General features: G+C 41.3%; 50 protein-coding genes and 2 pseudogenes. 32 read left to right on the top strand and 20 right to left on the bottom strand.

The window, feature by feature from the left end; all coding sequences use genetic code 11:
- Positions 1–490 precede the first annotated feature (490 nt).
- Positions 491–1534 (bottom strand): IS110 family RNA-guided transposase, encoded by a 1044-nt coding sequence (locus L4D78_RS23995; RefSeq protein WP_428469267.1) that lies wholly within the window; start codon positions 1532–1534, stop codon positions 491–493.
- 152 nt (positions 1535–1686) lie between these two features.
- Between L4D78_RS23995 and L4D78_RS23990 the strand changes: the two genes are divergently transcribed.
- The 7 genes and pseudogenes from L4D78_RS23990 (at position 1687) to L4D78_RS23960 (ending at position 6612) form a co-directional block, all read left to right on the top strand.
- Positions 1687–2846, top strand: a protein-coding gene (locus L4D78_RS23990; protein WP_428469266.1) for an IS3 family transposase whose coding sequence is annotated in 2 segments (ribosomal slippage) — positions 1687–1977 and positions 1980–2846 — 1158 coding nt in all. Because the reading frame shifts where the segments join, the coding sequence is not laid out codon by codon here.
- 151 nt (positions 2847–2997) lie between these two features.
- Complete coding sequence (locus L4D78_RS23985) at positions 2998–3387, top strand: GFA family protein (protein ID WP_428469265.1); 390 nt, start codon at positions 2998–3000, stop codon at positions 3385–3387.
- A gap of 207 nt (positions 3388–3594) precedes the next feature.
- On the top strand, positions 3595–3729 hold the full coding sequence (locus L4D78_RS23980; RefSeq protein ID WP_428469264.1) for a hypothetical protein: 135 nt from the start codon (positions 3595–3597) through the stop codon (positions 3727–3729).
- Positions 3730–4389: 660 nt separating this feature from the next.
- Positions 4390–4815 (top strand): N-acetyltransferase, encoded by a 426-nt coding sequence (locus L4D78_RS23975; protein ID WP_428469263.1) that lies wholly within the window; start codon positions 4390–4392, stop codon positions 4813–4815.
- A 282-nt stretch (positions 4816–5097) separates the two neighbouring features.
- Positions 5098–5208 (top strand): annotated as a pseudogene (locus L4D78_RS23970) (type II toxin-antitoxin system RelE/ParE family toxin); the annotation flags it as partial.
- Between the two features lie 130 nt (positions 5209–5338).
- Entirely contained in the window at positions 5339–5845 is a 507-nt protein-coding gene (locus L4D78_RS23965) for a GNAT family N-acetyltransferase (RefSeq protein ID WP_428469262.1), read from the top strand.
- Positions 5846–5976: 131 nt separating this feature from the next.
- Entirely contained in the window at positions 5977–6612 is a 636-nt protein-coding gene (locus L4D78_RS23960) for a LysE family translocator (protein ID WP_428469261.1), read from the top strand.
- Positions 6613–6968: 356 nt separating this feature from the next.
- On the opposite strand, the gene L4D78_RS23955 is transcribed toward L4D78_RS23960, so the two are convergent.
- Complete coding sequence (locus tag L4D78_RS23955; RefSeq protein WP_428469260.1) at positions 6969–7895, bottom strand: IS110 family RNA-guided transposase; 927 nt, start codon at positions 7893–7895, stop codon at positions 6969–6971.
- 101 nt (positions 7896–7996) lie between these two features.
- Between L4D78_RS23955 and L4D78_RS23950 the strand changes: the two genes are divergently transcribed.
- The 7 genes from L4D78_RS23950 to L4D78_RS23920 all read left to right on the top strand — a co-directional run bounded on the left by L4D78_RS23950 (position 7997) and on the right by L4D78_RS23920 (position 12296).
- On the top strand, positions 7997–8461 hold the full coding sequence (locus L4D78_RS23950; RefSeq protein ID WP_428469259.1) for a hypothetical protein: 465 nt from the start codon (positions 7997–7999) through the stop codon (positions 8459–8461).
- 470 nt (positions 8462–8931) lie between these two features.
- Positions 8932–9336 (top strand): MAPEG family protein, encoded by a 405-nt coding sequence (locus L4D78_RS23945; protein WP_428469258.1) that lies wholly within the window; start codon positions 8932–8934, stop codon positions 9334–9336.
- Between the two features lie 146 nt (positions 9337–9482).
- The gene (locus tag L4D78_RS23940) at positions 9483–10025 is read left to right on the top strand and encodes a DinB family protein (RefSeq protein ID WP_428469257.1); all 543 of its coding nucleotides are present in this window, start codon (positions 9483–9485) and stop codon (positions 10023–10025) included.
- 242 nt (positions 10026–10267) lie between these two features.
- Positions 10268–10729, top strand: coding sequence for an acyltransferase (locus L4D78_RS23935; protein WP_428469268.1), 462 nt, complete (start codon positions 10268–10270; stop codon positions 10727–10729).
- A 125-nt stretch (positions 10730–10854) separates the two neighbouring features.
- Complete coding sequence (locus tag L4D78_RS23930; protein ID WP_428469256.1) at positions 10855–11205, top strand: putative quinol monooxygenase; 351 nt, start codon at positions 10855–10857, stop codon at positions 11203–11205.
- Positions 11206–11531: 326 nt separating this feature from the next.
- Positions 11532–11780: a DUF3297 family protein gene (locus tag L4D78_RS23925; protein ID WP_428460123.1), complete on the top strand. Its 249-nt coding sequence runs from the start codon at positions 11532–11534 to the stop codon at positions 11778–11780.
- 210 nt (positions 11781–11990) lie between these two features.
- On the top strand, positions 11991–12296 hold the full coding sequence (locus L4D78_RS23920; protein WP_428469255.1) for a hypothetical protein: 306 nt from the start codon (positions 11991–11993) through the stop codon (positions 12294–12296).
- A gap of 66 nt (positions 12297–12362) precedes the next feature.
- Here the strand turns inward: L4D78_RS23920 and L4D78_RS23915 are convergent, their stop codons facing one another.
- The 5 genes from L4D78_RS23915 to L4D78_RS23895 all read right to left on the bottom strand — a co-directional run bounded on the left by L4D78_RS23915 (position 12363) and on the right by L4D78_RS23895 (position 20450).
- Positions 12363–12761 carry a YkgJ family cysteine cluster protein gene (locus L4D78_RS23915; protein ID WP_428469254.1) on the bottom strand — a complete coding sequence of 133 codons (399 nt, stop codon included), beginning with the start codon at positions 12759–12761 and terminating at the stop codon, positions 12363–12365.
- Between the two features lie 385 nt (positions 12762–13146).
- Entirely contained in the window at positions 13147–14577 is a 1431-nt protein-coding gene (rsmF, locus tag L4D78_RS23910) for a 16S rRNA (cytosine(1407)-C(5))-methyltransferase RsmF (RefSeq protein ID WP_428469253.1), read from the bottom strand.
- A 134-nt stretch (positions 14578–14711) separates the two neighbouring features.
- Positions 14712–17342, bottom strand: a complete 2631-nt coding sequence (locus L4D78_RS23905; RefSeq protein WP_428469252.1) for an MlaD family protein — start codon at positions 17340–17342, stop codon at positions 14712–14714.
- Complete coding sequence (locus L4D78_RS23900) at positions 17326–18519, bottom strand: PqiA/YebS family transporter subunit (protein WP_428469251.1); 1194 nt, start codon at positions 18517–18519, stop codon at positions 17326–17328. The genes L4D78_RS23905 and L4D78_RS23900 overlap by 17 nt, the downstream gene beginning before the upstream one ends.
- Before the next feature lie 98 nt (positions 18520–18617).
- Entirely contained in the window at positions 18618–20450 is a 1833-nt protein-coding gene (locus L4D78_RS23895; protein ID WP_428469250.1) for an ABC transporter ATP-binding protein, read from the bottom strand.
- A gap of 82 nt (positions 20451–20532) precedes the next feature.
- Between L4D78_RS23895 and L4D78_RS23890 the strand changes: the two genes are divergently transcribed.
- The 4 genes from L4D78_RS23890 (at position 20533) to L4D78_RS23875 (ending at position 24605) form a co-directional block, all read left to right on the top strand.
- Positions 20533–20991 carry a GAF domain-containing protein gene (locus L4D78_RS23890; RefSeq protein ID WP_428469249.1) on the top strand — a complete coding sequence of 153 codons (459 nt, stop codon included), beginning with the start codon at positions 20533–20535 and terminating at the stop codon, positions 20989–20991.
- A gap of 109 nt (positions 20992–21100) precedes the next feature.
- On the top strand, positions 21101–21745 hold the full coding sequence (gene proQ / locus L4D78_RS23885; RefSeq protein WP_428460131.1) for an RNA chaperone ProQ: 645 nt from the start codon (positions 21101–21103) through the stop codon (positions 21743–21745).
- A gap of 17 nt (positions 21746–21762) precedes the next feature.
- Positions 21763–23763, top strand: a complete 2001-nt coding sequence (gene prc, locus L4D78_RS23880; RefSeq protein ID WP_428469248.1) for a carboxy terminal-processing peptidase — start codon at positions 21763–21765, stop codon at positions 23761–23763.
- Positions 23764–23942: 179 nt separating this feature from the next.
- Positions 23943–24605: a lipocalin-like domain-containing protein gene (locus tag L4D78_RS23875; RefSeq protein ID WP_428469247.1), complete on the top strand. Its 663-nt coding sequence runs from the start codon at positions 23943–23945 to the stop codon at positions 24603–24605.
- 118 nt (positions 24606–24723) lie between these two features.
- On the opposite strand, the gene pncB is transcribed toward L4D78_RS23875, so the two are convergent.
- Positions 24724–25917, bottom strand: a complete 1194-nt coding sequence (gene pncB, locus L4D78_RS23870; RefSeq protein ID WP_428469246.1) for a nicotinate phosphoribosyltransferase — start codon at positions 25915–25917, stop codon at positions 24724–24726.
- Between the two features lie 403 nt (positions 25918–26320).
- Between pncB and pepN the strand changes: the two genes are divergently transcribed.
- The 10 genes from pepN (at position 26321) to rmf (ending at position 44307) form a co-directional block, all read left to right on the top strand.
- Positions 26321–28945, top strand: coding sequence for an aminopeptidase N (pepN, locus tag L4D78_RS23865; RefSeq protein WP_428469245.1), 2625 nt, complete (start codon positions 26321–26323; stop codon positions 28943–28945).
- A gap of 65 nt (positions 28946–29010) precedes the next feature.
- Positions 29011–29232: a DUF2835 domain-containing protein gene (locus tag L4D78_RS23860; protein ID WP_428469244.1), complete on the top strand. Its 222-nt coding sequence runs from the start codon at positions 29011–29013 to the stop codon at positions 29230–29232.
- Between the two features lie 414 nt (positions 29233–29646).
- Positions 29647–34476, top strand: coding sequence for an NAD-glutamate dehydrogenase (locus L4D78_RS23855; protein WP_428469243.1), 4830 nt, complete (start codon positions 29647–29649; stop codon positions 34474–34476).
- 303 nt (positions 34477–34779) lie between these two features.
- Positions 34780–35790, top strand: coding sequence for a quinone-dependent dihydroorotate dehydrogenase (gene pyrD / locus L4D78_RS23850; protein ID WP_428469242.1), 1011 nt, complete (start codon positions 34780–34782; stop codon positions 35788–35790).
- Between the two features lie 248 nt (positions 35791–36038).
- Positions 36039–36587 (top strand): cell division protein ZapC, encoded by a 549-nt coding sequence (locus L4D78_RS23845; protein ID WP_428469241.1) that lies wholly within the window; start codon positions 36039–36041, stop codon positions 36585–36587.
- Positions 36588–37525: 938 nt separating this feature from the next.
- The gene (rlmKL, locus tag L4D78_RS23840) at positions 37526–39664 is read left to right on the top strand and encodes a bifunctional 23S rRNA (guanine(2069)-N(7))-methyltransferase RlmK/23S rRNA (guanine(2445)-N(2))-methyltransferase RlmL (protein WP_428469240.1); all 2139 of its coding nucleotides are present in this window, start codon (positions 37526–37528) and stop codon (positions 39662–39664) included.
- Positions 39665–39922, top strand: coding sequence for a glutaredoxin family protein (locus L4D78_RS23835; protein WP_428469239.1), 258 nt, complete (start codon positions 39665–39667; stop codon positions 39920–39922).
- The gene (uup, locus tag L4D78_RS23830; RefSeq protein WP_428469238.1) at positions 39909–41831 is read left to right on the top strand and encodes an ATP-binding cassette ATPase Uup; all 1923 of its coding nucleotides are present in this window, start codon (positions 39909–39911) and stop codon (positions 41829–41831) included. Before L4D78_RS23835 ends, uup begins: the two co-directional genes overlap by 14 nt.
- Positions 41831–43963: a DUF3466 family protein gene (locus tag L4D78_RS23825; protein WP_428469237.1), complete on the top strand. Its 2133-nt coding sequence runs from the start codon at positions 41831–41833 to the stop codon at positions 43961–43963. Before uup ends, L4D78_RS23825 begins: the two co-directional genes overlap by 1 nt.
- 170 nt (positions 43964–44133) lie before the next feature.
- Positions 44134–44307: a ribosome modulation factor gene (gene rmf / locus L4D78_RS23820; protein ID WP_428460711.1), complete on the top strand. Its 174-nt coding sequence runs from the start codon at positions 44134–44136 to the stop codon at positions 44305–44307.
- Positions 44308–44439: 132 nt separating this feature from the next.
- Here the strand turns inward: rmf and fabA are convergent, their stop codons facing one another.
- Both fabA and L4D78_RS23810 read right to left on the bottom strand, forming a co-directional pair.
- A complete protein-coding gene (gene fabA / locus L4D78_RS23815; RefSeq protein WP_428469236.1) occupies positions 44440–44955 on the bottom strand; it encodes a bifunctional 3-hydroxydecanoyl-ACP dehydratase/trans-2-decenoyl-ACP isomerase in 516 nt (171 codons plus the stop codon).
- A 68-nt stretch (positions 44956–45023) separates the two neighbouring features.
- The gene (locus L4D78_RS23810) at positions 45024–46712 is read right to left on the bottom strand and encodes an AAA family ATPase (RefSeq protein ID WP_428469235.1); all 1689 of its coding nucleotides are present in this window, start codon (positions 46710–46712) and stop codon (positions 45024–45026) included.
- A gap of 217 nt (positions 46713–46929) precedes the next feature.
- Between L4D78_RS23810 and matP the strand changes: the two genes are divergently transcribed.
- From matP to L4D78_RS23795, 3 genes are all read left to right on the top strand, one after another.
- Positions 46930–47382, top strand: coding sequence for a macrodomain Ter protein MatP (gene matP, locus L4D78_RS23805; protein ID WP_428469234.1), 453 nt, complete (start codon positions 46930–46932; stop codon positions 47380–47382).
- 81 nt (positions 47383–47463) lie between these two features.
- Positions 47464–47769: a DUF3634 family protein gene (locus L4D78_RS23800; RefSeq protein WP_428469233.1), complete on the top strand. Its 306-nt coding sequence runs from the start codon at positions 47464–47466 to the stop codon at positions 47767–47769.
- Positions 47770–47839: 70 nt separating this feature from the next.
- Positions 47840–48247, top strand: a complete 408-nt coding sequence (locus L4D78_RS23795) for a PPC domain-containing DNA-binding protein (protein WP_428469232.1) — start codon at positions 47840–47842, stop codon at positions 48245–48247.
- 109 nt (positions 48248–48356) lie between these two features.
- On the opposite strand, the gene L4D78_RS23790 is transcribed toward L4D78_RS23795, so the two are convergent.
- Entirely contained in the window at positions 48357–48746 is a 390-nt protein-coding gene (locus L4D78_RS23790) for a hypothetical protein (RefSeq protein WP_428469231.1), read from the bottom strand.
- Positions 48747–48902: 156 nt separating this feature from the next.
- Between L4D78_RS23790 and L4D78_RS23785 the strand changes: the two genes are divergently transcribed.
- A complete protein-coding gene (locus L4D78_RS23785; protein WP_428469230.1) occupies positions 48903–49640 on the top strand; it encodes a PilZ domain-containing protein in 738 nt (245 codons plus the stop codon).
- Here L4D78_RS23785 and L4D78_RS23780 read toward each other — a convergent pair.
- The 9 genes and pseudogenes from L4D78_RS23780 to L4D78_RS23740 form a co-directional block, all read right to left on the bottom strand.
- On the bottom strand, positions 49633–50013 hold the full coding sequence (locus L4D78_RS23780; RefSeq protein ID WP_428469229.1) for a response regulator: 381 nt from the start codon (positions 50011–50013) through the stop codon (positions 49633–49635). The genes L4D78_RS23785 and L4D78_RS23780 overlap by 8 nt on opposite strands.
- A gap of 222 nt (positions 50014–50235) precedes the next feature.
- Entirely contained in the window at positions 50236–51024 is a 789-nt protein-coding gene (locus L4D78_RS23775) for a hypothetical protein (protein ID WP_428469228.1), read from the bottom strand.
- 137 nt (positions 51025–51161) lie between these two features.
- Complete coding sequence (locus L4D78_RS23770; RefSeq protein ID WP_428469227.1) at positions 51162–51602, bottom strand: hypothetical protein; 441 nt, start codon at positions 51600–51602, stop codon at positions 51162–51164.
- Positions 51595–52338, bottom strand: a complete 744-nt coding sequence (locus tag L4D78_RS23765) for a winged helix-turn-helix domain-containing protein (RefSeq protein ID WP_428469226.1) — start codon at positions 52336–52338, stop codon at positions 51595–51597. Before L4D78_RS23765 ends, L4D78_RS23770 begins: the two co-directional genes overlap by 8 nt.
- A 125-nt stretch (positions 52339–52463) precedes the next feature.
- Positions 52464–53129 carry a hypothetical protein gene (locus L4D78_RS23760; protein ID WP_428469225.1) on the bottom strand — a complete coding sequence of 222 codons (666 nt, stop codon included), beginning with the start codon at positions 53127–53129 and terminating at the stop codon, positions 52464–52466.
- Positions 53130–53291: 162 nt separating this feature from the next.
- The gene (locus tag L4D78_RS23755; protein ID WP_428469224.1) at positions 53292–53963 is read right to left on the bottom strand and encodes a hypothetical protein; all 672 of its coding nucleotides are present in this window, start codon (positions 53961–53963) and stop codon (positions 53292–53294) included.
- 14 nt (positions 53964–53977) lie between these two features.
- Positions 53978–54325 (bottom strand): antibiotic biosynthesis monooxygenase family protein, encoded by a 348-nt coding sequence (locus L4D78_RS23750; RefSeq protein ID WP_428469223.1) that lies wholly within the window; start codon positions 54323–54325, stop codon positions 53978–53980.
- A 560-nt stretch (positions 54326–54885) separates the two neighbouring features.
- Positions 54886–55422, bottom strand: coding sequence for a cytochrome b (locus tag L4D78_RS23745; RefSeq protein ID WP_428469222.1), 537 nt, complete (start codon positions 55420–55422; stop codon positions 54886–54888).
- Between the two features lie 1082 nt (positions 55423–56504).
- Positions 56505–56666, bottom strand: a pseudogene (locus tag L4D78_RS23740) (ISNCY family transposase); the annotation flags it as partial.

The following is a 56666-nucleotide window of genomic DNA, read 5'->3' as shown; positions in this document are numbered from 1 at the left end:
TCGCACATAACACATATGAGCCTTCGGACGTCAAGCGGTAAAGCGGATCCTATCGGCCGCGTTAGCGGTCGACTGAAAGTCGATTAACAAGCGCGTTCTCTTCGTTAGTCAGAGTAGCCGTTCAAGTCATGCTTGCGGCAAACACATATTGAGGATCTCTTACGCAGTCTCAACTGCTGCCTGTTTAGTTGCCTTCCATTGCGGTGAAACAGGGTCGCTAGACATTTATCGGTTAACCCACAGTTGGCGCTATTCAAAGAGTGATGGTTACGAAATTCGTACCAGTTAGTTTCAGGCTCATTGCGGGTGCAAACGGTCTTGTTAATCGTATTAATGCACGCCAGTGAAAGGGCTAATCAAAGCATCGTGCTCAGGCGTATCGGTACATGTGTCAACGGTAAGGTAGTGACCTTAGACCTCGGTTTAATGACGGCGATTCGTACTCGACCATATCGGCACAGTTAGGCGATGAGCCTCTTTCACTGCGTGGCTAACGCTTCATAAATTGTTCTTCATTGAATAGCGTTTTGTTCCTTAACATGAAGTAAACGCAACGGCCAAGCTTATGAGCGAGCACTGATAAGGCTTTCGATTTTGGCATTCTGCGTTGAAGTTTGGTTAAGTAGCGCTGGGCATTATCATTATCGCGAAGATAAAGCACGGAGGCTTCTGAGAACGCCCACTTGAGATGACCATTCCCGATTTTGGCACCGGAAGTACCGTAGATTTTTCCTGCTGATTCCGCTTTGCATTTGACCAGACGAGAGTATGAAGCAAACTTTTGAACTGTTTCAAAGCGCTGGATATCACCGATTTCATAGAGAATGGTGAGGGCAAGTATTTTCCCGATCCCTTTGATGGATTTGAGTAGATGGTATTCTCGATAGAAGTGTTTGATGGCATGGTTCTCCACCTGTTTTTCTATTTGTCTAAGCTCTCTATCGTAATGTTCAACTAAGTTTAAATCGAGATTAATATTGGCTTGGACATACTTATCTTCAAAGGTTTCTCGAAGGGCATCTCGTGCATGAGCATAGCGAAGGTTTGCACCATGAGCGGGTAAGTTATATTGACTTAATGTATTACTGACATGGGCTTTGAGCATCGCGCCATGACGAATAATTTTCGTTCGCCGACGTAATAAGTCGCGTGTAGCACGCATTGATTTAGGATAATGATAGGCGACGGGGAACGTGCCACCGCGAAGTAGTTTGGCTATTTTAAAGGAATCAATTTTGTCGGTTTTAGCTTTACCGCCGTGAATAGCCTTCATGTACAAAGCGTGTCCGAGAATGAAGTCGACCGCATTGTCTTCACACCAGTCGGCGACCCAATACCAACAATGCATACATTCAACACCCACAATAATATTCCCGATATAAGGTTCAAGTATTCTCATTAGCTGGTCGGGAGAAGCTTTAATTTCTCGATGAATACAAATTTCGCCGTCATGATTGATGATGCAGACATATAAAGAACGGGCATGGAGATCTATACCGCAGTAATAAGGGTGGTTCTTCGTATAAAATTGCATATGAGTCTTCTCCGTATTATTGGTTTAGTCGCCTTCCAGCATACTCCTATGGGGCATGTTGTCGGAGAAGGCTCAATAAGTATCAAGGCCATCAAGTCGACCCTGGACTTCACCCGTTTTAGTGGACTCGCAAACTCAATTAGGAGATTGCTATGCCTGCGTACAAAACGGGGAAGAAAACACCGCAATATTCACTAGAATTTAAGTTGAAAGCGGTGCAATGGAGCTTCGAGACTCACCGAACCGTTAAATCGGTGGCTGAGGCTTTAGATATTCATCCATTCATGCTTTCGAAATGGAGAAAAGCATATAAGGGTGAGGTGATGCTAATGGTGAAGAGCAAGGATTTGACTAAGCCGAAAAAGCTAAAACAGAATGATGAACTTGAAAGCCTTAAACAACGAATAGCTGAGCTTGAAGAAGAAAATGACATCCTAAAAAAGTGGCAACGCTATCAAGCGGAACAAAGGCGGAAAGGTTCGGATTCATAAAGCGTTATAGCAAGCTGCATTCTGTTAAAAAGCTCTGCAAACACCTTAATGTTTCTCGTAGCGGTTACTATCAATGGTTACGCAGAAAACCGAGCGCAAGAGCATGTTCAGATGGTCGTTTACTTCATGATATTCGACGTATATTTGAACGCAGTCAGGGGCGTTATGGAAGCCCTAAAGTGTATCGTATTCTTAAGTCAGAAGGCTGGACGGTAAGCTGTAAGCGAGTGACGGGGTTGAAGGCTCGTGTTGATCGTGTTTACCGACGGATGAAAAAGAGTCGTGCTTTCTTTCGAGGATTAGAAAATCACCGCTTAAGTATCAGCAAAGCAACAGAGATTAACCAACAATGGTCAGGTGACGTCACCTACATAAAAGTGGGGCAGCGTTGGGGCTATTTAGCTGTGGTTATTGACTTGTACTCTCGTAAAATTATTGGTTGGGCAGTAGGCGAACGGTTAAATGCAGACTTAACTGTGTTGGCATTAAGTAAAGCAATTACGTCACGCAAGCCATCAAGAGGTTTACTGTTTCATACAGATCGAGGTCGTGAATATTGTGCTGATAGGGTACAAAAGTTACTGGTTAAGAATGGCATTAAACACAGTATGAATAGGCCAGGTCAATGCACAGATAATGCTGAAGTCGAGTCGTTCTTTAAGACGTTAAAAGGCGAACTCATAAAGAACACACCAATAAGAAACTTAACAGTTCTTACTGATAAATTGAGGAAGTACATCGACTACTTCTATAACAGAACACGGATACATAGCAGTGTTGGATATGTCTCTCCAATACAATTTGAAAAACAGTTAGTTTAGGTGATCGTGTGTCCACTAAATCGGGTGAACATCACCCTTGCCACGTGGCATTTTGGGTATGAATTGGCTTTTGTGAATACGTCGTAATGTTTGGGTTTCGGGGCGGGCAACTTCACAAGGGCGTTATAAGTAATCTAGTATCGAGGTTAAAATGATCACCGGTAGTTGTTTATGCGGTAATGTTAAATATGAAATATCAGGCAATATTGGCGGTATAGTTCATTGCCATTGTCAAACTTGCCGTAAAGCTCATGGCTCTGCATTTTCAAGTGTTGCTAGTGTCAAAGATATAGATTTTAAACTGGTAGATGATGTAACACTAGGTTGCTACGAATCATCTTCTGGTAAAAGTAGATATTTCTGTCCAATTTGCGCCACTCAAATATATGCTAAAAGAAGCGGTACTGAGCATATTATTTTACGTTTAGGTTCACTAGATGATGACCCTGAATCAAAAGAAGTAAATCATATTTGGGTTTCTCAAAAAGCGAGCTGGTATACACTGAATAGTAACTTACCCGAGCACCTTGAATTCGAGTGAACATCACGCGTTACACTCGGCAGTTTTGGTATGGAGTTTTGTGTGCTTTGTTGGTTCAGCGTGGCACACCTTATTGCGGAGGTTATGCCTCAGTGCTTTGCAGAGTTAGGGAAAGGAACCAGAACTAGCATTAATAGCCTGTTTAGGTTCACAGCTTTTGTTAACTATTTGATAGAGTTACACATCGATGTTTATGGAGGGTTCCTAATGGGAACTATAATTGGTTTTGTTATTTTAGCTGCTATAGATTGGTATCTTGTTCGTAAAACTGGGTTTCATATTCATCAATGGGTTTCTAGAAAGTACGAAGAGTATTTACAGGGCAAGGAAAACAATAAATAGTGATTGCTTAGTATACGAATTAAGAAGGCATAATAAGGCGCTTAATTTGACAGCTAATGCGTGGCATTTTCGGTTTGGTTGAGTATTGTGGTTGCGTTAGCTGCAACTTAGCTTAGCGTTATTTTCTAAGGGGAACTCATGAAGGTGCATAGGGCGACCTTAGTTGCGGTCGTATTCTCTGGGCTTCAAGCGTATCTGTCTTATTTGCTTCACAATGATTTGATAAAGATTGAGTTCCTTCAGTGGTTAATATCCGTATTTTATATTCCCCTATACACTGTCCTTCTTTTGTCTGGAAGAGCGCTGGAAGGCATGTTCGGGTTCAGCCTACTCAAAGGTGGTGTTACGTTTCCTTATCTAGCGGATGTTTTATGGGTACTAGGTGCTATGTTTTTGTATCCGTTTAATGCTTTGGTTTTAAAATGGGGGCGCCAATGGGGTCGGCGAACATAACAAATTGTTCAAGTGGACGCGAGACACACGGCGATTTTGGTTTGGAGTTAGGTGATCTTGGTTAGTTCGGTAATAGCGCCACTTAACAAAGCGTTATGTGTTCGAGGGGAAATCAGCAAAAGTTGTCGTAAAAGTCCAATCATTCGGGCTTATAAGTCGTCATAATCTTGCTCAACGATTAGTTCCTACATGTATTCGAGAAAGAAAATGATTAGACAATACACATCACAAGATATTGAAACTGTTCTAGATATTTGGCTTACAGCTTCAATCAAAGCTCATGACTTCGTTAAACCCGAGTTCTGGGAGTCACAATTATCCGCTATGCGTGATATCTATATCCCTGCCTCTAAAAGCTACGTATTTGAAGTTGATTCAAAGGTAGTTGGTTTCTACTCTTTATATGAAAATTTACTGGCTGCAATTTTCGTGTCACCAGAGTGGCAAGGAAAAGGAATTGGCAAACAGTTAATAGCACATGCGAAACAGCAAAGTTCAGAGCTAACTTTGAATGTCTATAAAGACAACGAAGCGACGTATAAATTTTACCTTGCGCAAGGCTTTAAGATAGATAATGAGCATGTTTGTGAGCATACTGGTTGTGCAGAGTACGCTATGAGTATGAACACATAACAAAGCCAGCAAGGTGATGCATTGTACTCGGCAGTTTTGGTTTGAAGTTCAGTGTGCTTTGCTGGTTCGGTGGGCACACCTTATTGCAGGCGTTAAGCGCTAATATTATTAAGTCGCATCACATATTTTATATGCTATTGATGTAATTGGTAATAAATTGTTTCATTTTGATTTGGTCGTTCGTATCATATGCGATTAATTGCATCTCATTTGTGAGTGTAGATAATCAAGGATGAATAATGAATAAATACCTAATAGGAACAATGTTAGTAAGTGCGCTTGTACTGTGAAATTATTTTTGGTCACTACCGTATCATTTACAGTTTGAGCCATGAAATTCGCGTACTAACGGTGCGTAATTGTCGTCAAATTTTGACTGAAGATGACGTCTAAAAACAGTGTTATAAAAAGGCAATCAAGGGTGATGCGTTACACTCGGCGGTTTTGGTATGAAGTTTGCAGTGCTTGGTGAGTTCATCACGGCGCACCTTATTGGCAGGCGTTAAATTACAAGGATAGTTTCGTGGAAATAAAAGAAGTAAGTACGACATCTGGTTTAGTTGACCAGTTACATCTACTGTTAATCGATAGTATTGATAGTGGAGCCTCTGTCGGGTTTTTAACTCCTGTTGACCTAGAGGAAGTGAAATCATATTGGGCATCCGTAGAATCAGATCTTGATTCGGGTGTGAGGAAGTTATTTCTGGCATATGAAGGCGAAAGTGTAATAGGCGCAGTTCAATTATCACTTTGTTCCAAACCTAATGGCTCGCATCGAGGTGAAGTTGAGAAACTCATGGTTCATACGGGTGCTCGAGGAAAAGGTGTGAGTAAACAATTAATGTCACTAATGGAAAGTGTGGCAGCTGAAATTGGCTTGTCATTACTTGTACTCGATACACGTTTAGGAGATGTAGCTTCATCTTTATATCGCAAAATTGGGTACACTGAGGCGGGGCAAATTCCTCAGTTTGCACGCAGCTCTTCAGGTGAGCTAGAAGGCACAGTTTACTTCTTCAAAATATTGTAATTTAGCAAGGCGTTTAAGAGTGACCGTCAACGCTCGGCGATTTCGCTTCGCGAAGTCAACGCCTAGCACGTTGCGGCACCTTAACTTAGCGTTAGGGCTCACCACGTAAATTAGAATAGAGATGATTATAAATGTTGGAGCAATACTTTTTTCTACTGCCAATAGCTACCCTGTTACTCTTTGGCGCGATGACGCCAGGTCCATCATTTATCTTGGTTGCGCAAACAGCTATGTCAAAATCTAGAACTGAAGCTATGTGTATTTCTATAGGCTTGGGTTTGGGGGCAAGTACATTCGCATTTATTGCCTCAATGGGGCTCATTGCACTTTTTGAGGCGGTGCCTGAGTTTTACGTGGCTTTCAAAGTTCTTGGAGGTCTATATTTATGCTATCTAGGGTTGAAAATGTGGCGCGCGAGCAACAGCAAAGTTGCTTCTGCTGACGCAGAACTACCTAGCAAACCAGCTCATTTTAAGGCTGTGGTTCTTGGATTGGCGACTCAGTTAAGTAATCCAAAGACTGCAATTGTATTTAGCAGTGTGTTTGCAGCCATGTTACCCGTTAAAGTTCCTGTTCATACAACATCAATATTAGTTATTGGCGTGTTTGCCTTAAATTTTTCATGGTACTTCATAGTTTCTATTTTGCTATCAAGCCCAAAGGCGCAAGCCAGTTATTTACGATTTAAGTCAAACATCAACAAAGGTTCAGGCTTAATAATGGGGTCAATGGGTAGCAAGTTTGTAGCTGAGAGTCTCAAGCCCTAACAAACTTTTTAAGAGTGATTCGCAACGCGTGGCATTTTTACTATGCGTTGGTTTAGCGTTTAAGGCTGTATGCGGGGGCATCGACACCCCCCGGTTGTCAACAACAGCGTCAGGTAATGAAAGGTTTGGGACTTCCGCTTTACATTCGGTCTGTTTACTGGCTTGGTTGCCATGACCCTGATGACCCTGATGACCCTGATGACGCTACGCGGTTGCGGTTCCTCATTCGTTAGAAGGCATCTACAGTGCTCGTCGCATTATCAGGTTTTCCCACAAAAGGTCTGAACCTTACATCATCATTGGCTATTGCAATGACCCGGTGAAGCTATTTATTCCTTTAGAAAATGGTTTGGCTTTTATATTGTTTGGTGCTCAGTGTCGTTATTCAATAACGACCAGATAATTATTGCGTTCTTGGGTGCAAGGGCAACAATGGCCGGCTTGAAGCCTCGTCGTTCGACTAGACTTTTGCACCATCGGCTAAGCCGATCGGTTTTATTGCCAATGGCTGAGGTAACGGCTCTCGCACCATGAACCAATAATGTTCGGAGGTATTTATCGCCTTTTTTTGTTATCCGGCCAAGCCTTGGTTTCCCGCCCGTTGAATATTGATAGGGGACTAGTCCGAGCCAAGCGGCAAAATCACGACCTTTATCGAACTGCTCGCTTTTACCAATACTGGCTATAACGGCAGTAGCGGTAATAGGACCGATACCCGCAACGTTCATGATTCTTTGTGCATTATGGCTACGAGAAACGAGCATATTGAAGCAGTGTTCATCATCTTCAAGTGCATCTGGAATGGCCGTTTGTAAGGCATGTCGGCCTTTGGGGGCGATGATGCCAAATTCAGCCAGCATGGCACGGATTTGATTAAGTAGTGCAGTGCGCTCGTGAACCCAATTATCACGCGCCCGATGTAGGAAAAGGATTGCTTGCTGCTCTGGTGATTTGATCTTAACGAAGCGCGTTGAAGGGCGAGTGACAGCCACATAAATAGCTACGGCATCGTTGAGATCATTCTTGGCACCCGTCCTGAAAGGTGCCACATATTTCGATGCCATTATCTTTGGAGTATGACCGAATTTTACTAATTCACGAGCCCAGTAATGGGAAGCAGCACAGGCTTCCATTCCGACGATAGCAGGTGGGATGTTGGTAAACATGACAAGGACTTTTGAGCGAGTTATTGTTTTGTGTATCAGTACCTTGCCTTGTTCATCTTCGCAGTGGATTCTGAAAGAATGTTTGGCTAAATCAATGCCATAAATTGATTGTGACATGGTGGCCTCCAAGGAGTTTGTTCGGCAGACCTTACCAAGTGTGGCAGAGCCTGATGAGGGGGAGTCCATGTCATTCGTTAGCTTTCTATCGGTGAGTTATAATGAAATATGCGGAAAAATATACAAAACGTGAAAAAATAATCCGTATTTCGGTCTTTGGTGGTATAGCGTTTGTTTGTGTTCTTCTGGCTGAGTTCTGGTTTTTTCCTCTGCTCGGTGATATAGCAAGAAACCCTTACTGCTTTCAGGTGGCAGGGCATTATGTAGTTGACTACATTTGGCACTTCTTAATGGTAGGTATCCCGTTTTCTATATTTTTACTTCTTGCAATCACAATACTTCCAATAGGTGTGCGGGGGTTAAAAAGCGGTCAGTTTCCGCCAAAGGGAATGAAAGTGTTTAAGCTAACTCAAATTAAGACAGGAACTGTCGCACGAGCGAAATCTTTTGCTCTCATTTTGTTACCAGTATTAGTGTTTGCTTCTAGTGTGTGGGGTTATATGAAAGTACAGTCGATGCCTGAAGTGGAAAGGAAGCAACCAGTGGTAATTGAATGCGAAAGCTAACAAATTTTCAAGCCTCGCCGTTAAACCAAGTTTTTACACAATAGCCTGAGACGGTCGGTTTTATTGCCGGTGGCTGAGCAAGATGAATTTGCAACGCGTGGCATTTTTACAGGGCGTTGGGTTTAGTGTCATTGCCGCGGGGTATTCAGTGGTTTCAATGTGGTCGCATTGCAGTGAAAGTTGTTCCGTGACTTTGTGTTGTATTCCTTAATACAAATGCCAATGTACTTGGTTAAAATAGCATTGTCCCTCTCAAATTCATGAATCCATACTGTTGAATTATGTGTTGGTTCGTTATGATTTTTGTGTTCCTAAGTTACTGAAACGACATTGTAAAATTAGCTTTTACTTGGCGGTGGCGTTATGGTGATTGTAGTTACGGTGTAACGTTTTGGGTTGGTGGCAGCAACTTCACAAGGGCGTAAGGGCACAATCCTACATTTTTAAAATCATAGACATGGAGGTCTGAATTGGAATATTTACTAGAATATCAAACGTCTATTATCGTCATCGGGTTAGTTGGGTTATTGATGTTGATTCAATTAGTTATTGCTGATGTTGTCGCAATAAAGGAAAAACATGTTCCCGGGTATCCCATTGAATCAAATCATAACAATTTTCACTTTCGGGCCTCTCGAGCACATTTAAATACAAATGAGAGTGTGGCGATATTTGTTCTTTTCCTGTGCTTTTCGTTCTTATCATCAGCTAGCTCAAACGTGGTAAATTATAGTTCGTTGGCCTATCTGATTTCTCGCCTGGGGCATATGATATTTTACTATTTTGATCTGAAGGTAGTTCGAAGTGTATCGTTTGGTATTAGCCTTTTAAGTCTCCTTACTTTATTTCTTGCTGGTTTGTTTAGTTGGTTTTAAGGGACGATTTTCAGTTGAGTTGCCCTGAAAAATATATTATTTTGACCCTAAATACGCGGTAGTTTTGTGTTTATGGCGATAAAATTCAAGCTGGTCTGCATAGTAGTAAACGTGTTACTCCAGCGTTATGTATTTAAAAGGTAAAAATGGACTTATCCTCAAATTTTAGAATGTTAGCGCTATATAATCAGCGCATGAATCAGCAGTTGTTGGCGGTGTGCGCTCAGCTATCTCCTGAACAAATACAGCAAGAAACGCATTCTTTCTTTCCTAATATAATGGCTTATTGGAATCACATATTGTTTGGTGATTTAATAATGCTTCAAAGGTTAATTGCTAATGAAGTAGTCGATATTGAATCCCTTGAATTAGATCAATTACCAGTAGCTAAATCTGTTAATGATAGTTTCGTTTCGACTGTTGAAGAGCTTCGGGAATTGAGGGCTCGTGTAGACAGTATTTATATTTCAATTACTCATGCAATTACCGCTGACATTTGTTGTCAATTAGTTAGGTATACAACAACTGAAGGGCATGTTATTGAACGAAACGTGGGTGAGTTTTGTCAGCATATCTTTAATCATCAAACTCATCATCGAGGTCAACTGACGTGTATCTTAAGTCAATTTGGTTTGAATTTTGGTTGTACAGACTTGCCAGTAATTGTGCCAGAGGGTGGCCGTACATAACAAACTGAGTAAGTTGCCCCTTAACACGCAGTTTTTAGCGTGAATTAGCTTTTGTAGTTACAAATCACCCCAAGCATCAAAGTGATGTGTTGTTTAAAACAGGATTTCTTATATCTGGTGATACTAACGAAGGTAACTGGGGAAAACGAGCCAACGGCGAACTAGTCCTCTTTGACCGGGAGCGGCCTGGTATAGAGTTTGGTGTGCTTGGTAAGGTTCAACGTTTTGTTTTCGGAGGTGAAGTGGGAAATCCTAGAATTCTAAAGGCGCAAGTGGTAGATGTTAATTGCGGTGAAAATGTCACGATTATCGAGCCTGCAAATGTATATGGTTGCGAATTAGGCGACAATGTTTTCATTGGCCCATTTGTCGAGGTTCAAAAAAATTCGGTCATTGGTGCTAGAACAAAAGTTCAATCCCATACTTTCATTTGTGAGTACGTGAGTATTGGGCAAGACTGTTTTATTGGTCATGGTGTGATGTTTGCCAATGATTTATTTAAAGGTGGTAAGCCAGATCCTAATCCTGATAGTTGGGGGCGAACAGTTATTGCTGATGGTGTAACAGTAGGGTCAAACGCAACGGTGCTACCTGTTAATATATGTACAGGAGCCGTTATTGGCGCAGGCAGTGTGGTTACTAAGGATATTACAGAAAAAGGCATTTATGCGGGTAACCCTGCGAGGTTACTCCGCCGTTTATAATAGGGAAACGGGCAACTGATAGCTGACGTTATATGTCTTGACGTCGTAAGACTTATCCTTATGATATCTTTTGCTTATAAATTCATCTACCATTTCTCAACCTATTTAAATAGAAAGGAAATCTTATGACAAGTCGAGTATATGTTTTAGCGCAATTTAAGCCCAAAGATGGTAAAGAAGCTGAGCTCTTTGAGGTGCTTAAAGCTCTCGAACCTGATGCAAATCGTGAACAAGGTTGTATCCAATATATGCTAACGCGGCAAGTCGACCATCCGAGTGCGACAAGAAATGAGTATCCTATTGTATTTAACGAAATTTGGGAAAGTGCTGAAGACTGGTCGGCACATGGTCGCAGAAAACAAATTCAGCACTTTTTTGAAACTCAAGTACAGGCGGAAACAGGTCTGGTTGAAGATGTTGTTGTAACAGCTTATTCCGATGAGGGTCACGACTACGATGCTCCAGTTTATGAGTAAAATCGTGTTTAAAGTGTCCAGTATATTAGTATAAAGCTTCGTATGCGTTGAATGGCCATACTTACTATGTTGATTTTTCAGCAATTCGTGTGGCGTTTGAACATCGTATATCATACTTTTACTCTTTTCTTTGTAGGGGGGAGTGATTGCGGTGTTGGAACAAGAGTTAATCGCTAAGAACGACAGGACTAAAGTGAAACTTATTGCAGCTAAATCAAATAATTAACGTGAGCTCGCCCATTAAAACGATTTATTACGCCACCTCTTGAGCGTTAGGTTTATATTGTCTACAATGACGCACTTTATATTTACTGCAGAATACGAACATGACCGACGCTAAATCGCAACCAGCTTTACCAGATCGCCTTTCAGGTAACCCTCGCAGCCCACACCACGTGGCAGAATGCTTCGAGCACGACATTGGTATTAAACTTAATGGCAAAGAGCGTTTTGATGTTGAGGAATACTGCATTAGTGAAGGTTGGGTGAAAATCCCATCACCTAAAGCGTTAGACCGTCGTGGCCAGCCACTTCTGATCACGCTTAAAGGAACTGTTGAGGCTTTTTATAGCTAAGTCGCATTAACAATGCTGCTTACTATCATTGCCAAAAGAGCCTAGAGAAATTTAGGCTCTATATTGATACCAAAGAAAATTTCCCCGCCATATACCGCTATACCCATTCTCAAGTGTCCGCTTCAATTATCACTAATGTCTAGCATATAACCAAAGTACTATACTTCAACTGGGTACCAGCTTTACCTAAGATGAGTTGAGGATAATAGTATGTCAGCAGAAGATAAGTTAAGTGGTTATGCCACTGGGTTTGGAAGTTTAGATGCTAATGTTATTGGTGATAATGTAACGGCTGAATATAAGCTTTTCGATAAAGATGGTGCTGTCTATCAAAAAGGGGATTTGCCTCAGTATATCTCTGAGCTCAAAAAATTGGGTGATAAAATGGAGATTTCTGATGTCATGGTTGATGGTGATAAAGCATGGTGTAAGTGGCAAATAGGTGAGATTGTAGGGGCTGGCTTAATTAGTTTTGGCGAAGAGGGTGTGAGCCAAGAACAATTATTTTATCTCTAGTGCTAATTCCTATAGCAAAGTGAGCGATAGGGGCTAAGTTATCTTCTGTACAGGCTTCTCGCCCTATCAACTACTTGGTGGACGACTATCTTTCATCAAAAAATCTAACTTCCTTTGAGCCCTTTTCGGGTTTTCTAAGTCAATTATTTCGATCATCTCACATTCATCTCTAATCATTTCATTGATGAGGCTAGGGTAATGACGGCAATCTTCTGGTCTATCTAAATATATGCTACATGTATATTTGGCTGGAGCGAGAGGGTCTAGGGCAGGGATAATTTCAAGGAAGGGGCACTTTTTTAGCTTTACACCTGTTTCAGGGTCGAACCATATTTCATTGTTTTTAACAAATTGGAAAATGTCGGGGCTATATGCCTCCCATAGGTCAATTTCTTCCTTTGTTGCTGCAAGATCACCACCACCGTATTTGATACAGCATTTACCACATTGATTGCAATCTTTCATCGTTAGTTAATCAACAGACTGGACATAGCCTTAGTGTATCATTGATAGCGCTCTAATTGAGTACGATGTGGTAGTTTGTTTGAGGACGTGGAGTGTAGAAAAAGTATGGTTTTAGTTAGGATTCGTCGTGAAGCGGGCAAAAAATAGCCCGAAACGACTCCTGTCTCGGGCTTAGGGGAATGGCTCGTGAGAGCCTTGCGCTAACTGGTTAGTAAATGGAGATCAATTACACTATCAATGTTAGTTCAAGCAATATAATTTGCCAGTTTTACCACTGAGAATGTCATTCAAGTCTGATACTTAACAAAATTATTCAATCGCGAGTGCGATTCTGTGGCAGTTAATTGCGGTATGAATTTACCTTGTGAATAAACTGCCGTTACTGTTAGATATCGAATAAATTTGTGTCTCTAACCAATTCACGCGGTAAGCCATTTTTGATACGATTGCTCACCCACTTGCCAATGCCAATTGGATAATCACGATAAGTGACAATGACTTCACCTTTACCTGACAGGTTTTCAGGACGAATATCACGTCCCATAAACCATTCTTTAGCTTGCTCAGGCGTTAAGTCAATCGCTGTACGTTCATTGCCTTTAGCAAGCGTCATTATAGCTTCATGCTGCCAGCGATAACCTTTTTTATGCTGTTCTGCGAGTTTTATACCAATTCGTTGGAAGCGGATTTCGGTAATAAGATCACGAAGTTGTGAAGGGAAAAGCCAAACTTCTTTATCTCGAAGCCAAATATCACTGCCTTCTGGTATGGTGAGATCGAGATCTTGGTGGATGCTGTGAACTACAGCGTCATGATCTTTTTCACTTGCGCGGTTGAATGGGAATTTACCTTTGCGCTTCTTAACTTCAGGTGATTCTACCGATGAAAGCTTACGAATACGAGCAACAAAGAAACCTTCGCTATTAAAAATTTGCGGGTAAACATGCAAAAAGCCTTCTTCCGTTAATGCTTGGTCTGCACCATCAAAAAGATCACTGAGTGATTCAAATTCAACGGCATCACCAAATGTTTCTTTTAGGTGTTGGCAAACGCGCTGGTTTTCACTGAGGTTTAATGTACAGGTTGAGTACACCATGACTCCACCGGGCTTTAGTGCTTGAAAACCGCTAATGATTAAATTACGTTGGACTGCTGCAATCTCTTCAACGGATTGTAAGCTCCAGTTTTGCATTGCATCATCGTCTTTACGAATAGCACCTTCACCAGAACATGGCGCATCCAGTAAAATGGAGTCGAAAGACTCTGGCGCCCAGCTACCAAACACACAGCCATCAAAGTGGGTTAGAGCGGCATTATAAATACCGCAACGCTGTAGGTTTGAGTGCAAAACTTTAATACGGCTTGCTGCTAGTTCGTTGGCAACAAGTGCCCCTCGATTTTGCATTGCACTGGCTATTTGCGTGGTTTTTGAACCTGGCGCTGACGCCATATCCAATACACAATCAAGCGCATCGTTGTTTTTAAGTAATGCCGTCACAGGCATCATAGAGCTGGCTTCTTGAATATAGAAAAGCCCAGCCATATGCTCTGCCGTATTTCCTAGCGAAACACTGCCTTCATCATCCCGAGTTAACCAAAACCCAGCCTCACACCAAGGTACAGGCGAAAGATGCCAGCCTTTATCCGCCACTCTCACAAGAAAATCGTCAACGCTGATTTTCAGTGTGTTGACACGAATACTGCGGCGAAGAGGGGTTTTACAGATCGCAATAAATTCATCCATGCTGAGGTGTTCAGGCATTATTTGACGAATTTGTTCAATGAAAGCGTCTGGAATATGGATATTAGGATGCAAAGGAAAATCTCGGTTATCTAGCTGAGGGGCGGGAGTTTATCATTTGTCGTGGTATAGGTAAAAAGAAAGGAGCTTAAGTGCTCCTTTCAATCAGTGACTAATAATTGGGTATCAATACCTTATTGGATATGAGGTTAGTCTTTTGGAATTGCAGTACGCCATGTTTTCCATTCTGGTTGTGCCGAGTCATATAAGAAGTAATTTTCTTTGCTTTGGGCTTTTGGCGATAATGGCTGATTTTCTGGTGTAGCGAATGCGATGCCACCACGGAGCATGCTATCTACCGTTCCTGTTTGAACAGAGGCACCGGTTAAGCCAATAGTGACATCAAGGCCAGAGACATTCCAAAATACGGAGTCGGTTCGAACAAGGTGCTGGTATTCATGATCAATTTGAGCCTCAATAATCACACGATCAGCCAGTTCACCAAGGCTAACGTTTACCACTTGGCCAACTTGAATGTCACGATAGAGTAATGGTGTTCCTTCTGAAATTGAATTGCGGTTTTCACTCTCTAGTATAACGTTTAAGCCTGAGTTGATTACCGCTGCAGTACCTAAATCAAAAGTTTGAGAATAATGACCAGCTTGACCGGGAGTGACGGCGATATAGCTGCCTAAAATGGTATCGAGATCTTTTGCACCGGATAGGCTTATTTTTGGTGATACAACCCAGAAGTAGCTATCGGATTTAGCAAGAGCATCCGCATATTCAGGAAATAAACGCGCTTTTATGATGACATCGCTGGTTTCAAAGTTCGGTGTTGTATTTACCACCTTACCGACATTAACGCCTTGGTAGCGAATGTCTGCACCGATAGAAATAGCTTTGGCATTGTTTGCTTTAAAAGAAATGAGTAATCCAAAATCTTTGGCATCTTTAAAGCTTGGGTATAGTTTATAGCGGTTTCCTGCGCGGTTTGTTACATCTGGCATTTCATCAAATGCAATACCACCTTTGATCAGCGTGCTAATAGGGTCGGCTTTCACTTTCACACCACTTAAATTGGCTTCCACTTCAACGCCAGATCGGTTCCAAAATACAGTGTCTGATTTAATAAGGTGGCGGTATTTACGATCAATCTTGAGTGTAATTGTGACGCCGTCACTTGTTAGGGCGTAATTTTTAACTTCACCCACTTGAAGGTTTCGGTAGAGTATTGGACTCCCTTCAGATATTGGTGGTAGCTCATCGGCAAAGAGCTGCACGGCTGAGTATCCCGTTGCTTCCTCTGCTGCTAAGTTTGCTAGCTTATGGTTTTGGTAAAGAGGATAATTTTGTAATATTTTGCTGCTTCCTGTACTTGTGAAGCTGATGTTTTGGCTGATCAGTTGATCTGCCGGCGGCACAGTAACATCTAACCCTTGGCTACTGAGGTTAGCGGTGATACCACCATCAATATAAAACCGGCTGCTTGAGCGAACGAGGTTGGTATATTCAGGACGCACGATCACATCAAAGCGAACGTTGTTTTTATCAAGGCTAACACGTTTTACTCGGCCCACTTCAATGCCGCGGTGTTTTAGCGTTGTGCCGCGTTTTATGCCATAGCTCTGTGCTGCATACAGAGAGAAGTTGGCGACACCGGGTTGCTGCTCTTGTAATTCATCGCGGTTGATCGCCGTAAACTGGCGTGTCGCTTCACCTTTTCCTGGAATGAGAGTTAGAAAATTACCGCGCAGTAAATTACCAATGTTTTTCACCCCGTTGAGTGACACTTCCGCTTCTTCTAATAACATTTTTGAACCGGATGTGAGCAGTTCACTCATACTCGGTTCGATGGCTGCGTGAGCGACAATTTTGTTACGCTTTTCATCTAGGCGAAGATCGGAAATTTGACCTATTTCTAAGCCACGGTAAATAATCGGTGCACCCGTGGTATTGATGTTGTTTTCTTCAGGTAAGTCAATGGTGATGGCAATACCGCGTCCAGCAGTATTAATATCTGGGTATAACCGGAACAAATGATCGGGTTCAATTGCTAACCCTTCATCCGGCGAATCAAAGGCAATAGCACCACTAATCAATGCTGACAAGCTTTCAAATTGCACATCGACACCGTTAAATCCAATATTGGCACTCATGCCACTAACGTTCCAAAAGCGACTTTTATTCGTCACCAACTCGCTATATTGGGGCTTTATCAATAAGTCGATAACGACCCGTTTTCTATCGTGGCTAAGGGTGTAGTTAAAGACTTCACCAACAGGTATTTTTTTATACAGGACTTGAGAGCCAATATTGATAGAACCCAAGTGAGGAGCTCGTAGCTGTACACGAAGCCCTTCACCCAGAGGAATGTCAGCTGGTTGATTATCCAGTGCTGTAAACGAGTTGCTGGATTTGCCTTCCCCTGGTTGAAGAGCGATGTAATTGCCTGAAACAAGGGCGTCTAAGCCTGATATCCCAGTGATCGAAGCTTTAGGCTTTACTAACCAAAATTGCGTGCCTTCTTTTAGCGTCTGAACTGCTTCTGGGTAAATATCAGCTTCAACAAAGATACTTTGTAAATCACTTGAAAGATTAAGATCTCTTACAATACCGACTTCGAGGCCTTGATAGCGGATAGTGGTGCGTCCAGCGATTAATCCTGCTGCATCATTAAAATGAATTTTTATCCGTTCCCCAGCTTCATTAACCGCTTTAAATACAAGCCATCCTGCAAGCACTAAAGCAAGCAGGGGTAATATCCATAGTGGAGATATACCATTATCACGCTTAATGTTAACCGGTTCTGGTTGTTGATTGTTAAGTCCGTTGTTCATAGTTGTCCCATATCAGACGAGAATCTAAGCTTTCGGCTGCAAGCATTGTTAATACGACGACGACACCAAAAGCAATAGCGCCGGGGCCGGGAGTGAAATCAAGAATTTGTTCGCGGTCTATTAGTGTCACCATGATAGAGATTACAAATAAATCCATCATTGACCATTTACCAATGACTTGAATGAAACGGTAGAGTTTCATTCGTTGAAGGTGATTAACTTGGCGTTTAAATTGAATGGTCAAAAGAATGAAGGCTAAACCAAGTATTTTGGCTACGGGAACGACAATACTGGCGACAAAAATGATTATGGCAATGCCATGCATGTCAGTTTGTATGAGCGTCGCTACGCCAGAAAAAATGGTGTCTTCCGCTCTTTTACCGTTATTCAGAAATATAGATATAGGGTAGAGGTTGGCTGGGAATATAAATACGGTCGCTGAAATAAGGTATGCCCATGTCTTTTGGACTGAATTTGGCATGCGTTTATGAAGGGGCGCATTACAGCGAATACAATTCGAATTTTCACCTTGCGACATGTGACAACCGTGGCAATGAACACTTAGCTCATTGTGTTTATGTTCTGTTTCTGGCTGCCAAGCTTCCCAGTAACGATTCAAGCTAATTCTAGAAAGAAGTAGAGCCATCAGTATTTGTAATAGGACTAAGGAATAAAGTCCTGGGCCCACATAAATATCGGCATATTCTTGAACCTTAAAGCAAGATATCGCCAAGCTAACAAGAAAAACGTCAAACATCGCCCAGTGCTTTAAATGTGTAATGATCCATAGCGAGCGCCTGAACAACGCAAATTTTTTGAATTTAAGTGCGAACTGGGCAGAAAGCACTGAGCCACAAACCAGAAACGGGGCAATGGAGCTACTAAATAAAATAAGAAGTGCAACAGCCGGAAATTCGGAGGCTAACGTTAATGTTCCCGACGGTAATGTTGCTGGGATCATCACGCCAAACAGGCGAATCGTGATCATTGGGGAAAAATGAGCCGGAATAAACAGAATTAAGCAGGCAAGGGCAATGGCAAACTCGCCGGTGAAACGCATTGTTCCACCACGATACAGCTTTGAGTTACAGCGTGGGCAGTAAGCACTTTGTCCTTGTTTTGCTACCTGAGGTAATAATGGCAGATCACAATCTGGACACAGTCTCGCTGTTGTCATGAAGCGTTAATCCTTTAAAAAATAACCAAGAACAAAGCCATTGATTTCATGCGTGTATGCTCTTGGTTAATCATCATTAATTCGAACTGAACACTATATTATTTTCCGTTGATTCTTGCTACTGATACTTCACTTTGAGCTTCATAAAGTGTCGGTTCCGCAGATTGCACAGACCCATATAGGGTTTGGTACAAACCAATTTCATTCACTAATTGATGATGAGTACCACTTTGGCTTACTTGGCCATCTTCAAGTACATAAATGATGTCAGCTTGTTTAACCGCAGATAAACGGTGCGCCACAATGAGTGTCGTTCGGTCTTTCAGAAATTGGTTTAAAGCATGGTGAAGTGCGGCTTCTGTTGCAGTGTCTAGCGCCGATGTTGCTTCATCAAGAATAACAAATTCAGGATTGGCTAAAACCATACGGGCAATGGCAAGGCGCTGACGCTGTCCACCTGAAAGTTTAATACCCTGGCGGCCTATTTCAGTATCCAACCCTTCAGTTAGCCTTTGGGTTACATCGGTCATTTGGGCAATTTCTAAGGCGTGCCACAATTGTTCGTCAGTAAATTGGCCGCCTAATGTGAGGTTATGGCGCATTGTGTCGTTGAATAACACTGGGTGTTGTAATACAACGGCCATTTTATTGCGAAGGGCTTCGTAGCTGACACTTTCGATAGAGTGGCCATTGACAAGTATTTCACCTTGGCTCTTTTGATAGATACCAAGCAGTAGTTGTATTAACGTTGATTTACCACCCCCAGATGCTCCAACTAACGCGACGCGCTTTCCTGCTGGTATCGAGAGGGTTAGCCCATGCAGTACTTCTTTGTCTTCATCGTAAGAAAAGTGAATGTCATGAAGTTCGATATTAACAGCCTGTTCTTTGTTGAAAGGGTCAACCGTTTGAACTGGGCGTACTTCTTCTTCAATCTCAATCAAGCCATTTAGACGTTGCATAGCAGCAGATGCGCTATACCAGGCAAATTGAATACCCAATAATTCTTGTACAGGGCCAAGCATGAACCATAGGTAGCCAAATACAGCGAACATTTGTCCAATTGAAAGATCAGAGAAAAGCACCATAATCATCGCCATTGCACGGAAAAGCTCAAACCCGACCAAGAATAATAAAAATGAAATGCGTCCCGCTGCTTCTGACTGCCAAGCATATTTATCAGCATCATGGCGAATGTCATTGGCGTTTGACTTTAACTGAGTCAGAAATTCACGTTCACGGTTAGCCGCACGTAATTGGTATATACCGTCTAGCGTTTCAACTAAACGTTGTTGGAACTTCTCAAATGCTTGGTTTTCTTTTTTCTTAAGGGTTTTAACGCGATTTCCCATTAGTTTTGAAGCATAAACAACAATAGGGTTAACTAATAAGATAAACAAACCAAGTTGCCAATTTAACCAAAGCAAAATTGCGGCAGTCCCGATTACCGTCAATAGTCCAACGAGAAAGCGGCTTAGGGTATCGCCAACGAATTTGTCGATGGTTTCGACATCAGTAATCAGATGGGATGTAATACCGCCGCTACCTCGCTCTTCGTACTGGCGCATACTAATGCGACCCAGCTTATCGATAAGGTGTTGGCGCAATTGGTATGTAATATCTTTTGCTACCAAGGTGAATTGGCGACTTTGCAGAATGTTTAAGGCTTGTCCACCAATACGCATTAGGACAACAAATAAAAGCACCAATAGGATATAGGCCGTTGGTTGCTGTACTGAATCAGGAAGAAAATGGTTGAGAAAGTCGATACCACCTGCAGGTTTATCGAGCAGAATTTCATCAACCATTAAAGGCATAAGAAGAGGGATAGGCACACTCACGAGTGTTGCAAGGATCGCGATAATATTGGCGACGATTAACCGAGGACGATGATGTTTTGCTTGCTTTAGTAGCCAAGACCAGTTAATCATTTGGTTTGAATTGCCTTTCACAATGATAATGATTCCTATTATTGATAAAGTGCCATTCTAGCGGCTATAGAAGGAGTAAGCTATGGAAAATCGATCAGTTAATTACAATACACTCACCAAGCAAGCTGTTGCTTTGATTGACGGCGAGTCAGATCTTATTGCTAATATGTCTAATATTAGTGCGTTACTGGCAATGGAGTTAGAAGATATTAATTGGGTTGGATTCTATATTCTAAAAAACGACCAGTTGGTGCTTGGGCCATTTCAAGGAAAACCGGCATGCGTGCGCATTCCAGTGGGTCGAGGTGTATGTGGAACTGCAATAGCCGAAAATTGTGTGCAACGTATTGATGATGTTCATCAGTTTGAAGGGCATATTGCTTGTGATGCAGCCAGTAATTCAGAAATTGTCATTCCACTCACGGTGAAGGGTGAACTATATGGTGTGTTGGACATTGACAGCCCAAATCTATCAAGATTTAACCAAYTAGATGAAGATGGATTAGTTTCTTTGTTAGAAGAACTACAAAAAAGGCTCTAATTGCATGCTTTCGGTGGTTTTTCAGCGTTAGGTAACTATAATAGCGGAACAATTTCTTTTTAATTAAAGTACTAACGGCGAGAAAGACTCGCTTTTGTCAGGAAAGTCCATGGAAAACTCTGAAAAGCTAACGAACAGTAAAGAAGTCATTGCCTATATTGCTGAGCGTTTCCCTAGCTGTTTTACTGTTGAAGGTGAAGCGAAGCCACTTAAAATTGGTATCTTCCAAGATTTGGCAGAACGCCTAAACGAAGACCCAAAAGTAAGTAAAACTCAGTTGCGTACAGCTCTGCGTCAATATACTTCTTCCTGGCGTTACCTTCACGGTGTGAAAGCCGGTGCAAACCGTGTTGACCTTGATGGCAACGAGTGTGGTGTGTTAGAACAAGAACACGTTGATCACGCGAAAAATGCCCTTGAAGAAAGCAAGGCAAAAGTTCGCGCTCGTCGCAAAGAGCAAGCAGAAGCTAAAGCGGCTGCAAGCAAAGATGGTGAAGCGAATACGAAAAAAATTCGTGCAAAATCAGCTAAACCAAAGAACACTAAGCCAAAAACGTCTAAGATAAATAAAAAGCCTGTTGAAACAACCCGTGCACTAACTGCTGACGAAGTCGTTGTTGGCAAAAACATTAGTGTTAACATGGGTACTGGCAACATGCCGGCAACTATTGTTGAAATTAATAAGGACGATGTGCGTGTTCGTCTATCAAATGGTCTAACCATGGTAGTTAAAGCGGAGCACCTGCGTTCATAAAGGAGAATGCTCGACGCATGAACTGTCGATTCCGTTTCTCACTGATAGCTGCTGGCATGATGCTAGCAGCTTCAGCTCAAGCCCTAGAGGCTAAGTATTCATTAAGTGATCTGCCGCAGTTAGCGCCTGAAAAACAGCATGCGACTGCCAGTAAGCGAGTTGCTTCACGTTTTACTCGCTCGCATTATAAGCAGTTTTCACTTGATGATAATTTCTCGGCCAGTGTTTTCGATCGTTATATCGAAATGCTGGACTTCAATAAAAGCTTCCTTACTTCATCCGATATTAAGCAGTTTGAAAAATGGGAAAACCAGTTAGATGATCAACTCAAACGAGGGGATACATCAGCGGCTTTCGATATTTTTAATACGTTGCTTAAGCGTCGTTATGACCGCTACCAATATGCTTTGACTCTTCTTGACCGTGAAATTAAGTTTGATACGAATGAAGAAATGTCTTTAGATCGTTCTGAAATGGAATGGGCAAAAGATCGTAATGAGTTAAATGAAATTTGGCGTAAACGTGTTAAATACGATGCGTTGAATCTGACGTTAGCGGGCAAAGAGTGGGATGAAATTAACGAAACCTTGGGTAAGCGTTATAATAATGCACTTAAGCGTTTGACTCAGACTCACAGTGAAGATGTATTTCAAATTTACATGAATGCATTTGCGCGTGAAGTTGACCCACACACGAGTTATTTGTCACCGCGTAACGCTGAACAATTCCAATCAGAGATGAACCTGTCTTTAGAAGGAATTGGTGCAGTATTGCAGGTGGTTGATGATTACACCGTTATTCGTTCTTTAGTTGCTGGTGGCCCTGCTTCGGCATCCAAAAAACTAGCAGCAGGTGATCGCATTGTTGGTGTGGCACAAGATGGTAAAGATGTTGTTGATGTTATCGGCTGGCGTCTTGACGATGTTGTACAACTGATTAAAGGACCTAAAGGCAGTAAAGTTAAGCTAGAGATACTGCCAGAAGGGAATAACGCCAAAAGTTACGATGTAACTATTGTTCGTGACAAGATTCGACTGGAAGATCGCGCTGTTAAATCAGAGGTGAAAACCAGCCAAGGTAAGAAAATTGGTATTATTGAAATACCAAGCTTCTACGTTGGTTTGTCTGAAGATACCAAGAAAGAGCTTGCAACGCTGAATGACCAACAAGTCGATGGTGTTGTAATTGATCTGCGAAATAATGGTGGTGGTGCCTTAACTGAAGCCACAGCTTTAACGGGGCTATTCATTAATAGTGGCCCAGTTGTTCAGGTTCGTGATAGCTATGGTCGCGTTAAAGTAAATGGTGATTCTGATGATCGCGTTTATTTTGATGGCGCATTAACGGTATTAGTTAATCGCTATAGTGCATCGGCTTCTGAAATTTTCGCGGCGGCAATGCAAGACTATGGTCGAGCAGTTGTAATCGGTGAGCAATCATTTGGTAAAGGTACTGTTCAACAGCATCGTTCGCTCAATCATATTTATGATTTATTTGACAAACCATTAGGTCATGTTCAATACACAATTCAAAAGTTCTACCGTATTAATGGTGGTAGTACTCAGAATTTAGGTGTTGTGCCTGATCTTGCTTTCCCAAGTGCTGTCGACCCATCGGAAACCGGTGAAAGTGTCGAGGACAACGCATTACCGTGGGATAGTATTAAACCGGCAAGCTATGAGAAGTTATATAATTTCTCATCGTTATTACCGAGTTTGAAAACAAAGCATGACGCGCGTATTAATAGTGATATGGAATTTGGTTTTATTCTCAAAGATATTGAGAAATATAAAACTGAAAAGGATATCAATACAATTTCTCTTAATAAGAAAGCGCGTATCGCTGAGCAAGATCAATCTGATAACGACCGACTGGTTCGTTTGAATAAGCGTCAAAAAGTGCTTGGTGAAAAATCGTTTGCGACGTTAGATGACGTACCAAAAGATTATGAAGCGCCTGATGCCTATCTAGATGAAGCTTTAGCAATAACAGCAGATCTAGCAAAAGCACAAGGCTAAGGTCTAAGCCCTTGAAATTAAAACGGTACCTGAAAGGTGCCGTTTTTTTTGTTTGAAAAATTGTTTCAACTTTGAGACGTGCAATTTAAATAGTGTGATATTCATCAAATTTCTCATCAGCATCAAATGAAGCCGTCTAGGGTTAATGTAGATGCTCGAATTGTGCTGAGGAAATACGAATGTTGAAATCCACTTTACTTGCTATAACGCTTTTCTTTACATCATTTAGTTCGCAGTTGTCAGCTGAAGATTTAACTGAGTTTGATTACCCCTTACTACTGGGAGATTGGTATTGGTTCAGTAATACAGAGGAGGGGGTTGATAGTGAAGGTGAAAGCTATCGTGCTATGAATATAAAATTCAAATCAAACTACCGCTTTGTTATTCGTTTATTGCAAGTAGATGGGAATGTCGAAGAGTGGGATGGCACGTACGATATTGACGAATCGACGGTTACTTTTTTATCTCATGGCCAACCAGAACAACAGCATAGTTATATGTTGAGTTATAACCAATTTCTTTTAGATGGCGCTCGTTTTACGAAGCTCGCACCTGAAAATTTACCGGGTAACTGGCGTTCTTCAAAGATAACAGGGAAAGATGTGGGTGAAGTTGTTTCTGAGTTAGCCATTTCATTACGTCCCGACTTCTTATTTTCAGCCGAAGTATCGGGCAAAAATGGCAAGAAGAAAGAACACCGTGGCATCTATTTCATCGAAGATGATCGTATTGTATTAATTTATGAAGACGGCCAGCAAGATAGTCAGTTTTTACTTGGTAGTGATACTTTAACATTATCAAATAAACAGTTTGGAATGGAAGCAATTATGCAGCGTGAGTAAGTCAGGTTATTTCAGTACGTCAGCACACATAGAGCACAAAAAAGCTTGTCTATATTCTTCATTAGAAAGAGTGTAAACAAGCTTTTTTATTGAGTTCTATTCAATCAAGGAAGTGATGCTAGCTAACAATTTTGAATGCTTGACGTAACCGTGTTAAATAGCTTTCATCTTGGCAAATACTTTTACCTGGCTCATCGGAAATTTTGGCGACTGGACGGCCTTCACACTCTGTTAGTTTGATCACAACATTAAGCGTTTTAACATTGGGTAGATCGCATGTTAACTGAGTACCAATACCAAAGCTGGTATGAATGCGATGAGCAAAGTGCTTGTAAATTGTTAATGCTTTATCAAGCGTTAGGCTATCTGAAAAAACTAAAAGCTTAGTTTTTGGATCAATACCCAAAGACTCATAATGGGCAATGGCTTTTTCACCCCAAGCAATTGGATCACCACTGTCGTGGCGAAGACCCACAAACCGCTCGGAAAGACGTAAATCAAAATCTCGCAAAAATGCATCCATGTTAATGCAATCAGTTAATGCGATACCTAACGAATCGGGGTAGGCCTGTAGCCAACGGTTTAATGCCAGTTGCTGTGAATCTGCAAGTTCACCTGACAGTTGCTGATGAGCCTGAAACCATTCGTGTGCTTGTGTGCCAACAGGGGTAAGTTGACGAGTACGAGCTAAGTGATAGTTAGACGTACCTTTAAATTCAGGCATATTAGCTTTTAAGTAATCAACAACCTGATGGTGAACATCTTTCGAAAAACGACGACGTGTTCCAAAGTCAACCAATGAAAAACCACTTAAATCTGTTCCCTCTGCCTTTTTATAAAAGTCAGCCAGTTTCAGTTTCAGTTGTTTGATTGCTTCTTCTGTTTTTGTATTTGGATAGCATTCGGCAGAGCGTACTTCACAAATGATGGCCAGTAAAGGGACTTCCCACAGGATGATATCAATCCAACTACCTTCAATGGTAATTGCAAGTTGGCTGCCTGACGTATCTACTCGAACTTGTTCACTCTGTAGTTTGAATGTTTTCAGGTACTCAAGGTAATCAGATTGAAAAAAGGTCAACGTTGAGAGGTAGTCGATCTCTTCATCTGTGAATGATAACCCACCAATACGATTAATATGGTCTTGAATCTGTTGGCCGTACGGGCGGAGATCTTCTTGACTCCTGCAGTGGAATTCTGCAACCGCTTCAATATTGGGATATTGATGAAAGATTGCTTGCTGCATATGTAGCTTATATGCGTCGGTGTCAAGTAGGGAGTCTATAATCCCGATGTGTCCAAAATGATTCATAACATGTGGTAGTTGTTTTTTGCAATCCGGGGATTTTACCTCATTTTCGGCCAACAGTGGTTCAAAATGTGTCAAATAGACGTTTTTTTTAAAAGTGGCAAAGATGCGGTGTGGTTGTTGATGCTAATTTTAAGATTTAATTGCCTGCTTATACGTTATAAATAGCCTTGCCGGTTTTTTATCGTATATATAGTAAGCTAATAACAATTAAGTGAAAAACATGATCGTGATTAAATGATTGAAGAACCAACAATCAATGGTCGAAATGAGAAATATATCGCCAAATCAAAGTGTTGTTCTTGTCACGTTTGTATAAAGGCAGAATAATGGGGTTAACCACCGGTGGGGGGAGTCTCTCTTCATTGTGTGGAAAAGAATAAGTGCAGAATCATAAGGAATAAACATGGCCGAACAACCAACAACAATGCAGCCAACGGTAAAATACCGTTCAGACTATCAGTCACCAGAGTTCACAATAACAGACATTTCATTAGAATTTGATCTTCATGACACTGCAACAAAAGTCGTGGCAGTTAATACCGTAAAAAGACTTTCCGATCAAAATCCATCTTTAGTGCTTGATGGTGATGGACTTAAATTGGTTCGCGTTGAAGTCGATGGACAAGCTTGGGCTGATTTTGTTGAAGGTGAAGCTGGTTTAACAATCAATAACCTTCCGGCAGAGTGTGAACTATTAATAGAAACCGATGTTAATCCAGAGGCGAACACATTATTAGAAGGTTTGTATAAATCAGGTGGTGCATTTTGTACGCAGTGTGAGGCAGAAGGTTTCCGTCGTATTACTTACTACATGGATCGCCCCGATGTGTTGGCGCGCTTCACGACAAAAGTAATTGCTGATAAAGCACAATACCCATACCTGTTAAGTAATGGTAATCGTGTCGATGGCGGTGATTTAGATAACGGCCGTCATTGGGTCGAATGGAAAGACCCATTCCCTAAGCCAAGTTATTTGTTTGCCTTGGTTGCAGGTGATTTTGATGTATTAAAAGATCAATACACCACAGTGAGTGGTAAGTCGGTTGATTTGGAAATCTTTGTCGATAAAGGCAATCTAGACCGCGCTGACTATGCGATGACCTCATTAATCAACTCGATGAAGTGGGATGAAGAGCGCTTTGGGTTAGAGTATGATCTTGATATCTATATGATTGTCGCTGTTGATTTCTTCAACATGGGGGCAATGGAGAACAAAGGGCTTAATGTCTTTAATTCAAAGTACGTTTTGGCGAACCCTAAAACGGCAACAGATACTGATTACCAAGGCATAGAAGCTGTTATTGGTCACGAGTATTTTCATAACTGGACAGGTAACCGAGTAACTTGCCGTGATTGGTTCCAATTAAGTTTGAAAGAAGGTTTAACTGTATTTCGCGATCAAGAGTTCTCATCTGATTTAGGCTCGCGCGCTGTCAACCGAATCAATAACGTGCGTATTATGCGTGGCCCGCAGTTTGCCGAAGATCGTGGCCCGATGTCACATCCTATTCGTCCTGACAAAGTTATTGAAATGAATAACTTCTATACATTAACTGTGTATGAGAAGGGCAGTGAAGTCATTCGAATGATGCATACCTTACTGGGTGAAGAGAATTTCCAAGCGGGTATGAAACTCTATTTTGAACGTCATGATGGAACTGCAGCAACATGTGATGACTTCGTACAAGCAATGGAAGAAGCGTCGGGTATTTGCTTAGCGCGTTTCCGTCGTTGGTATAGTCAGTCTGGTACGCCAGTTGTGAATGTAGAGACTGAATACCTCTCAGAAAAAAACAGTTACCGCGTCACAATTAAGCAGCATACACCTGAAACCGCAGGGCAGAAAGATAAGCAACCATTACATATCCCGTTTGATATCGAACTTTATAACCAGCAAGGTGAGGTTATAGCGTTACAGTGTGACGGGAATGCTGTCCATAATGTGCTTAATATCACAGAAGAAGAGCATGTGTTTGAGTTCGAGAACATCACAGAGCAGCCTGTTATTTCTATGCTTCGTGAGTTTTCAGCGCCTGTTGTACTTGAATACGACTACACCGATGAAGAACTCGCTTTCTTGATGGTACATGCTCGTAATGAATTTGCGCGCTGGGACGCAGGCCAAATATTGCTGGCTAAATACATTAAACAAAATGTAATGCGCTTACAGCAGAAAGAAAGCTTTGAACTGCCAAGTTCAGTCGTTGATGCCTTCCGAGGTGTATTACTTGATGAGAAGTTAGACCCGGCCTTCATTGCTGAAATGCTAACCCTGCCAAGCGAGAATGAGATTGCAGGTTGGTATGAAATGGTCGATGTTGATGCTATTCACAAGGCTGTTGGTGAATTTGAAGCTGTGCTGGCCACTGAAATGACCGATGAATTCAGTGCGATTTATCACTCTCTTTCACAAGGACTGTACAGTGTTGAGCATGCGGCAATGGCCAAACGCGCTTTACGTAATACTTGCTTATCTTACTTAGCGAATACCGAAAAAGGTAATGCCTTGGTCAGCAAGCRGTATCATGAATCCGATAACATGACTGATACAATGTCGGCAATGGCTGTTGCAAATAATGCTGAGCTAACTTGTCGTGAGGCGCAAATGAGCGACTTCAGTGATAAGTGGACCCACGATGGGTTGGTTATGGATAAATGGTTTATTTTGCAAGGTAAAAACCCAGCAAAAAATGCCATGGAAAATGTGCGTAACACCATGAATCATCCGGCGTTTGATCTGAAAAACCCTAACCGTACTCGTAGTTTAGTGGCTAGCTTCTGTGCGAATAACCCTATTCATTTTCATGCGAAAGATGGTTCGGGTTATCAATTTCTTGGTGAAATACTAACAACCTTGAATAGTAGTAACCCACAAGTTGCGTCTCGATTGATTGAACCGTTTCTGAAATACCGTCAGTATGATGAACAACGTCAAGCAATGATGCGTGCAGAACTAGAGAAGCTATCTCAACTCGATAATCTTGCGAAAGATTTATTTGAAAAAGTACAGAAAGCACTCGAGCTTTAAAACTAACGCTATAGGGGCAGGACATTTGCCCCTATACCTTTATATATTGAGCAAGCTAATTAATAATGAAGTGTTATACATTTTCAGCATATATATCTTATCAAGACTTCTTGAACCATTACTCAGGCGCTGCAAGTACCGTCGTTGTTCGGACGGATAACGGGCTAAAGCTTCAATTACCTGCGACAAGATTTAGGCCATTTCTTACTCAACTTGGAGTAAAAGGTCGTTTTCGAGTAACGGTTAGTACCGATAACCGTTTACAAGGTATAGAAAAAATTGCGTAATGATAAGATATCTATTTGTTAACAAATTATTCAGTAGACGGGGTATTCCGAGTGAGTTTATTAAGAATATACTGTCATTCCTAAAGCCGTAGCGATTATTTTTATCGTTGTTTGWGATTAGAAAAAATAACCTTAAAAATAGATAGTTATATCAGCATATAAAGTATGGTTAACTGTTTGATGTTATTTTCAGCGTCCTTAGATAATCCGACCAGTCAAAATCTTTACCTCAGTCACATATTCGATTTTTTCCTTCCCATACAGTGATATTAACGTAACCAGTTCGCAACAAAACACCCTACAATAGCAATCGCAACTGGAAAGAATCTCATAGATTAAATTCTTTGAATTTGCCTATGAAATTTTTATAAAACTCTATACTTGATTGATAAAATAAAACGATGGAGCATTGCTATGACCGCACCTGACCCTATAGTGCCGGTACTGCTAGAGAAAGTGTACGGCTTAATCCAGGATAAGATTGAGTCTCCTCAGCAGCCATTAGTAGAAGTGTTTGCTCAACGATTGTTAGGACAACTTGCAGATGATGATCTGCTTCAACGGAATGAATCTGACCTTTATGGTGCTGTGCTAAGTTTATGGCATCACCTAGTACAAAATAAACCAAATCAAATTTCTGTTCGAGTGTATAACCCGACGCTGAGTCGATATGGTTGGCAGTCAACGCACACGGTCGTTGAAATTGTAACACCAGACCGACCATTTCTTGTTGATTCGGTGCGAATGACCTTAACGCGTTTAGGTATGACGAGTCATTTAATGTTGAATGGTCCGTACTACTTTAAGCGTGATGATAAAGGCACGATCTCTGAAGCCTGTGGTAAAGATGGGGATCTTCAAACGCTTTTTCACATAGAAGTGGATCGTTTAAACGACAAACAAGAACTTGAATCACTAAAACAAGAACTCGAACAAGTGATGCAAGATATTGACTTAGTCGTAAATGATTGGCAATCAATGCAAACAAAAATGCAGAGTATTGTTGAAGACCTTAAGAAAGCGGACTTTCCGGTGAATAAAAAACACCGTAAAGAAGCGATTGAATTTCTTGATTGGATTACTCATCATAACTTCACATTTATGGGGTATCACCAATATGACTTAGTGCCAATTGAAGGGGATTATGAACTTCGTCCATGCCAAGAGAAGGGGCTAGGGCTACTCAGCAAAGAAAAACAAGTTAGAACCCTTCGTCTTTCTCAATTACCAGAATCAGCACGCCTTGAAGCGCGTAAGCCTGAGTTACTTATCTTAACTAAGAGTAATGGTAAGTCTAAAATTCACCGCCCAGCTTATACCGATTACATCGGCATTAAGCGTTTTGATAAAGACGGTAATGTGGTTGGAGAGCACCGTTTTACGGGTCTTTACGCATCTACGGCGTATCACCAAACGGCGATGAACATTCCACTGATCAGTGACAAAGTTTCACGCATCCTTGAAGGAAGCCGTTTCCCATCGGGCTCACATTCATGGAAAGCGTTGAATAACCTACTCGAAACTTACCCTCGTGATGAGTTGATCCAAGCAAATGAAAAAGAAATGCTGGATGTAGGCTGCGGTGTTGTTCAAATGCAGGATCGCGATCTTTTGCGCTTGTTTGTTCGTCGTGACCCATTTGGTCGTTTTTTCTCTTGCATGGTATATGTGACTAAAGAGCGCTATAACACCGAGTTGCGTAGTAAGACGCAAGAGGTTTTAAAAGAATACTTTGGTTCAGCTGAAAATGTTGAATTCACCACTTTCTTCTCTGAAAGTCCATTAGCGAGGACGCATTATATCGTGCGTGTAGACAACAATAATTTCGATGTTGATGTTAAAGCGATTGAGCATAATTTAGTTGAAGCGGCCTCTTCGTGGGAAGACAGATTGAGTGGGTCTTTAACGGCAAACTTTGGCGAAAGCCAAGGCACATTGTTGGCAAAAAATTATGCTCGTGCCTTTCCTCGCTCCTATAAAGAGCAGATGCTTTCTGGCTCGGCAGTGGCAGATATCGAACAGCTTGAGGGCTTAAGTGAAGACAATAAGTTAGGCATGTTGTTCTATCGCCCTCAAGAGGAAGCCGCTGACTCTCGATTTGTAAAACTTAAACTATTCCATCGCGATGAACCGATTCATTTATCCGACGTAATGCCAATGCTCGAAAACCTAGGCTTACGCGTTATCGGAGAATCACCATACCAAGTGATCACTGCAAGTGGTACGGTATATTGGATCCTTGATTTTGCCATGTTACATAATGCATGCACGGGGATCGATCTTAGCGAAGCGCGTGATCGCTTCCAAGAAGCATTCTCTGCTATTTGGCATGGTGAGATAGAAAGTGATGGCTTTAACCGTTTAGTGCTTTGTGCAGGACTGACAGGTCGTGAAATCACGATTCTACGTAGTTTTGCTCGTTATATGCGACAAGTTGGTTTCCCATTTAGTCAGCACTACATTGAAGAGACACTCTCTGGCCATAGTGATCTAGCGAGAGATCTTGTGCAGTTATTTAGCTTGCGCTTTGATCCTTCATTGAAACACAGTGAAAAAGCAGAGCAAGACTTGATCGCTAAGTTAAACAGTAAACTTGAGCATGTCGAAAGCCTTGATGATGACCGTATCATTCGTCGCTATATGGATATGATCCTAGCGACTCAACGTACTAACTATTATCAACTTAACGAGAATGGTTTACCGAAGCCTTGGCTATCGTTAAAACTGCGACCATCTGAAATCCCTGAGATCCCAGCACCTGTCCCATTCTTCGAAATTTTTGTCTACGCGCCTGATATTGAAGGTGTTCACCTACGTGGCGGTAAAGTTGCACGTGGTGGGTTACGTTGGTCAGATAGACAAGAAGATTTCCGTACTGAAATTCTGGGCTTAGTCAAAGCACAACAAGTTAAAAATACCGTTATTGTACCTGTCGGTGCAAAAGGCGGCTTCGTTTGTAAGCGTCAACCGCAACTCTCGACGCGTGAAGAAATTTGGGCTGAAGGCCAGCGTTGTTATAAGCGCTTTATTCGCGCATTACTCGACGTAACAGATAACATCATTGATGGTGATTTAATACCACCAGCCAATGTTGTTCGTCATGATGAAGATGATCCGTATTTGGTTGTTGCTGCCGATAAAGGTACCGCTACATTCTCTGATTTGGCGAACTCAGTCTCTGAAGACTATAAATTCTGGCTAGCCGATGCATTTGCTTCCGGTGGTTCAAATGGTTATGACCATAAGCAAATGGGTATTACAGCAAAAGGCGGTTGGGAATCAGTAAAACGACATTTCCGTGAACTGGGTATTAACTGCCAAACGACTGATTTCACCTGCGCTGGTATTGGTGACATGGCAGGGGATGTATTTGGTAATGGTATGTTGTTATCTAAGCATATTCGCTTAGTGGCCGCGTTTAACCATATGCATATCTTCATTGATCCAAATCCAGATTCAGCCACTAGCTGGAAAGAGCGAGATCGATTATTTAATCTACCTCGATCAAGCTGGGAAGATTACGATCAAAGTCAGATCTCTGAAGGGGGCGGGATCTTCTCTCGCCGCAGTAAGTCGATCAAACTGACGCCTCAAATTCAGAAGTTGCTGGGGACTCGTAAGCAATCAATGCCGCCAAATGAGCTAATTCGCTTAATCCTTTGCATGGAAGTCGATCTGCTTTGGAACGGTGGTATTGGTACCTATGTTAAATCACAGACAGAAACACATGCAGATGTCGGTGACCGAGCGAATGATGCACTACGTATAAATGGTAGTGAACTGCGTGCTAAGGTGGTTGGAGAAGGCGGTAATTTAGGCTTTACTCAATTGGGCCGTGTGGAACTGGCGAAGGCTGGTTGTCTTGTTAACACCGACTTTATTGATAACGTCGGTGGTGTTGATTGCTCAGATAATGAAGTCAATATTAAGATCTTACTGAATAGCCTAGTAGCCGCAGGTGATCTTACCTATAAGCAGCGTAATGAACTGCTGCAGCGCATGGAAGATGAAGTGGGCGATATCGTACTTGATGATGCGTATTGTCAGAGCGAGTCTATTTCAGTGACTCAGCAGCAGCAAGTACAGTTGCTAAAAGAGCAGGTCCGCTTTATTCACCACTTAGAAAAGCATGGAAAGCTAGATCGCGCACTCGAGTACTTGCCTGATGATGACACATTGGCAGAGCGTGAAAAGTCAGGAATGGGTTTAACTCGGCCTGAATTGGCGGTACTTGTTGCTTATGGCAAGATGGTATTGAAAGAAGAGTTAGTGACAGATGAAATTGCTAATGACCCATATCACGCACGGCTGCTACCGGCATATTTCCCGAAAGAGCTTCAGGAAAAATACCGTGCACAAATGGAGCATCACCCATTACGCAAAGAGTTGATTGCGACGTCACTGGCCAATCAAATGTCGAATGAGATGGGTTGTAACTTCGTGACCCGCCTGCAAGAAGAAACAGGCTCAACGGTTGCTGAAATATCGTCAGCGTACTCAGTGAGCCGTGAGGTGTTCAACTTTGAGAGTTTCTTCGAGCAGGTTAGGGCGTTAGATAACGAAATATCAGCAGATGTACAATACGAGGTGTTATATCGCTGTCGCCGTATGCTTCGACGAGCAACACGTTGGATCCTGCGAAACCGCGATCGTAAGTTGGGCATTGAGCAGATGATCTCTTTCTATCAACCTGTTGTGCTGAAGCTTCGCGATAACCTTGAAAGTTACCTTGTAATAGAAGAGGTGCAAGAGCATAACGATCAGGCCGAAGCGATGATCCAAAGTGGTGTACCATCGGAACTAGCACACAACATTGCGCGTTTAAGCAGCTTATATTCAGCAATGGATATTGCACAAATCGCGAAAGAGCTTGATAAAGATATAGATTTTATCTCTCGTGTCTATTTTGTGGTTGGGGCTGACTTGTCACTTCACTGGTTCTTAAAGCAGGTACACAACCAGCCTGTCGATAATCACTGGCAGGCACTAGCACGTGCATCGTTCCGTGAAGATCTGGATTGGCAACAACGCCAGCTAACCTCTGCGGTTATTACAAGTGGGTTAGAAGGCGCGGATGCCACAGCATTAATAGAAAGCTGGATGGATGAGCATCAAGTCGCGATTCAGCGATGGAATACCGTATTAGCGGAATTTAAAGTGGGTACAACGCATGAATTTGCCAAGTTCTCAGTCGCATTACGTGAATTAATGCTGCTTAACTTAAATTGCCGTTCTGTCGCATAAAGCTGATGAAATGGTAGTAAAACGGTTAATAAGTTCACCGTTTATTACATAAAATGATGATAAGTAGGCCATTTAGTTAATCTAGATGGCCTTTTTTTATGTATTTAGCCACGGGAATGAAAACGATTGCGTTCTAATGCGTGTAAGTCTAACTGTGATAAAGGTTAAATTTTAGCTATTAGGCTACTAAATACAAAGATATAGGCTATTTTTACGAATAAACTTGAAAATAACGTTTGAATTTCACTAACAAAGTGTGAATAATGTTCTCCCGTTTACACGGGGCTTTTTTAAGGAGGTACAATGATTTACCGCCTCGCTCGATCTGCTATTTTTCAGCTTGACGCTGAAAAGGCACACGATCTAGCTATTCAGAACTTTTCTCGCTTTACTGGCACTCCTCTCGATCTTTTCTATCGTCAGCACGTTCCTGATCGTCCTGTTGAAGTAATGGGCATCAAATTCAAAAACCCAGTAGGTTTAGCTGCGGGTTTGGATAAAAACGGCGAATGTATTGATGCATTTGGCGCGATGGGATTTGGCTTCGTTGAAGTTGGTACTGTTACACCGCGACCTCAATCGGGCAATGATAAGCCTCGCTTATTCCGTGTTATTCCTGCAGAAGGTATAATTAACCGCTTTGGTTTTAACAATTTAGGTGTAGATAACCTAGTTGAAAATGTTAAGAAGACCAAGTATGACGGTGTAATCGGTATTAATATAGGTAAGAATAAAGATACGCCTATTGAAAAAGGGGTAGATGATTACTTGATCTGTATGGATAAAGTATATCAGTACGCTCATTACATTGTTGTAAACATCTCATCGCCAAATACACCAGGGCTTCGTTCGCTTCAGTATGGTGAAATGCTAGATGATTTGTTATCTCAGTTAAAAGAGAAACAAAAAGATCTGGCCGAGAAGCATGGTAAATATGTACCTCTAACATTAAAGATCGCGCCAGATCTTGAAGATCACGAAATTAAGCAAATTGCTGAATCATTGATCAAAAATGAAATTGACGGTGTTATTGGTACCAATACAACGCTCGATCGCTCTTTGGTTAAAGACATGCCTCACTGTGATGAAGCTGGTGGCTTGAGTGGTCGTCCGCTTCAAAATCGCAGTACAGAAGTTATTCGCATGCTGGCGGCAGAGTTAGATGGCGCATTACCTATTATTGGGGTAGGCGGTATTGATTCAGCGGTTTCTGCGCGTGAAAAGATGGCTGCAGGTGCAAGCCTAGTACAAATTTACTCTGGATTTATCTACCACGGTCCTAAATTAGTTAAAGACATTGTGTCTAACATCTAATAATTGAATTAGTACACGGTTAGCGATGAAAAAGTTGGTGTCTTGCTTAAGCAAGCACCGACTTTTTTTGTATTAAGAGATATGACAAAACGAATAAAGACCAAATATTGTCAAACTTTCAGCGTTTAAGCGGTATATGCGCCAATATTTTTCCCCTTTTAATTTACGGCATTCGCAGTAAAATTCTTTTAAAGTTTTGTTTCAATCGTTAGATAAGCTGTATAACGAACTGATTTTGGAGCGATTACGTGTTAAAGCCAAATAACTCATGGACGTGGTATTACGACCAAAAGGATGACGCCTTGATGTTAGATCTGGGTGATGACATGGTTTTTCGTGTAGCTATTCCGACAAAACATCTTATTCCTTCATCTTTTGCGAAAGCCACATTTACAGTGGACGATGCAACGGTTTATCAAACGTTCCTTGAGGGCATTGCTTGTCTTGAGCTTTCAGGGCCACGTAAAGTGGAGTTGGCATTAACCGCGGTAGCAGCAAGTCGTTTTCATAAGCCGATAATGCCTAAGAGCTGGTTTTTTAAGAAATCAGAAGGGGATTATCAACCAAGCCAAGCTGATATTGTTACGCTTTATACTGATAGTGCAAAGGCAAACTACTTAGTGGTAGAAAACAGCGGCTGTGCAAGCCTGTGCATGCTGGCTGATGTAGAGCCATTAGCGCTAACTGCTACGAAAGAAATGAAATTCTGCGAAGTCATTAAAGTCATGAATGACCGCACAGAAGCTTATCAATACGAAGAACACATCACACCACTCAATTTTGCTTTAGTTGGCTAGGGCGAGCTAGTGCCAAACTATTGCATAATAGTGCAACGTCGTATTCAGTTCGTCCCCAATTTTCAATCCCCCAGAATTCTCTCTTCTTAGTTCAAATAGACTCAATAATTCTACCCCTGTTACTTTTCCTATTATCAGCTGGCCACTAATTATCTCTCTAATGCACAGTTAACTGCCTGTATTGCGTCTGTGAGCAGGTGTAGTTATTGCCTTAACGTGCATAGTACAGTGTCTGTCGCTCTCTAATTAACGGTGTTGAGCTAATTTAGCCTCTTGCTACTTGAAGCCACGAACTGGTATTGATTGAGTGTTTACTAAGCGAAATAAGTGATTTGCCTCAGATTATTTGGACTTTTTTGACATTATTTTTTATCTATTTTGTGGATTAAAAAGCAAAAAAACACCATAAATCATCTCAATTAAATACTATATAAAATCAGTTTTTTCCTCATTTTGTATTTTTACGTACCTTTTCTTCAAGCTAGGGTAGCGTCATTCCCATGTCCAAAAACAACACTTTCCAGATGGGACTTAATTAAATAAGGTAATATCAGTGACTTTTTTTACTGTGCTTTTGTAGAGGCATGTCTTTTCACTTTAACCTGTATTTAATGTGCACGGGAACCTTATTCCACATAAGATTTTGATTTAATTGATGTATTTATATTGTTTACGTGTGGGAACAATGAGTCCCACGTTGTTGGCGTAGAAAATTAAAGTTAATAATTGTCACCAAAGTCAGCGCTTGGATGTATTGTTTACACATATAAACAATTAAGTTTCTTGTGGTTAAGCAGCAACTAATCACCTTGCCACTGACCATCTAGCCACTTATTGCTGCTTTTTTAACTAAATACGTGGCTAACATCCTTTTATCGCAAGGTATTTAGCGGGTTTTCAGTTATAATTCATCGCAACATAAGTGCGAAAAGAACTCCATGAATCAATATCTAGCTATCACTTCACGAGGCCTTGAAAACCTCCTTGCAGAAGAATTAGAACAACTTGGCGCAAATAACATCCAAGTTGTTAGTGCCGGCGTACGTTTCAAAGCCGATCAAGCAATGGCCTACCGCTGTTGTTTATGGGTGCGTACCGCTTCCCGAATTATTCAGGTACTCAGCGAATTTAATGTTCGTGACGATATGGACCTGTACCTTGGTGCAACGGCTATCAATTGGCCTGACTACTTCGGTAGTGACACGCGTATCATTGTTGACTTTAATGGTACGAACCGAGAAATTCGAAACAGCCAGTACGGTGCAATGAAGGTTAAAGATGCCATCGTTGACTGTTTTACTAAGGCTGATCTTCGTCGTCCAAGTATCGACCGTGAACGCCCAGAGCTTCGTATTCACATGCGTTTATCGGGTGAGAAAGGGGTGCTTGGTCTTGATATGGCGGGTAGTGGCCTTCACCAACGTGGTTACCGCAGTGAAGCGGGTAAAGCACCGTTACGTGAAACTCATGCTGCTGCGCTCGTTATGAAATCTGGCTGGACCGTTGATAAACCACTGCTTGATCCTATGTGTGGCTCAGGTACGTTGTTGATTGAGGCTGCAATGATTGCGGCCGGCATTGCGCCGGGCATTAAGCGTCAACGTTGGGGCTTTGAATCAATCAAAGACTTTGATAAAGAAGCTTGGTTAGAAATCCACGCTGAAGCGAAGGTTAAATCGCGTCGTGGTCCAGCGAAACTAGAGACTAAGTTCTTTGGTCGTGAAATGGATCACCGTGTATTAAGCATTGCGCGTGATAATGCGGGCCGTGCGGGTGTTAAAGACCTTATTGATTTTGAATATGGCGATGCAACCCAGTTAACATCACCTGAAGGATTTTCAAACGGTACTATTTTATGTAACCCTCCTTACGGTGAGCGTTTAGGTACAACACCTGAGCTGATCACTTTGTATACCGAGTTTGGTAATCGCTTGAAACTGGCATTTGCAGGTTCTACAGCGGCCATTTACTCGTCAAATAATGAACTACTAAGCTGTTTACGTATGCGTGCGGATAAACAATTTAAGCTAAGTAACGGCGCACTAGATTGTGTCCTTAAAAGTTATTTGATTACTGCCGGTGGTGTTAAGAAGGTTGAAGGTGAAAAAGAAGGCCAGCTTGAAGACAAACAAGTTGCCCCTGATTTTGCCAACCGTCTAAAGAAAAACATTACCAAGTTGAAGAAGTGGGCAAAAAAAGAAGGCATTGAATGTTACCGCATTTATGATGCTGATTTGCCTAACTACAATGCAGCAATTGATCAGTATAAAGATTATCTGATTATTCAAGAATACGCGGCACCAAAGACAGTTCCGGAAGAAACCGCACGCCGTCGTATTATGGATATTCTACGTGCAACCATTCAGGTGACGGGTGTTGATAACAACAAAGTAATCTTGAAAGTACGAGAGCGCCAGAAAGGTAAGAACCAATACCAGAAGCTGTCGAGTGCTGAACGTCATATGACAGTTAATGAGTTCGGTGTAGAGCTTAAGGTTAATCTTTATGATTACCTTGATACGGGGTTATTCCTTGATCACCGTATTACTCGTCGCAAGCTGGGTGAAATGGCAAAAGGTAAAGACTTCCTTAACTTATTTGCTTATACCGGCTCTGCATCTTGTCATGCCGCTTGTGGTGGTGCGAAATCGACCACAACAGTTGATATGTCGAATACCTATTTACGTTGGGCTCAGGAAAATATGGAGCTGAACGGTAAGGTAGGGAACGAGCATGAATTTATTCAAGCAGACTGTTTACAGTGGCTACAAGAAGTTGACGATACGTTTGACCTGATCTTTATTGATCCGCCAACGTTCTCAAACTCTAAGCGAATGAATCAGAGCTTTGACGTTCAGCGTGATCACATCATGTTGATGGAAAACCTTAAGCGTATGCTTCGTCCTGAAGGACAAATTGTTTTCTCGAATAATAAGCGCCAATTCAAGATGGACTTCGAGAAACTGGAATCGCTTGGTTTACAGGCTAAGAATATTTCTGATAAAACATTGCCAATGGATTTTGGCCGCAATAAGCAGATCCACAACTGCTGGATTATTACCCACAAGGAAGATTAAGTGCTAATAAAGCTTTATAGCACACAGGGATGTCACCTATGCGAGCAGGCTTATAGCCTGCTTGTACAGGTTGGGGTTGAAGAGCGCGTTCAAACGGTTGATATAGCCTTTGATGACGCGCTTTTTTCACGTTACGGCATCACAATTCCTGTGCTTGCAATTGAACAAAACGATTCTTCTTCTACAAGCTCCGAGCTTGGTTGGCCTTTTGATGCCGATCAGCTTGCTGCATGGTTAAACGATAATGGCATTAATTAAAATCAGTAACGCTCAGTTAGCGTACGGCGATCACGCACTGCTAGATAAAGCAGAGTTTCTTCTTCACACCAAAGAGCGTGTTTGTTTGGTTGGTCGTAATGGTGCGGGTAAATCAACCTTAATGAAGGTGATTGCCGGTGAGGTACTGCTTGATGATGGCAGTATTCAGCGTCAATCAGAACTTAAAGTGTCACGATTAGAGCAAGATCCACCTCGTGATTCTGAAGGAAGCGTCTTCGATTACGTATCTGAAGGTTTGGCTGAAATTGGTGAGGTTCTGAAAGAGTACCACCACCTTTTAGACTTAATTACCCATGAAGCAACGGATTCTAATTTTGCAAAACTTGCTCGCGCGCAAGAAAAAATTGATCACGCGAATGCATGGCAGTTTGATAGCAAAATTGCGTCAGTGCTTGAGCACTTACAACTTGATCCAAACACCTTATTAAAAGATTTGTCGGGTGGTTGGCAGCGTAAAGCCGCATTGGCTCGTGCATTGGTGTGTGACCCTGACATTCTGCTATTAGATGAGCCAACAAACCATTTAGACGTTTCGACGATTGAATGGTTGGAAGGTTTCCTTAAAGAGTTTAATGGCGCGATTATCTTTATTTCTCACGACCGTGCTTTCATTCGCTCAATGTCGACACGCATTGTTGACTTGGATCGTGGTCAGTTAGCGTCTTTCCCTGGTGATTACGATCATTACCTTGAAGCGAAAGAAGAGATGCTTCGCGTTGAAGCAGAACAAAATGCAGAGTTTGATAAAAAACTTGCTCAAGAAGAAGTATGGATCCGACAAGGTATTAAAGCACGTCGAACCCGTAATGAAGGTCGAGTTCGCGCGCTAAAACAGTTACGCCGAGAGCGAGGCGAGCGCCGTGAAGTTGTTGGTAAAGCTGACATGCAACTGCAGGATGCTCAGCGTTCTGGCAAGATCGTATTTGAAGCAGAAAACATTAGCTACAGTTATGGCGATAAGCCGATCATTAAAGATTTCAGCTTTAATGTGATGCGTGGCGATCGTATCGCAATGATTGGTCCAAATGGTTGTGGTAAGAGTACCTTACTTAAAATCATGCTGGGTAACCTTGAAGCTGAAGGTCATTTCCATTGCGGAACTAAAATCGATGTCGCTTATTTTGACCAATACCGCGAAGTGTTAGACCCAGAAAAAACAGTGATGGATAACCTTGCTGACGGTAAGCAAGAAGTTACCGTGAATGGTCGAACTCGTCATGCGCTTGGTTACTTGCAAGACTTCCTTTTCCACCCTCGACGTGCGCGCACACCGGTAAAAGCACTTTCAGGTGGAGAGAAAAACCGACTGTTACTGGCAAAGCTTTTCCTTAAGCCTAATAACTTATTGGTACTTGATGAACCAACTAACGATTTAGATATCGAAACTTTGGAACTTTTAGAAGAAATTCTTGCCAACTATCAGGGTACATTATTATTAGTGAGCCATGATCGTCAGTTTGTAGACAATACCGTCACAACAAGTTGGATTTTCGAAGGTAATGGTGTTATCGATGAATACGTTGGTGGTTATCATGAAGCGCAAGAACAACGTACTAACTCGCTAAGTCAAATAGCGAAAGAGCAGGCATCTCAATTTGAAGCCGCTAAAAAGAAAGATGAGAATAAGCAGCGACAGACTAACCGACCTAAAGCCCTTAAGAAGCTTTCTTATAAGCTGCAAAAAGAGTTAGAAGATCTGCCGTTAAAGATTGAAAAATTGGAAAACGAAATTGCTGAAATCCAGGAGAAGATTAATGATCCTGCGTTCTTCCAAGATGTAAAAAATGATACTGAAGCTGTATTGAGCCGCTTAGCTGATGCAGAAGCTGAGTTTGAAGTAGCATTTGAGCGTTGGGAAGAGCTAGAAGCAATGCAAAAGGAATCTTAATGCAACATAAGACATTAAAGCTATCGACACTGGCGATTCTTATCGCCGGTGCTACGCATGCCAATGCAGCCGTATACCGTGTTGTTGAAGTGAATGCGGCAGATGCCTCAAAAGAGGTGGCTAATAACCAATACTTCCCTGAAGTGACCCGTGATCTGCAAGATAATATTCGTCTCTATGGCCAGGGGGTATTTAGCTCATCGTCAACAACAAGTTGTTTTACTGAAGAATGTAGTGATACAGACTACCAAGTTTTTGGCGAAAGTCGTTTCGGTTCTGATGGTATTAATTATCGTGATGAAGTTGCATTTATTACAGATAACTATCAAGAAGTTAATGATGTTTATGACCTTGAAAGATACTGTGATCGTAACATTGGACCAAACACCTGTGAAAACTGGGCGTTTACTCAATATTATGGTGAGTATTACAACGATAAAAAGCGCGAAGACCGTACAGGGCTTGGTGGTTTAGTTCGTGAGCTTGAAGCATGGACTAATAATTATTACTCCAATGCGACAGGTATGGTTGAACAATCTAATGTGATGACTACGGTATCGAGCTTCGCAGATGAAGAGAATAGCTATGCTGAGCTAGCTGGTGTGTTGGGCACTATTGTCGATAGTGCGGGCCAGCATAAATCCACCAATAGTGTTGTTAATGATATCGGTGAAGCCGCCTTAGGTGAATACCAACTGGGTATTACGAGTGGTGCTTACTTTGACAATGGCTCTCGTTATGCGCGTCAGTTTAATAAACGTGGCTTTGTAAACCTAGCGGGCGCGACTTACGGCCTTAAGCCGATGGTGGGTTACAACAATGAACAGCGCGAAGGCCAAGATTCATTAAATACTGATGAAATGGTTAAAAATGCGGGTCAAACGCTTGCATGGGATGCGGTAGAGTATAACGGTGACTTATTCGTTGTCGGGAGCGCATCGTTTAATCCAAGCAAGTTGCAGGATCGCGATAAATCACCTGATGATGATATCGATAGCGACCCAAGGTACGACGGTCGAATTTTTGAAGAGTGCTTAACGCTTTACTCTGACGACCCTACACGTTTTTATAATACAAAAGAGTGTCAGGTTACTGTTTTCGCAAATGAGGCTGTATTCTGGACTGTAGGGGCTAATGAGCAGTTAGAAGCTCAACCGTTGGCAGAGCGTGTTGATGGGCAGAGTAACGAGTACTCAGCACTTGACCCTGATGGTAATGGCGATCGTTCTTTTCAGGCATCTGCTCGTGCAGTCACCTTGATTGATGGCAAGCCAGTGATTGCTGGCTTTACGACAGACTCCATCGATAAAGAGTCTATCAATAACCACGACAAAGATTTCTACGCGGTTCGAGCGGCTGTTTATGAGCCTAACTTCAACGTAGGTGATGCTGCTGAGGAAAACCAGTGGACGCGCAAAATCATCCCAGGACTGTCTATTGAAGATGGCAGTGGTGATCGCAAGCTAAACTACTCAATCGCGACGGATATTAACCAAAATAATATGGTTGTCGGTGTTGCTAAAAACTATTTTGCGGAAAACCGTTCTTACGCAGAAAGAATGTTTATCTTCAACAATAATTCAAACAACTTGAAGTTTTTAGACAACGCCATTGATTCTGAGATTTTCTTCGCGGGCTCTAATGGTTTCCTATCTGCAATCAATAACAGTGATCAGGTTGTTGGCCGCATTGATTCAGAGTCAGTGAACCAAGTAGATGGTCGTTTCCGCCGTCAACGTGCATTCACCTACATTGCTGGTAGTGATATTGCGGGTTCTCCGCTTAAGGCTAACAAGGCTTGGATGCTGGATGACTTGATCAACGATGGCGATGCTAACGGTGTGAGCAATTCGTTCCGTATATCAGAAGCAACGGGTATTACCGATGATGGTGTTATCTCAGCAACGGCGTTCAAATGTGAAGGAGGTTACGATGACCTTACCAACGAATCATTCTGTGCTGGTGGTACTTCAGGTGCTGAAAAACAAGTTGCTGTTAAGCTAATTCCAATTCCGGATGGTGAAATTCAAGCTCGACCTGCTGCAGAGACAACAATCGAACGTAGTGGTGCATCACTTGGTATTTTCGCTATGACAATGCTTGGGTGGTTAGGGTTCCGTCGACGTAAGTAATTTTTTGTCATAAATGCTTATTTTTTATTCAGGCTCACAAATTGTGAGCCTGATTTGTATCTGGGGTTGATCTACTGGTCTATTTGGCTAATTCTTATAAGTGGAGTCACAAAAACTCCATCGTTATGTAAAAGTAATGAAAGAAACCGAATAAGGATGAGGATCGAACTATGAAGAGACAAAAGCGGGATCGTTTGGAACGCGCACAATCTCAAGGCTATAAGGCTGGTATTAATGGTCGTTCCAGTGAAGAATGTCCGTATCAAGCAACGGATGCCCGTACTAACTGGCTAGGCGGATGGCGAGACGCAAGAGAAGATCTGCAATCTGGCCTATTTAAATAACCTCCCTTCATATCACCCTTATTAAGCCCCTTTCAGGAGAAGGGGCTTTTTACTTTCTAGCATTTTTCATTTTGTTACTGGCAAAAGAAAAGGCTGCACAGGGCAGCCTTATTCGATAGCTTATCGCTAAGATTAGAACGTTGAAGTGTCTTTAAACAAGCCAACTTTAAGATCTTTAGCAACGTAAATTTCTTTACCATCAACTAGAACACGGCCATCTGCCACGCCCATAATAAGCTTGCGGTTAATTACACGCTTAAGCTGAATGTCGTAGGTTACTTTCTTCGCGTCAGGCAGGATCTGGCCAGTAAACTTCACTTCACCAACACCAAGTGCACGACCTTTACCTTCGCCACCTTGCCAACCTAGGAAGAAGCCAACAAGCTGCCACATTGCATCTAGGCCAAGACAGCCAGGCATTACAGGGTCACCTTTAAAGTGGCAGTCAAAGAACCATAGGTCAGGGTTAATATCCAGTTCAGCGTGGATGAAACCTTTGCCATGATCGCCACCTTCGTTAGTAATAGTAACGACGCGGTCAATCATGAGCATGTTGTCAGAAGGTAAGGATGGGAAATCGGGACCGTGAAGTTCGCCTTTACCACATGCAACTAGTTCATCGTAATTATAAGATTGCTGGCGTTTCATCAGACTTTAAAGCTCCTTAAAAAGTATGAAGGCAATTTAGCTTACACATGTAAGCTAAACAACTCGGATCAGTGCTGGACAAACCAGTTACGAATGCGCTGTAACCAGCTGACTTCGCTACTTAGTTCTCCATTATGAAAGAAATCTATACGCTGTGCTATTCGAGATAACAATGTTTCAGTTTCTTCATTTTCACTATCGAAAGGTTTTCCAGTGAGTAGAGGAAGGGCATCATCAACACTATCGACTGTCCATAAGTGGAATTGTCCGTCTTTGATCGCCTCTAACACGTCATCACTTAGGCACAAGTTAGTGAGGTTTGTCTTCGGTAGTATGACGCCTTGCTTGCCTGTAAGGCCACGGAAAGCACAGACCTTATAGAAGCCTTCGATTTTCTCATTGATCCCACCAACAGCTTGTACACGGCCAAATTGGTCAACAGCACCAGTCACAGCCACTTGTTGGTTAATGGGTTGAATCGCTAACGCAGAGACGAGGGCGCATAGCTCGGCTAATGAGGCACTATCACCATCAACTTCAGAGTATGATTGCTCGAATACGATAGAAGCTGAGTAAGGTAATGCCTGATCAAGGTTCAGTGCAGTGCTCAGGAAAGCTTGCATGATCATCATACCTTTGGCGTGGATATTACCGCCTAGCTCAGCTTTACGTTCAACGTCTGAGATATCGCCATCACCAAAGTGAACCACACATGAGATACGGGCTGGTTCGCCATATGCTTTTGGATGACCAGGTACTTCCACAACGGTAAGTCCGTTAACTTGACCAACTTGCTCGCCTTGGCAATCAATCAGCACCTGACCGTGGTGGATATCTTCAATGGCTCGCTCCGGTAGGTAAGACTCACGGTATTCACGCGCTTTAATTGAGTTTTTAATATCTCCAGCCGTTACTGCATTACCCTGTGACTCAATTGCTGCTTCGCATAATAAGCTTTGATGCCACAATGGGCACAATGGTACGCGTGTTTGATCTTCTGCGTATCGAGCGCCCGTTTTTAATACCATTTCAAGGGCATCGGCATCGGCTAGCTGTGGGAGCGATGCCTTAGTAATAATGGCTTTAAGGTAAGACAGGTAGAGAGGTAGGTTCGTGTCATCAATAATTAAATCCTGCTCAAACTCACCATACATGGTAAAGCCTGATGAAATATCAGGTTCAGCATGTTCTAGCTCGCCCATTAAGTAACGATCACCAATGATGACTAGTTTGATATTGAGCTGTTCAGCGGCAGGTAGAGGGTATAACGTTTTATTAGACGCCGCTTGCCACTCTAATGAGCCATTCATTAACACTGACTTTAAACGTGGCCACAGGCTAGGGTTACTAAGAATCGCGGTCACAGAAAGCACAAGGTAGCCATTGTTAGCCTGATGCACTAAACCATGTTTAACCTGAGGTTTTGTAATATGCTTTTCTTCAATAGGCGGGAACACGGTGCCGAATAGGTTTTGTTCGGTTACATTTTCACCTGCCACGATAACTTGTGGTTCGCCATTTGTGGCTGAGTGCTTTGACAGGAGCTCAATGACATAGTCACGGTATACTTTGTTATCAGGGGCTGTGATCCGTAGAACGCGTGGCTGGAGTTCTACAGCAGTAAACCGGCGTACAGCATCCGAAAGGCGATCTTGTAATGTACCAATGATTGCGGGAGAGAGATCGTCATATTGGGAAAGGATGGCTCGGTATTTCGAGTAATCTGGTGTCATTGTACGCCAGGTTTCTTCATGCATGGGCTTCAGCTTTATTCTGTTAGTGTGAAAAAGACAGCAGTATAAAGGAATCAATAGCTGCATAATAGGCAAATAGTGATGATAATTGCACGATTTGCTGATGCAATGAGATCTGCTTATAAACAATTGTTTAAATAGCAAATGTCAATTGAGGTTTATCTTCGTTACAGTTACACTGTCACTACTAAGTTTAGACTTATCGAGAATATCTGACACTATGAAATATCAGCAGCTTGAAAATTTGGAAGCCGGTTGGAAATGGAATTATTTAGTAAAAAAATGGAAGGAAGGTGAAGCTATCACCTGTTATGTCGATACGAGTGAAGCTGAAGCTGCTGTCAGCGATCTTTTAGCGCTTGAGCATGAACCAACGCGTGTGCTGAAGTGGATTAACAAGCACATGTCAGAAGAGCTCGATAAGAAGTTAAAGCAAGCTATTCGCGCTAAGCGAAAGCGCCACTTTAACGCAGAGCAAGTGCATACGAGGAAAAAATCGATCGATTTAGATTTCCGTGTATGGGAAAAGCTGGCTGAAAAATCGAGAGAACTTGATTGTACGCTTTCTGACACCATTGAATATTTACTCAGTGAATCGACAAAAACTGAGGTAGCAAGCCGAAAGGTTCTCGACATCAAGAATGATCTTCATGAATTACTCGATATTGATTAATTTTGCTTAGGCTCATTTAATCAACAGCACAAAAGTTGTTCCTGATATAGGATTAAAAATAAACGCTTAAAGGAGTAGCGGATGGAATACCTGATTGTTCTAGCTATTATTGTTTTTTTTCTTGTCTTTAAAGACCGTCCGATCATGGTGTTGACCTTTGAAGAGGGTAAATTAACGAATTCTAAAGGGGATATACCGAATGGTTTCTTGATGGGTTGTAAAGATATTGCCCATAAACAACCATTCTCTGGAAAGATTAAAGTCTATAAGAATCGCTTTGCAACGAAGTTGGTCTTTTCAAAATCCGTACCAGGTAAAGTAAAACAACGTATTCATAACGTGTTTCCTCATGCTGGTGGCGCAAAAAAGCGCGGTAAACGTGCTTAGGTAGTATTACTTTTTATTAAGTCTGCAAATAAAAGCTTCTTAGGAAGCTTTTTTTATCTCTGGAGTTTTTATGTTAACACCACATGCATTTCGTTTAACTCGAGGTGCTGATCTTAAATTGGCTATTGCTGGCTATGTTAGTGAAAACAATATTCAAGCCGGGTCTTTGCTTAGCACGGTAGGCTGCCTTTCTATTGCCGTTATACGGTTAGCTAATGAATCTCAGTTATTAACGCTAGATGGGCCTTTAGAGATACTTTCTTTATCTGGCACGTTAACACCGAACCATGTACATCTGCATATTGCAGTAGCAGACTCTCTTGGGAAGGTTTATGGCGGACATCTAGTGGAAGGCTCAATTGTGTCTTATACCGCTGAAGTGTGTTTAGCCTCATACCAAAACTTGGTCTTCAGCCGAGAACATGATGAAGATACAGGGTTTACAGAGTTAGAGGTTGAGCAAATAAAACGGACATAGTGATATACGTATATAGCCAATCAAGTCTCGAGAAAGGTAGAACGTAAGCGACAGTGAAGGTACCCGAAGAATGGATGCAAACTCCGGGTAAATAGAGGCGTAAATTATCTTAATTTTTTATGGCATCAACGAGTTCTTTTTGACTGGAAAAGTAATGCTGTACTTTGGCTTTTAGCCTGAGAAGTTCTTCTTCTGCCTGAATACGTTTATTATGTTCTTCCTCTAACTTATCCCCAAGTTCAACGGCAAGGTATCCTCCCTTAATTAACGCTTTTGTTGTCACGGAAGTACCTGTAAGAGATTTAAGATCGTCAATCATGTAGCCGTGTTTTTCGATGTTCCTGATTGTAATTGCCATATAATGAAAATAAATAACAAAAGAAAGCATTATGATGTTTTTTTCTTTACTGTCAATCTTATTGATTGCATTCTTCCGGAGGGTGTAATTTGGCAACTTTCTTTTTTGATAGCATTTCTGTTTATATTTATTGTTTAACACTTAATGCTGGTCGTTTAATTTCTAGTCACCGTTATCGTAAGTAAGCAGATTTGATACCTATATCTAAGCAATTAAGTACAAATAGTTGTAAGCAAGATAAAGCACGTATTAGAATGTATTATTAAAGATGGTATCAATAGTGCAAGGAATGAAAACTTGAGCTTTCAAGGAAGGCAGCTAAAGCAGTATGTCGATAATGGCTTTACTGAGGATAAAATAGTCTCTGGCGAGCGAGCCATGAAATTACTTAATCATGGTTGTGATGTAACCTTGAGCGTTAAAACGCCACTAGGGAGTCGCTATAGAATAGAAACAACATTCATTGGTTCTAATAGCCAGAACATCCTTTTTTTTGAACTACCAAGTGTGCTTCATGTTGATATATCAAACTACTTTGAAGCTGGGTTTAGGGTCTCTATCAAAGCGATTTCTGATCGTGGTGAAGGGGCTGTTATTCATTTCCAAACATTTGTGCATGATGTTGTAAGTAAGCCATTTCGATTACTCGCCGTTGCGATGCCACATAACGCGCATCTGCTTCCGTTAAGAAATGAACCTCGATTTGACGTGATGCTAAAGGCGGCTGTGCTTTCCAGCTCTCGAGATATAGTTGTTAATTTGACAGATATTTCAGCAAATGGCTGCGGTTTTACGTCGGATTATAATGGGCCATCTTTTTCGCAGGGAACAAAACTGAACCTTCTCATAAACAAGCCAAACTCAAGCGAGTCGTATCAACTTTCTGGTTTAATAATGAATAACCAAAAGAGAGGGGCGACAAAGCAATACGGTTTGCAATTTGATATTGCTGGTACAGAGAAAGCTAAACTCCTAATGGCTCAGCTTATCTTTGATGGCTCTCAATTGTCGTTCAAAAAAACGCAGGCTAGTTGATAACGGTACTCGATGAGACTTTTTCTAAGCAACGTTGAAGTTTATGTATCGATAAAGGTTTAACGATGTAATCATTTGGTTTGTGTGAAATGACGCGTTTTACCGTTTCTATTTCACTGTCACCAGTGACAATAACGACGGGAAGATCTTCATACTGTTGGCGTATGTACTCAAGCACCTCAATCCCATCGAGTGGAGTCACTAAATTAAGATCAAGAAACACACAGTCAACATCGTTTTTAAGCAGAATAGTGTAGGCACTTTGGGCAGAAGGAGCGTACAGTAGTTTTTGTGGTTTTGCACACTTTCGTAGTAGCTGAGCCAGTATGTTGGCCATCATTTTATTATCTTCAATGATGAGAAATTTTTTCATGTAATTCTAATTCCTTTACTCGCGGCAATCATTCTTTGTCTGATCAATTACTGCGTACATCCATGTCTTTTATACTAGAGAAAAAAAGCATGCCTATAATATGCAGTCTGCTGTTCTGTGTTCAAGATCATGTTTTATTTACAATATTACTAATAACCAGCATTTCTGATGCATTATAACTTTTAATTTGTACTTCAATAAACTACTTTGTTTCCGTACATTTTACCGATTATGTCCTGCAAAATATTGACGAAAAAACAAAGCAATAAGAGCAATTAACCAAATGATAAGGGGTTTTGGCTCATTTACTTCTACTATTACATCTTCTGGTTGTGGAAAATCATCAATTAGGCTGGTGGGTGATAGGTTAGTGTTGTCATTATTTATTGTTTGGATATTCGTGATTTCACTAATATCTGGGAGGGTTGATTGTGCTGGTGGTAAAGTATTACTGCTATGGCTGAATGTCGAGCTAGTTTGAGGTGAAGGGGATGTGCTTTGCGTCGGTTTATTTCCTGATGGTCGGCTAGGGCGGTTAATACTTTTCTTCGATATCGAATTCATAACAGTTACCCCAGATTTCACTGAAAGAATAAGCTCATCAAAATTAATCGGGTATTCTGATTCATTTTCACCTTTGGCATTATTTGGATAGATCTTGTTGAAAATGACAGAGTCACTACTTGAGGTTGATGAGTCTGTATGAAGATTACCTAATGTTGTTAGGTATGGAAGGGAAGTGAGCTGGCTGATTTCTTTGTTTGATTCAAAATAACTTATAAATTTCTTAGGCTTCTTCTTGTCGAATTTAGCTAATAAAAGGCTCGACTCCTGCTTTCCCTGACGTTGAATATAAATGAACGATGGTTTTCCTCTCGTAGGCGATGAACTAGACTGTTCATTTTCTTGTATACTTTGAAATTCTACTTTCTGTTTAGTGTTGGGGCTCGCGACTGCAAAAGTTGTGCAAGTAAGGAGTATGAGCAAACGTTTTTTGTATAAACAAATCATATGCCATCCTCCTTGTAGCTCTTCGTATTTTGCAGGTGACTATTAGGTATGCAAGATAGAGGCCAGCGGTTGTTTCTGATTTCAACAAAGGGGGAAAGTATCAATAATACGCCCCCTAAAATGTTACACTGTCATGGTTATAACCTTTTGCCGGCTAACACACTATTCAAGTGTAAAACCTTATTATCTTTAGTGATGAAGATTCCACGCTGATCTGAAATAAAGATAGCGTCATTATTAACGGTGTTAATAAAAAAGCTTTTCGTTGTAAGGTGTTGGTTTTGTGCGGCGGTGTTTTGTTCCTTGCTAACTACCAGGTAATGAGAGCCATAACGCAGAAAATAGCCATGATACTGTTTAGAAATAATAATATTATCATCATTATTGTAGGCAAAAAATTGCATCTTCAGGCGGCCACGAGTGAATGCTATTTTTAACTTTTCATGGCCAATAGCTTCGTARTTGGTGGTGAATTCATACTCTTCCTTTGTTGAATACGACGATGCTAAACCTATTAATAAGGCAGTGATTATTCCAAGAAAGATTCCCAATAGGGCTTTTATAAACTGATTAGTCACTGCAATCACCTTGTTCGATACTATCAGTAATATCGTTAAAGCCTTTGGTATCAAAGGTAAATAGCTGATAGTTTTTACATAATCCACCAAGAGGATAAGCAATTATCTTAACGTTTTGGTTTGGGAGTTCATTAATTGTATTAACGACGAATGGAGGTAGAGACAAGCCATCAGTGTAAACACGATGGTTACCTACTTTTTCAACTTCAACAAATAAAGCTGATTGATACAGTGTGAAAAGTGTAATGAAGAAAAATATTATAGTGACACTGTGACTTAGTAGTGGTCGTGTAATCGCACTTTTACTTTTGAAGATTGAGCTCTTTTCTTTTACTTCCTCGTTACGGCGTAACTCCTGTTCTGGAGAAGTATTTTCATCTGAAATAGTAGGTGAACTTATAGAACAAAACTCACTTGGGGTACGTAACAAATAACCTTTTTTAGGTTCTGTGACTATAATGTCATCGGCGCCGAGCTCACTAAAAGCGGTTCGAATGTGTTTTATAGCTACAGTGAGAGAACTATTCGTAACGACTTTACCTGCCCAACAGTGTTCAAGTAATTTATCTCGGCTGATAGCTTGGTTAGGGGTGCTTGCTAGTAATGAAACGACTAAACATTCTGATTGAGATAACTTTACGGAATGCCCGTCTTTTATTCTAGTGATTGTTTGGTGTTGCGGATCAACAATAAAATGTTCGAGTGTAATTGGAGTCATTAAGTCTAAGTCACACATAAGTCTTTGTCTTTAAAGTGCATAACAAAAAGGGATTCTAAGTTAATGGCTGCCGATAGGCAATAATGAAGTAAATAAATACGTTGGTAAGGCCATCTCTGAATAGAGCGGCCTTGTTAACTAAACTAGATATTGAGTTTATAACCCAGATACATGATTGTGTAAGAAGCATTTCCTGACTTAACGGCTTCAAGTTCTTGAGCAATTTCTTCTGCATGTTCTTCGTCTTTTGCTTGAATGACGATAGAGTACGTTGGAAGTTTTAAATCACCTTCAAGCTGTTGAATGTCTAAATAAGCAGAGGTGACTGTACCGATAGCATTCCAGCTAACCACTTTTTGTAAATCAAGACCTAAGATTTGATCGACTAACAATTTCTGCTGGGGTGCTTTCCAAGTAAGTTCAAGCACATAATTATTGTGAACTATTTCTTTATCTAGCCATTTTGCACCAAGTTTATGTACTTGACTAACACTCACTACATTATTTTCAAAAAATGGAAGTGGTTCAAGACGCTTCAGTACCTGATCTGCTGAATCGGCTTCCATAACAAAGTAGATAATCGGAAATTGTTTATCATTGACAGTTGAGTGCCTAACATATAGATCGTGAATAACGCCTTCTTCAACTAAACGCGAAAAAGCGGCTCGTTGAGCATTCATTCCTTCAAATATGACCTGATCATCATCAGTTTTCCATTCAAGGTTTACACTATATGCAGCGCTATGCGCGAAAGTAGTTGTCATCAGTAACCCTAATGACAATGTTAGAAGCTTTATAAATTTAAACATCTTCCAATCCTTAAATAGTTGGTTGAACCTGTTTTAAGACGAAGGATAGCTTGAGAGGGGAATTTGAACTGAACAGTGCTGAATGGATAGATAACATGGTGTCTTCTTAAATTATTGACCGTTCTATCATTATAGAACGGCCTTAAAACCATGTGGGTATTATTAAAGATTCAGCTTATAGCCTAAATACATAATCGAGTAGGATGCATTACCGGATTTTACAGCTTCAAGTTCTTGAGCAAATTCATCTGCTTGAGTTTCATCTTTTGCTTGGATAGCGATAGAGTATGTTGGCCGCTTTAAATTCCCATCAAATTGTTGAATATCTAAATAAGCAGATGTGACAACACCGGTCGCATTCCAATTGACTACTTTTTGTAAATCAAGACCGAGGATCTGATCGACTAGCAATTGCTGTTGCGGCTTTATCCAAGTAAGTTCAAGTGCATAATTATTTTGAATAATTTCTTTATCTAACCACTTGGTGCCAATACTGCGTACTTGATTAACACTTACAACATTATTTTCAAAGAACGGGAGTGGTTCAAGGCGCTTCAATACCTGATCTGCTGAATCGGCTTCCATAACAAAATTGATAATGGGAAACTGTTTATCGTTCACAGTTGAGTGTCTAACATACAAGTCATGAATGATGCCTTCTTTAACTAAGTTCGAGAACGCAGCTCGTTGGGCATTCATACCTTCATATATGATTTGATCGTCATCTGTTTTCCATTCAAGACTTACTCCGTAAGCGGCACTATAAGCATTAGTGGCCGTCATCAATAACCCTAGTGATAGTGTTAGGCATTTTATAGCTTTTCTCATCTTCATTTCAGCACTCCTTATTAGTTTCGAATTACTTCATATAATGCTGGGTAGTTTTCAACACCACTTACGCGAAGGGGGGCTACGTTTGTTTTCATACCCATAATTGCCGCTTTGAAATAGTCTTCTGATTCCCATTTTGCAACATTGATGTACTGAAACTGGCTATCTGGCTGTATTGTGCGGTGTAAGCTTGTTGATATGTATCCAGGCTGAGTTTGAAGGTAGTCTCTTGCTTCTTCCCAATATTTGAGGACCGTATCGCTGTGCTCTTCAGGTACAACGAAAGGATTAATTAGGGTGACTTCTGCTGTTGTAGGTGCAGCAAAAACCGCTAACAAAAAGGCTGACAGAACTTTGTTAGTCATTGTGTATTCCTTGTTTTATTGTTGTGACGAAAACTATCACAACCGTAAAAAAGAAAACGGAGTTAGATAATTAATTAATATTAATTATCTAACTCCGCTCTTAAGTGGTTGATAAAAAAGGGTTAGTTAATTCTATTAATGGCAATAAAAGGATGTTGCCTATTGCTAGCGCACTATAAGTTTGTGTATTTACAGATAAATATAATGTGCACCGTGGTGATTAAGCGTGAAAGAAATAATCAGCTTTGAATCGTGACGTTGATGGAAAGAGCTAGTTGTACATTTCAATGAGGCGATTTTAGATCGTAAGAGAGGTTAAGTGTGTAGGTTGGTATTGCTCCTATGGGATGTGTGACTAGTCCGAATAGAACAAGCAGGGAGGGAATGGTTAGTGACGCTGTAACTAGATATTTAAAGGGGGGGAGTTGAACGGTAGATAACCGTGAGAGTTATGATGTACTTTACGGCAATACAGACAGTAAGAGAATTTAAAGCGGCCTATAAATGACCGCTTTTGAGCTAAGGAAAGTAGCTGTTGAATAAATTCCTTTGGTGAACTTTTACTTACTTTTTCGTAGGCTTAATATGCGGGTTATACTACCATCTTTGTCTATAAACTGGTGCTTCAATGCCGCTAGTATATGTAGAGCAAGCGCAGCAATTATTATATTTATTGATTGCACGTGAATAAAGTTACCAAGGCTGCTCAACCATTCTATTTTTTCAGTTGCTGGAATTAGTACAACACCAAAAACGTCAGTCGCTCTATCACCACCAATATTCATCATTAATCCCGAAATTGGCATTGCTATGGTTGCGAGTAGTAATAAAAAATGGATAACTTTGGAAAGAATCTCTTGCCATTTTTTTAATTTAGATACGCTCGATATTTGACCTTCTTTAAGACGCCAAAATATTCTAGCTGTGGCTATAAATAAGACAATGATGCCTAAAGACTTATGTGTTCCAAGTAGTTCAAATTTTTCTGGACCTCTTGGTAAGTCTTCAATGTAAAGCCCTAACCCTAAAACCGCTAGAAACAATAGGCCTGTTACCCAATGAAAAAGGATGGTTGCTTTTGACAAATTCGTACTCATGTAGATAGCCCTATTTGGTTATGGATTTGTGGTAATTTTTGTTGAATATTCGAGGTGAATGACGGCAAATTGTTAGTCATTACGTGCCCCTTGTTTGATTGTTGTRGCGAAAACTACCATAACCCAAAACAATAAAACGGGATGAGATGATTAATTAATATTAATTATCTCACTTGTGACTTAAATGATTGATAAATATAAAATTGAAAGCTCCGTCTGCTCAGCTTCTAACCGATTAAACAGCTCGATTGGTAGGTGTTAGGATATCAATCGAGGTGACTACTAGGGCTAAAAGTTCTATCAAAACTATAGACTACTTACTCAGGTTACATCATCTAAGAGCTCACCAACTGGGCATCTAAACAAGTAAGGTTGACCTTTTTACACCTTAAGTAATTAGAGTAAATCATTTTATTTATGAAGATCTTGTTTTTTATAGCCTGAAGCTATTATGAAAAAAGTTAATAGAAAGAAAGCTAAGGATAACCCCAGTAAAGAGAGTAAAATCTCATGAATGATTAGAAAGAAAATACTCGTATGTATGAGGGTAATCAATAATGCAATAAGTAAGAGATGTTTATTGGGGCTTTCTTGGGAGAAAATGGCGTATTGTCTGATCATTAATAATTTAAAGTGTCATAGTGGTAAGTAAGATATTGATTGATAAAATTAGTTTTACGTAAAGTTCATCAATAAAAAATATTATTGATGAACCATGTAATTATGGATAGGTCATTTGATGACATTTTGATTATAAGAATGAATATAGAACTTTTCTTTATTCGCTTGCTCGACATGACCATAAAGCGATGGTGCACCATCGTGTGGTGATGCTTTCATTGTTGATAAATCAACCCTTACGAGTGGAGTTTCACCATGCCTGCTGAATTCGTCACGCTGTCACATTTTAATAGAACTAGTTTAGCAAACGGTAGCCGTAGCCACGATGATTTGCGACAGTGTGTGGCCTGTGGCGAGTCAGGCTCTCAACTTGGCAGCACCGTATCGAAAATACAGGCTAGGGGGCTTGTGTGGAAGAGTTCATTAAGCTGTTTAAAGAATTGGGGTTACTACACCTCCAACTTTGATAAGCGATCCTGTAACGTTTTATTCGCGCGCTCAACATGGCCTTTGGCCTGTGAACTATTAGCACAGATGAGCTCGATGTGTAGATCATTGAGTACACGACCAAACTGGGTTAACCGCGGTGTTTCTGCATCACGTTTACTGACATGGAATATCGC

The organism is Photobacterium minamisatsumaniensis (assembly GCF_050336695.1).
Taxonomy (GTDB): Bacteria; Pseudomonadota; Gammaproteobacteria; order Enterobacterales; family Vibrionaceae; genus Photobacterium; species Photobacterium minamisatsumaniensis.
The sequence above is the reverse complement of the archived record's forward strand: the minus strand, read 5'-3'. Positions and strand labels throughout refer to the sequence as shown.

Bases quoted from the DNA above. Each gene is read 5' to 3' on its own strand.
- L4D78_RS23995 (WP_428469267.1), bottom strand. From the start codon at position 1,534: ATGCAATTTTATACGAAGAACCACCCTTATTACTGCGGTATAGATCTC.
- L4D78_RS23985 (WP_428469265.1), top strand. From the start codon at position 2,998: ATGATCACCGGTAGTTGTTTATGCGGTAATGTTAAATATGAAATATCA.
- L4D78_RS23980 (WP_428469264.1), top strand. From the start codon at position 3,595: ATGGGAACTATAATTGGTTTTGTTATTTTAGCTGCTATAGATTGGTAT.
- L4D78_RS23975 (WP_428469263.1), top strand. From the start codon at position 4,390: ATGATTAGACAATACACATCACAAGATATTGAAACTGTTCTAGATATT.
- L4D78_RS23960 (WP_428469261.1), top strand. From the start codon at position 5,977: ATGTTGGAGCAATACTTTTTTCTACTGCCAATAGCTACCCTGTTACTC.
- L4D78_RS23955 (WP_428469260.1), bottom strand. From the start codon at position 7,895: ATGTCACAATCAATTTATGGCATTGATTTAGCCAAACATTCTTTCAGA.
- L4D78_RS23950 (WP_428469259.1), top strand. From the start codon at position 7,997: ATGAAATATGCGGAAAAATATACAAAACGTGAAAAAATAATCCGTATT.
- L4D78_RS23940 (WP_428469257.1), top strand. From the start codon at position 9,483: ATGGACTTATCCTCAAATTTTAGAATGTTAGCGCTATATAATCAGCGC.
- L4D78_RS23930 (WP_428469256.1), top strand. From the start codon at position 10,855: ATGACAAGTCGAGTATATGTTTTAGCGCAATTTAAGCCCAAAGATGGT.
- L4D78_RS23925 (WP_428460123.1), top strand. From the start codon at position 11,532: ATGACCGACGCTAAATCGCAACCAGCTTTACCAGATCGCCTTTCAGGT.
- L4D78_RS23920 (WP_428469255.1), top strand. From the start codon at position 11,991: ATGTCAGCAGAAGATAAGTTAAGTGGTTATGCCACTGGGTTTGGAAGT.
- L4D78_RS23915 (WP_428469254.1), bottom strand. From the start codon at position 12,761: ATGAAAGATTGCAATCAATGTGGTAAATGCTGTATCAAATACGGTGGT.
- L4D78_RS23905 (WP_428469252.1), bottom strand. From the start codon at position 17,342: ATGAACAACGGACTTAACAATCAACAACCAGAACCGGTTAACATTAAG.
- L4D78_RS23900 (WP_428469251.1), bottom strand. From the start codon at position 18,519: ATGACAACAGCGAGACTGTGTCCAGATTGTGATCTGCCATTATTACCT.
- L4D78_RS23895 (WP_428469250.1), bottom strand. From the start codon at position 20,450: ATGATTAACTGGTCTTGGCTACTAAAGCAAGCAAAACATCATCGTCCT.
- proQ (WP_428460131.1), top strand. From the start codon at position 21,101: ATGGAAAACTCTGAAAAGCTAACGAACAGTAAAGAAGTCATTGCCTAT.
- prc (WP_428469248.1), top strand. From the start codon at position 21,763: ATGAACTGTCGATTCCGTTTCTCACTGATAGCTGCTGGCATGATGCTA.
- L4D78_RS23875 (WP_428469247.1), top strand. From the start codon at position 23,943: ATGTTGAAATCCACTTTACTTGCTATAACGCTTTTCTTTACATCATTT.
- pncB (WP_428469246.1), bottom strand. From the start codon at position 25,917: ATGAATCATTTTGGACACATCGGGATTATAGACTCCCTACTTGACACC.
- L4D78_RS23860 (WP_428469244.1), top strand. From the start codon at position 29,011: ATGAAGTGTTATACATTTTCAGCATATATATCTTATCAAGACTTCTTG.
- L4D78_RS23855 (WP_428469243.1), top strand. From the start codon at position 29,647: ATGACCGCACCTGACCCTATAGTGCCGGTACTGCTAGAGAAAGTGTAC.
- pyrD (WP_428469242.1), top strand. From the start codon at position 34,780: ATGATTTACCGCCTCGCTCGATCTGCTATTTTTCAGCTTGACGCTGAA.
- rlmKL (WP_428469240.1), top strand. From the start codon at position 37,526: ATGAATCAATATCTAGCTATCACTTCACGAGGCCTTGAAAACCTCCTT.
- uup (WP_428469238.1), top strand. From the start codon at position 39,909: ATGGCATTAATTAAAATCAGTAACGCTCAGTTAGCGTACGGCGATCAC.
- L4D78_RS23825 (WP_428469237.1), top strand. From the start codon at position 41,831: ATGCAACATAAGACATTAAAGCTATCGACACTGGCGATTCTTATCGCC.
- rmf (WP_428460711.1), top strand. From the start codon at position 44,134: ATGAAGAGACAAAAGCGGGATCGTTTGGAACGCGCACAATCTCAAGGC.
- fabA (WP_428469236.1), bottom strand. From the start codon at position 44,955: ATGAAACGCCAGCAATCTTATAATTACGATGAACTAGTTGCATGTGGT.
- L4D78_RS23810 (WP_428469235.1), bottom strand. From the start codon at position 46,712: ATGCATGAAGAAACCTGGCGTACAATGACACCAGATTACTCGAAATAC.
- matP (WP_428469234.1), top strand. From the start codon at position 46,930: ATGAAATATCAGCAGCTTGAAAATTTGGAAGCCGGTTGGAAATGGAAT.
- L4D78_RS23800 (WP_428469233.1), top strand. From the start codon at position 47,464: ATGGAATACCTGATTGTTCTAGCTATTATTGTTTTTTTTCTTGTCTTT.
- L4D78_RS23795 (WP_428469232.1), top strand. From the start codon at position 47,840: ATGTTAACACCACATGCATTTCGTTTAACTCGAGGTGCTGATCTTAAA.
- L4D78_RS23780 (WP_428469229.1), bottom strand. From the start codon at position 50,013: ATGAAAAAATTTCTCATCATTGAAGATAATAAAATGATGGCCAACATA.
- L4D78_RS23775 (WP_428469228.1), bottom strand. From the start codon at position 51,024: ATGATTTGTTTATACAAAAAACGTTTGCTCATACTCCTTACTTGCACA.
- L4D78_RS23765 (WP_428469226.1), bottom strand. From the start codon at position 52,338: ATGTGTGACTTAGACTTAATGACTCCAATTACACTCGAACATTTTATT.
- L4D78_RS23760 (WP_428469225.1), bottom strand. From the start codon at position 53,129: ATGTTTAAATTTATAAAGCTTCTAACATTGTCATTAGGGTTACTGATG.
- L4D78_RS23755 (WP_428469224.1), bottom strand. From the start codon at position 53,963: ATGAAGATGAGAAAAGCTATAAAATGCCTAACACTATCACTAGGGTTA.
- L4D78_RS23750 (WP_428469223.1), bottom strand. From the start codon at position 54,325: ATGACTAACAAAGTTCTGTCAGCCTTTTTGTTAGCGGTTTTTGCTGCA.
- L4D78_RS23745 (WP_428469222.1), bottom strand. From the start codon at position 55,422: ATGAGTACGAATTTGTCAAAAGCAACCATCCTTTTTCATTGGGTAACA.